The 57320-nt window shown below is 65.4% G+C and carries 49 protein-coding genes and 1 pseudogene (1 of these 50 running past the window's edge); 27 read left to right on the top strand and 23 right to left on the bottom strand.

Annotated features, from left to right (window positions below; genetic code table 11):
• On the top strand, positions 1-1845 hold the 3' portion of the coding sequence (locus B2W55_RS08620; RefSeq protein ID WP_029879222.1) for a ligase-associated DNA damage response DEXH box helicase. It extends 876 nt beyond the left edge of the window; the window shows 1845 of its 2721 coding nt (coding positions 877-2721); its start codon lies off the left edge, out of view; its stop codon occupies positions 1843-1845.
• Between the two features lie 63 nt (positions 1846-1908).
• Positions 1909-2580 (top strand): ligase-associated DNA damage response endonuclease PdeM, encoded by a 672-nt coding sequence (gene pdeM, locus B2W55_RS08615; protein ID WP_029879224.1) that lies wholly within the window; start codon positions 1909-1911, stop codon positions 2578-2580.
• Positions 2581-2720: 140 nt separating this feature from the next.
• Here pdeM and B2W55_RS08610 read toward each other — a convergent pair whose 3' ends face one another.
• The gene (locus tag B2W55_RS08610; RefSeq protein WP_024581790.1) at positions 2721-3584 is read right to left on the bottom strand and encodes a LysR family transcriptional regulator; all 864 of its coding nucleotides are present in this window, start codon (positions 3582-3584) and stop codon (positions 2721-2723) included.
• A gap of 98 nt (positions 3585-3682) precedes the next feature.
• Between B2W55_RS08610 and B2W55_RS08605 the strand changes: the two genes are divergently transcribed.
• Complete coding sequence (locus tag B2W55_RS08605) at positions 3683-4624, top strand: DMT family transporter (RefSeq protein WP_024581791.1); 942 nt, start codon at positions 3683-3685, stop codon at positions 4622-4624.
• A 16-nt stretch (positions 4625-4640) separates the two neighbouring features.
• Here the strand turns inward: B2W55_RS08605 and B2W55_RS08600 are convergent, their stop codons facing one another.
• Positions 4641-5123, bottom strand: coding sequence for an Lrp/AsnC family transcriptional regulator (locus B2W55_RS08600; RefSeq protein WP_029879226.1), 483 nt, complete (start codon positions 5121-5123; stop codon positions 4641-4643).
• A gap of 145 nt (positions 5124-5268) precedes the next feature.
• On the opposite strand from B2W55_RS08600, the gene B2W55_RS08595 reads away from it, so the two are divergent.
• The gene (locus B2W55_RS08595; protein ID WP_024581793.1) at positions 5269-6573 is read left to right on the top strand and encodes an aspartate aminotransferase family protein; all 1305 of its coding nucleotides are present in this window, start codon (positions 5269-5271) and stop codon (positions 6571-6573) included.
• Between the two features lie 82 nt (positions 6574-6655).
• Here B2W55_RS08595 and B2W55_RS08590 read toward each other — a convergent pair whose 3' ends face one another.
• The 5 genes from B2W55_RS08590 to B2W55_RS08570 form a co-directional block, all read right to left on the bottom strand.
• Positions 6656-7438, bottom strand: coding sequence for a TIGR02186 family protein (locus B2W55_RS08590; RefSeq protein ID WP_024581794.1), 783 nt, complete (start codon positions 7436-7438; stop codon positions 6656-6658).
• Entirely contained in the window at positions 7435-8364 is a 930-nt protein-coding gene (locus B2W55_RS08585) for a sulfite exporter TauE/SafE family protein (RefSeq protein WP_024581795.1), read from the bottom strand. The genes B2W55_RS08590 and B2W55_RS08585 overlap by 4 nt, the downstream gene beginning before the upstream one ends.
• A gap of 321 nt (positions 8365-8685) precedes the next feature.
• Positions 8686-9534, bottom strand: a complete 849-nt coding sequence (locus B2W55_RS08580) for a hypothetical protein (RefSeq protein ID WP_024581796.1) — start codon at positions 9532-9534, stop codon at positions 8686-8688.
• A gap of 114 nt (positions 9535-9648) precedes the next feature.
• Positions 9649-13179 carry a tetratricopeptide repeat protein gene (locus tag B2W55_RS08575; RefSeq protein WP_024581797.1) on the bottom strand — a complete coding sequence of 1177 codons (3531 nt, stop codon included), beginning with the start codon at positions 13177-13179 and terminating at the stop codon, positions 9649-9651.
• Positions 13180-13446: 267 nt separating this feature from the next.
• A complete protein-coding gene (locus tag B2W55_RS08570; protein ID WP_024581798.1) occupies positions 13447-14034 on the bottom strand; it encodes a PadR family transcriptional regulator in 588 nt (195 codons plus the stop codon).
• Between the two features lie 162 nt (positions 14035-14196).
• Between B2W55_RS08570 and B2W55_RS08565 the strand changes: the two genes are divergently transcribed.
• The 4 genes from B2W55_RS08565 (at position 14197) to B2W55_RS08550 (ending at position 20224) form a co-directional block, all read left to right on the top strand.
• On the top strand, positions 14197-14613 hold the full coding sequence (locus B2W55_RS08565) for a nuclear transport factor 2 family protein (protein WP_024581799.1): 417 nt from the start codon (positions 14197-14199) through the stop codon (positions 14611-14613).
• A 108-nt stretch (positions 14614-14721) separates the two neighbouring features.
• Positions 14722-16509: an acyl-CoA dehydrogenase C-terminal domain-containing protein gene (locus B2W55_RS08560; RefSeq protein ID WP_024581800.1), complete on the top strand. Its 1788-nt coding sequence runs from the start codon at positions 14722-14724 to the stop codon at positions 16507-16509.
• Between the two features lie 137 nt (positions 16510-16646).
• Positions 16647-17855: an acetyl-CoA C-acetyltransferase gene (locus tag B2W55_RS08555; protein WP_024581801.1), complete on the top strand. Its 1209-nt coding sequence runs from the start codon at positions 16647-16649 to the stop codon at positions 17853-17855.
• Between the two features lie 143 nt (positions 17856-17998).
• Positions 17999-20224, top strand: a complete 2226-nt coding sequence (locus tag B2W55_RS08550; protein WP_024581802.1) for a 3-hydroxyacyl-CoA dehydrogenase NAD-binding domain-containing protein — start codon at positions 17999-18001, stop codon at positions 20222-20224.
• A 79-nt stretch (positions 20225-20303) separates the two neighbouring features.
• Here B2W55_RS08550 and gstA read toward each other — a convergent pair whose 3' ends face one another.
• Positions 20304-20921, bottom strand: coding sequence for a glutathione transferase GstA (gstA, locus tag B2W55_RS08545; protein ID WP_024581803.1), 618 nt, complete (start codon positions 20919-20921; stop codon positions 20304-20306).
• Between the two features lie 130 nt (positions 20922-21051).
• Here gstA and B2W55_RS08540 point away from each other — a divergent pair, with 130 nt between their 5' ends.
• The 3 genes from B2W55_RS08540 (at position 21052) to B2W55_RS08530 (ending at position 23752) form a co-directional block, all read left to right on the top strand.
• The gene (locus B2W55_RS08540; protein ID WP_024581804.1) at positions 21052-21564 is read left to right on the top strand and encodes a MarR family winged helix-turn-helix transcriptional regulator; all 513 of its coding nucleotides are present in this window, start codon (positions 21052-21054) and stop codon (positions 21562-21564) included.
• Between the two features lie 93 nt (positions 21565-21657).
• Positions 21658-23028, top strand: a complete 1371-nt coding sequence (locus tag B2W55_RS08535) for a glutamate--cysteine ligase (protein ID WP_024581805.1) — start codon at positions 21658-21660, stop codon at positions 23026-23028.
• A gap of 169 nt (positions 23029-23197) precedes the next feature.
• Positions 23198-23752, top strand: coding sequence for a PAN domain-containing protein (locus B2W55_RS08530; protein WP_024581806.1), 555 nt, complete (start codon positions 23198-23200; stop codon positions 23750-23752).
• A gap of 47 nt (positions 23753-23799) precedes the next feature.
• Here B2W55_RS08530 and B2W55_RS08525 read toward each other — a convergent pair whose 3' ends face one another.
• The 5 genes from B2W55_RS08525 to B2W55_RS08505 all read right to left on the bottom strand — a co-directional run bounded on the left by B2W55_RS08525 (position 23800) and on the right by B2W55_RS08505 (position 27785).
• Positions 23800-24366, bottom strand: coding sequence for a nucleotidyltransferase family protein (locus B2W55_RS08525; RefSeq protein WP_024581807.1), 567 nt, complete (start codon positions 24364-24366; stop codon positions 23800-23802).
• Positions 24367-24503: 137 nt separating this feature from the next.
• The gene (locus B2W55_RS08520; RefSeq protein ID WP_024581808.1) at positions 24504-24845 is read right to left on the bottom strand and encodes an MmcQ/YjbR family DNA-binding protein; all 342 of its coding nucleotides are present in this window, start codon (positions 24843-24845) and stop codon (positions 24504-24506) included.
• Between the two features lie 10 nt (positions 24846-24855).
• Positions 24856-25626: a signal peptidase I gene (gene lepB, locus B2W55_RS08515; RefSeq protein WP_024581809.1), complete on the bottom strand. Its 771-nt coding sequence runs from the start codon at positions 25624-25626 to the stop codon at positions 24856-24858.
• Positions 25626-27050, bottom strand: a complete 1425-nt coding sequence (gene tldD, locus B2W55_RS08510) for a metalloprotease TldD (protein ID WP_024581810.1) — start codon at positions 27048-27050, stop codon at positions 25626-25628. Before tldD ends, lepB begins: the two co-directional genes overlap by 1 nt.
• Positions 27051-27332: 282 nt before the next feature.
• Positions 27333-27785, bottom strand: coding sequence for a winged helix-turn-helix transcriptional regulator (locus B2W55_RS08505; protein WP_024581811.1), 453 nt, complete (start codon positions 27783-27785; stop codon positions 27333-27335).
• Positions 27786-27905: 120 nt separating this feature from the next.
• Between B2W55_RS08505 and B2W55_RS08500 the strand changes: the two genes are divergently transcribed.
• The 4 genes from B2W55_RS08500 to B2W55_RS08485 all read left to right on the top strand — a co-directional run bounded on the left by B2W55_RS08500 (position 27906) and on the right by B2W55_RS08485 (position 31519).
• The gene (locus B2W55_RS08500; RefSeq protein WP_024581812.1) at positions 27906-28298 is read left to right on the top strand and encodes a DoxX family protein; all 393 of its coding nucleotides are present in this window, start codon (positions 27906-27908) and stop codon (positions 28296-28298) included.
• A gap of 10 nt (positions 28299-28308) precedes the next feature.
• On the top strand, positions 28309-28812 hold the full coding sequence (locus tag B2W55_RS08495; RefSeq protein ID WP_024581813.1) for a hypothetical protein: 504 nt from the start codon (positions 28309-28311) through the stop codon (positions 28810-28812).
• A 35-nt stretch (positions 28813-28847) separates the two neighbouring features.
• Positions 28848-29441 carry a TlpA family protein disulfide reductase gene (locus tag B2W55_RS08490; RefSeq protein WP_029879231.1) on the top strand — a complete coding sequence of 198 codons (594 nt, stop codon included), beginning with the start codon at positions 28848-28850 and terminating at the stop codon, positions 29439-29441.
• A gap of 161 nt (positions 29442-29602) precedes the next feature.
• Entirely contained in the window at positions 29603-31519 is a 1917-nt protein-coding gene (locus B2W55_RS08485; protein ID WP_080891012.1) for a DUF4062 domain-containing protein, read from the top strand.
• 54 nt (positions 31520-31573) lie between these two features.
• Here the strand turns inward: B2W55_RS08485 and B2W55_RS08480 are convergent, their stop codons facing one another.
• Positions 31574-32101 carry an invasion associated locus B family protein gene (locus B2W55_RS08480; protein WP_024581818.1) on the bottom strand — a complete coding sequence of 176 codons (528 nt, stop codon included), beginning with the start codon at positions 32099-32101 and terminating at the stop codon, positions 31574-31576.
• Positions 32102-32587: 486 nt separating this feature from the next.
• Between B2W55_RS08480 and coxB the strand changes: the two genes are divergently transcribed.
• The 8 genes from coxB (at position 32588) to B2W55_RS08440 (ending at position 39139) form a co-directional block, all read left to right on the top strand.
• Positions 32588-33427: a cytochrome c oxidase subunit II gene (gene coxB / locus B2W55_RS08475; RefSeq protein WP_024581819.1), complete on the top strand. Its 840-nt coding sequence runs from the start codon at positions 32588-32590 to the stop codon at positions 33425-33427.
• A gap of 96 nt (positions 33428-33523) precedes the next feature.
• Positions 33524-35140, top strand: coding sequence for a cytochrome c oxidase subunit I (gene ctaD / locus B2W55_RS08470; RefSeq protein WP_024581820.1), 1617 nt, complete (start codon positions 33524-33526; stop codon positions 35138-35140).
• A gap of 59 nt (positions 35141-35199) precedes the next feature.
• Positions 35200-36138, top strand: coding sequence for a heme o synthase (locus B2W55_RS08465; protein ID WP_024581821.1), 939 nt, complete (start codon positions 35200-35202; stop codon positions 36136-36138).
• 38 nt (positions 36139-36176) lie between these two features.
• Positions 36177-36341: a hypothetical protein gene (locus tag B2W55_RS08460; RefSeq protein WP_024581822.1), complete on the top strand. Its 165-nt coding sequence runs from the start codon at positions 36177-36179 to the stop codon at positions 36339-36341.
• A 5-nt stretch (positions 36342-36346) separates the two neighbouring features.
• The gene (locus B2W55_RS08455) at positions 36347-36979 is read left to right on the top strand and encodes a cytochrome c oxidase assembly protein (RefSeq protein ID WP_024581823.1); all 633 of its coding nucleotides are present in this window, start codon (positions 36347-36349) and stop codon (positions 36977-36979) included.
• 55 nt (positions 36980-37034) lie between these two features.
• Positions 37035-37931, top strand: coding sequence for a cytochrome c oxidase subunit 3 (locus B2W55_RS08450; protein ID WP_024581824.1), 897 nt, complete (start codon positions 37035-37037; stop codon positions 37929-37931).
• A 63-nt stretch (positions 37932-37994) separates the two neighbouring features.
• The gene (locus B2W55_RS08445; RefSeq protein WP_029879233.1) at positions 37995-38381 is read left to right on the top strand and encodes a DUF983 domain-containing protein; all 387 of its coding nucleotides are present in this window, start codon (positions 37995-37997) and stop codon (positions 38379-38381) included.
• A complete protein-coding gene (locus tag B2W55_RS08440; protein ID WP_024581826.1) occupies positions 38378-39139 on the top strand; it encodes an SURF1 family protein in 762 nt (253 codons plus the stop codon). Before B2W55_RS08445 ends, B2W55_RS08440 begins: the two co-directional genes overlap by 4 nt.
• Positions 39140-39207: 68 nt before the next feature.
• Here the strand turns inward: B2W55_RS08440 and B2W55_RS08435 are convergent, their stop codons facing one another.
• Both B2W55_RS08435 and B2W55_RS08430 read right to left on the bottom strand, forming a co-directional pair.
• On the bottom strand, positions 39208-40797 hold the full coding sequence (locus B2W55_RS08435) for a DHA2 family efflux MFS transporter permease subunit (RefSeq protein ID WP_024581827.1): 1590 nt from the start codon (positions 40795-40797) through the stop codon (positions 39208-39210).
• Between the two features lie 15 nt (positions 40798-40812).
• Complete coding sequence (locus B2W55_RS08430; RefSeq protein ID WP_371412461.1) at positions 40813-42075, bottom strand: HlyD family secretion protein; 1263 nt, start codon at positions 42073-42075, stop codon at positions 40813-40815.
• A 206-nt stretch (positions 42076-42281) separates the two neighbouring features.
• Between B2W55_RS08430 and B2W55_RS08425 the strand changes: the two genes are divergently transcribed.
• A complete protein-coding gene (locus B2W55_RS08425; protein ID WP_029879234.1) occupies positions 42282-42995 on the top strand; it encodes a TetR/AcrR family transcriptional regulator in 714 nt (237 codons plus the stop codon).
• A gap of 552 nt (positions 42996-43547) precedes the next feature.
• On the opposite strand, the gene B2W55_RS08420 is transcribed toward B2W55_RS08425, so the two are convergent.
• Positions 43548-44264, bottom strand: a complete 717-nt coding sequence (locus B2W55_RS08420) for a dihydrofolate reductase family protein (RefSeq protein WP_024581830.1) — start codon at positions 44262-44264, stop codon at positions 43548-43550.
• A 131-nt stretch (positions 44265-44395) separates the two neighbouring features.
• Complete coding sequence (locus B2W55_RS08415; RefSeq protein ID WP_024581831.1) at positions 44396-45370, bottom strand: magnesium transporter CorA family protein; 975 nt, start codon at positions 45368-45370, stop codon at positions 44396-44398.
• A 208-nt stretch (positions 45371-45578) separates the two neighbouring features.
• Between B2W55_RS08415 and B2W55_RS08410 the strand changes: the two genes are divergently transcribed.
• Entirely contained in the window at positions 45579-45857 is a 279-nt protein-coding gene (locus B2W55_RS08410) for a metal/formaldehyde-sensitive transcriptional repressor (RefSeq protein WP_024581832.1), read from the top strand.
• 22 nt (positions 45858-45879) lie between these two features.
• Positions 45880-46950, top strand: coding sequence for a nickel/cobalt efflux transporter (locus B2W55_RS08405; protein ID WP_024581833.1), 1071 nt, complete (start codon positions 45880-45882; stop codon positions 46948-46950).
• Between the two features lie 104 nt (positions 46951-47054).
• On the opposite strand, the gene B2W55_RS08400 is transcribed toward B2W55_RS08405, so the two are convergent.
• The 5 genes from B2W55_RS08400 to metF all read right to left on the bottom strand — a co-directional run bounded on the left by B2W55_RS08400 (position 47055) and on the right by metF (position 55908).
• A complete protein-coding gene (locus B2W55_RS08400; protein WP_024581834.1) occupies positions 47055-49598 on the bottom strand; it encodes an HWE histidine kinase domain-containing protein in 2544 nt (847 codons plus the stop codon).
• The gene (locus B2W55_RS08395) at positions 49595-50203 is read right to left on the bottom strand and encodes a biliverdin-producing heme oxygenase (RefSeq protein ID WP_024581835.1); all 609 of its coding nucleotides are present in this window, start codon (positions 50201-50203) and stop codon (positions 49595-49597) included. The genes B2W55_RS08400 and B2W55_RS08395 overlap by 4 nt, the downstream gene beginning before the upstream one ends.
• 95 nt (positions 50204-50298) lie before the next feature.
• The gene (gene maiA, locus B2W55_RS08390; protein ID WP_024581836.1) at positions 50299-50958 is read right to left on the bottom strand and encodes a maleylacetoacetate isomerase; all 660 of its coding nucleotides are present in this window, start codon (positions 50956-50958) and stop codon (positions 50299-50301) included.
• A gap of 168 nt (positions 50959-51126) precedes the next feature.
• Positions 51127-54990, bottom strand: coding sequence for a methionine synthase (gene metH, locus B2W55_RS08385; RefSeq protein ID WP_024581837.1), 3864 nt, complete (start codon positions 54988-54990; stop codon positions 51127-51129).
• A 3-nt stretch (positions 54991-54993) separates the two neighbouring features.
• Positions 54994-55908, bottom strand: coding sequence for a methylenetetrahydrofolate reductase [NAD(P)H] (gene metF / locus B2W55_RS08380; RefSeq protein ID WP_024581838.1), 915 nt, complete (start codon positions 55906-55908; stop codon positions 54994-54996).
• 383 nt (positions 55909-56291) lie between these two features.
• On the opposite strand from metF, the pseudogene B2W55_RS08375 reads away from it, so the two are divergent.
• A pseudogene (locus B2W55_RS08375) lies at positions 56292-57017 on the top strand (LLM class flavin-dependent oxidoreductase); the annotation flags it as partial.
• Positions 57018-57320: the final 303 nt, after the last annotated feature.

Below are 57320 nucleotides of genomic sequence, written 5' to 3'. Positions count from 1 at the left end.
GCCGGTGGCGCCGCGCCGCCGGTGGTCGAGATGCTCGACACGCGGGAGCGGCTGCCATGGTCCGGCCACAGCGCGCGCCACGCGCTGCCCGAGGTGTATGAGCTGATCAAGCGCAACAAGACCACGCTGGTGTTCGTCAACACCCGCAGCCAGGCCGAGATGCTGTTCCAGGATCTGTGGCGCATGAACGACGACGGGCTTGCGATCGCGCTGCATCACGGCTCGCTCGACGTCGCGCAGCGCCGCAAGGTCGAGGATGCGATGGCCGCGGGAAAACTGCGCGGCGTGGTCTGCACCTCGTCGCTCGATCTCGGCGTCGACTGGGGCGATGTCGACCTCGTCATCAATATCGGCGCGCCCAAGGGATCGTCTCGGCTGATGCAGCGTATCGGCCGCGCCAACCACCGCTTCGACGAGGCCTCGCGCGCCGTGCTGGTGCCAGCCAATCGGTTCGAGGTGCTGGAATGCCGGGTCGCGATCGATGCCATCGCCGAGAATGCGCAGGATACGCCGCCGTTGCGCTCTGGCGCGCTCGACGTGCTGGCCCAGCACGTGCTGGGCTGCGCCTGCGGCAAGCCGTTCCCGTCGGATGAGCTCTACGATGAAGTCAGGACCGCGGCGCCCTATGCAGCGTTGGCGCGAACGGATTTCGACGACGTGGTCGACTTCGTCGCCACCGGCGGCTACGCGCTGAAGACCTATGAGCGCTTCGCGCGCATCAAGCAGGACAAGCAGGGCCGCTGGCGCGTCACCAATCCCAAGGTACGGCAGAGCTACCGCCTCAACGTCGGCACCATCGTCGAGGAGACCATGCTGAAGGTTCGGCTGGTGCGTTCGCGCGCCGGCGGAGCCGGGTCGACCGGCGCGATCGCACGCGGCGGCCGGATGCTGGGTGAGATCGAGGAGGTCTTCATCGAGGGCCTGGTGCCCGGCGACACGTTTGTCTTCGGCGGTGAGGTGGTGCGCTACGAGGCCTTGGTCGAAGATCAGGTCTACGTCTCCCGCGCCAATGACAAGGATGCGAAAGTGCCGTCCTATATGGGCGGCAAGTTCCCGCTCTCGACCTATCTCGCCGAACGGGTCCGCAAGCTGCTCGACAGCAGCCGGGACTGGAACGCGCTGCCGGACCAGGTGCACGACTGGCTGTCGTTGCAGCGACGATTCTCCCGCGTGCCTGCGGTGCGCGAGCTATTGGTGGAAACCTTTCCGCGCGGCGGCAGCCATTATCTGGTCTGCTATCCCTTCGAGGGAAGGCTGGCGCACCAGACGCTCGGCATGCTGCTGACGCGGCGGCTGGAGCGCGCCCGCGCCCGGCCGCTCGGCTTCGTCGCCAATGAATATGCGCTGGCGGTCTGGGGCGTCGGCGATCTCTCCTTCATGATCCGGCACGGCAAGCTCGATCTCAACGCGCTGTTCGATCCCGACATGCTCGGTGACGACCTCGAGGCGTGGCTTGCGGAATCCGCGCTGATGAAGCGCACCTTCCGCAACTGCGCCATCATCTCCGGCCTGATCGCGCGCCGCTTCACCGACGAGGAGAAGTCGCGCCGCCAGGTGCTGTTCTCGACCGATTTGATCTACGACGTGCTGCGCAAGCATCATGCCGACCACGTGCTGCTGCGCGCCGCGCGCAGCGACGCCGCCACCGGATTGCTCGATCTCCGCCGTCTCGGCGACATGCTGTCGCGCATCCATGGCCGAATCACCCACAAGGATCTCGACCACGTTTCCCCGCTTGCCGTGCCTGCGCTGCTGGAAATCGGCCGCGAGTCAGTTTATGGCGAAGCATCCGACGAGCTTCTGGCCGAGGCGGCCGAGGAACTCGTGCGGGAGGCGACGACTTAACGCGACCACTCTGGGGAACACGACGTGACGGCAAGCGCGCCAGCTTTGCGAGACGGTGACGACATGCGCGTTTCGAGGGTCGCGGTGGCGGATGTCGGCTTCGTGGCGGATTTCTCCGGCGCGCTGTTCTGGGAAGAGCAGCGCCTGCTCGTGGTTTCCGACCTGCATCTGGAGAAGGGCTCGAGCTTCGCCAGCCGCGGCGTCCTGCTGCCGCCCTATGATACGGTGGCGACGCTGAGCCGGCTCGCCGCCGTGATCGCGCGGCACGATCCCCGGCAGGTGATCGCGCTCGGTGACAGTTTCCATGATCGCGAGGCGCATGCGCGCCTGTCGGAACCGGATCGCGAGGCGCTGTCGGCGCTGCAACTGCGGCGCAACTGGATCTGGATCGCGGGCAACCACGATCCGGCGCTGCCGGCCAATCTTGGCGGCGTGGTCGCGACCGAGGTCGCGATCGGCCCGATCGTGTTCCGCCATGAGCCGACCGGGGCGAGCGGCGAGATCGCCGGGCACCTGCATCCCAAGGCACGGGTGCCGACCCGCGGCCGCTCGATCGAGCGGCGTTGTTTTGCCAGTGACGGCGAGCGCGCGGTGATGCCGGCGTTCGGCGCCTACACCGGCGGCTTGAGCATCCGCGATCGGGCGTTCGCGCGGATTTTCGGATCGCCCGGTTTCATGGCCCACGTGTTGGGCGACAACCGCGTCCACGCATTCGCAGCGTCGCGGTGTTATTGAGTCTCTTCGTCATTCCCCGGTGCGCAATTGCGCACCTGAGGGATCGCGAAGCGAGAGCCCGGAATCCATTGAACCGCATCGTTCGTGGATGAATGGATTCCGGGTTCGTGCTTCGCACGCCCCGGAATGACGGATGGGTCCTACGCCGCCTTCGCCTGCACGCTCTCGCAATACTCGGCGAGCCGGTCCGCCAGCCGCAACGTCGCGGGGCTGGCTTCGGGGGCGGCGACGAGGGCGACTTCGGTGCGCTCGATCGGCGCAAAGCCGTCTTTCGCGGTCAGCACGCGATGTTCGGCCTGGATCGACATCTCCGACAGAATGCTCAAGCCCAGGCCCGCGGCGACCGCGGCCTGGATGCCGGCGAGGCTGGAGGAGGTGTAGGCCATGTGCCAGTTACGGCCGGCGCGCTCCAGCGCATGGATGGCGTAGGCGCGGTAGAGACAGCCCGAGCCGAAGCCGATCAGCGGCACGGAGCCGGCGGTGGTGTCGCGCGGATGGCTCTTGCTGGTGACCCAGTGCACGCGTTCCGGCCACACCGCGATGCCGCCCTTCTCGCTGGCGGAGCGCTTGATCAGCGCAAGATCGAGATCGCCGCGCTCGAGGTCGCGGTATAGCGACAAGCTCTGGCCGGAGCGCACATCGAGCCGCAAGCTCGGATGGCTGCGCGAGAAGGTTGCGAGCAGTCGCGTCAGGCGGTAGGCGGCGAAGTCCTCGGTGATGCCGATCCGGATCGCGCCCTCGCTGCCGGGACGCGAGAGCACGTCGCGGGCCTCCTCCGCGAGCGACAGCAGCCGCCGCGCATAGCTCAACAGCCGTTCGCCGGCCTCGGTCGGGGTGACGTCCTTGCCGCTGCGGATCAACAGCGGCTGGCCGACGTCCTCCTCCAGCCGCTTGATCTGCTGGCTGACCGTCGATTGCGTGCGGTGGACGCGCTCACCGGCGCGGGTGAAGCCGCCGGCATCGACCACCGAGACGAAACTGCGCAACAACTCCAGGTCGAGCATCGCAGCCTCCATTCATAAATCCACTGGAAGCCAGTCTATCATTTAATTTCCAAATATCAACGCGGCGGCCTAGATCATCGGCGAAGGAGACCCCCGCCATGTCCGCCGCAACGTCGCCCGCCGCATCATCTGTGGCCGCCCCCCGTGCCCGCTTCAACACCCTGCCGCTGCTGATCGCCTTGTTCTGCCTGCTCTGGAGCTTCGCTTTCGTCGCCGGCAAGATCGGCGTCACCGATTGCCCGCCGCTGATCCTGCTCGCCGCGCGTTTTTCGCTGGCCGGCATCCTGATCTTGGCCGTCGCGCTGCTGCGCCGGGACGCATGGGATCTGACGTGGCGCGATGCCGTCGTGTTCGCCGTGCTCGGGGTCGCCAACAACGCGCTGTATCTCGGTCTCGGCTATACCGGTCTGAAGACCGTCTCCGCCGGTCTCGGCACGCTGATCGTGTCGGCCAATCCGGTGTTCACCGCGGTGCTGGCGGCGCTGTTACTCGGCGAGGCGCTGACCTGGCGCAAGGTCGCCGGCCTGCTGCTCGGCATCGCCGGTGTCGCCTTCATCGTCTGGCATCGCATGTCGATCGGATCAGACAGTCCGCACGGTGTCTTGTTCACGCTGGCTTCGCTCGCCTCGATCGTCGCGGGCACCATCCTGTTCAAGCTGCTCGCGCCCAAGGGCAATTTGTGGATCGGCAACGGCATTCAGAACATTGCCGGAGGCCTTGCCGTGATGCCGTTCGCCTTCGCATTTTCCAGCGTAGCTGACATCGTGCCGAGCGCCCGGCTCGCCGGCGCCTTCGCCTTCCTGGTGCTCGGCGGCTCGATCCTCGGCTATGTGATCTGGTTTCATCTCCTGAAGGTCTGTGGCGCCACCGCTGCCAGCGCCTATCACTTCCTGATGCCGCCGCTCGGCATGCTGTTCGCCTACCTCGTGCTCGGTGAGCAAGTCGAATTCCGCGACCTGCTCGGCATCGTTCCGGTCGCGCTCGGCATCTATCTGGTGACCCGGCCCGCAGCCGCATCGACCAGGCTGGCTGCGAATTGAGTAGCAACGTCGCCGATCAAAACAGCGAGCTGTCGATCTTGGTCGTCGATTTGACCTTGCGCAGGATGATGGTGGTGCGGTAGCTCGCGATGTCGCTGTCCGGATGCATCAGGCGGTCGAGGATGAACGACTGATAGCTTGCGAGGTCGGAGGACACGACGCGCAGCGAGTAGTCCCAATCGCCGGCGATCATGCAGCACTCGACGACCTCCGGAAGCCCGGTCACCTTCTTCTCGAAGCGCGCGAAGGAGTCCCGGTTCTGGTGCTTGAGGCGGAGCTCGACGATCACGTCGAACCCGAGCCCCATTCGCGCGGGGTCCACCAACGCCACGTAGCAATTGATCACACCGGTATCCTCGAGCGTCCTGACGCGTCGCATGCAGGGCGCGGACGAGAGCCCGACCCGCTCCGCCAGTTCGAGATTGGTGATGCGCCCCTCGACCTGCAGCACGTCGAGGATCTTCCGGTCGATCTCGTCAATCACGGTGTTGATTCCCATTTATTTCGCATTTTTCGTCTTTTGCGCAATTTATTCCAGAATTGCGGGCGAAATGCATTCCAAATCGCAAGGTCATTGCCGGATCGTGCGCATAGGATGAGCCACGATGTTCTTCAGCGCGGTAATGCAGCCGCAGGGAGCAGGCATGACGGGCAACGACGACAAGGCCTTTTGGGATCGCGCGCGGCGTCACCTCATCCGCTATGGCGGCACATTCGCGCCCGTCATCATCGAGCGCGCCTCCGGGTCCTTCGTCTATGATGCCGACGGCCGCGCCATCCTGGATTTCACGTCCGGGCAGATGAGCGCCGTGCTCGGTCACGGCCATCCCGAGATCGTCCGCACCATCAGCGAGCATGCCGAACGGCTGGACCATCTGTTCAGCGGCATGCTGACCCGTCCGGTGGTCGCGCTGGCCGAACAGCTCGCCGACCTGCTGCCGCCGGGGCTCGATCGCGTCATGCTGCTGAGCACCGGCGGCGAGTCGAACGAGGCCGCGATCAAGATGGCCAAGCTCGCCACCGGCGGCTTCGAGACCGTCGCGTTCGCGCAGTCCTGGCACGGCATGACGTCGGGCGCCGCCGCGACGACCTATTCGGCCGGCCGCAGGGGCTATGGCCCGGCGCCGGTCGGCTCGCTCGCGATCCCGACCCCGAACCTCTATCGTCCCCGCTTCGGCCAAGCGGCCGACTGGCGGGCCGAGCTGGCCTACGCCTTCGATCTGATCGACCGCCAATCGACCGGCTCGCTCGCCTGCATGATCGCCGAGCCGATCCTCAGCTCCGGCGGGCTGATCGATCTGCCGGAAGGCTACCTCGCCGCGCTGAAGGAGCTGTGCCGTGCACGCGGCATGCTGCTGATCGTCGACGAAGCGCAGACCGGCCTCGGCCGGACCGGCGCGATGTTCGCGTTCGAGCGCGATGGTGCCGTGCCCGACATCCTGACCCTGTCGAAGACGCTCGGCGCCGGTCTGCCTTTAGCCGCGGTCATCGCATCGGCCGAGATCGAGGAGCGCTGTCACGAACGCGGCTTCCTGTTCTACACGACGCATGTGTCGGACCCGATGCCGGCAGCGGTCGGGCTCAAGGTCATCGAGATCATCCTGCGCGACCGGTTGGTCGAGCGGGCTGCGATCGCGGGCGCGCGGCTGAGGGATGGGCTGCTCGCACTCCAGAACCGCTTCGAATGCATTGGCGACGTGCGTGGCCGGGGGCTGATGCAGGGCATGGAGATCGTGCGCGACCGCTTCAGCAAGCAACCCGATGAAGCGCTCGGAACACGGGTCTCGCAGCGCTGCATGGAGCTTGGGCTGAGCACCAACATCGTGCAACTGCCCGGCATGGGCAGCGTCTTCCGCATCGCGCCGCCGCTGACGATCAGCGACGACGAGATCGACCTCGGCCTTTCGATCCTGGGCGACGCGTTCGAAAGCGTGTTGCGGGGATCGTAGGATGGGTGGAGCGCAGCGATACCCATCATGTCGCCGCGGTTCCGGATGTTGGGTATCGCTTCGCTCCACCCAACCTACGTCTCTAATCTTTTCGGAACACGATCGAGGCCATCCAGCCGGTCATCAGCGCCATGAACGCGGTGACCAGGCCGTAGACGAAGCCGTTCTGCCGCGCGGTGGTGGCGACGAACTGCTCGAAGCCGACCTTGACGATCTCGAACGCGGTCTCGGTCTTGGTCAGCAGCGCGCCGTCGGAAAACAGCTTGATCTCGACATTGTAGGTGCCGATCGGCACCTCGGCCGGCAGCGGAATGCCGGTGCGGAACAAGGTCGGGGTCAGGAACGTCACCGCGGAGGTCGCCTCGCGGTACAATCCGTGCTCGGTCCGCAGCCGGACGAAGGCGCTGCGGAACGGATCGTTCGGCACCACGTCGGCAAAGTCGGGACCGACCCGCTGCATCAGCAGCACGTTGTTGAGCCCGAGCTGCTGGCGCCGCTGCACGTCGGGCGAGGCGATCTGGTCGAACGGGCGATTGGCGAACAGCGCGAGGTAGCCGGGAACCTGGAGGAACTGGCGCGAGTCGGTGTTGATCCAGATTCCGAACCTGCGTTCCTTGCGCCGCGTGACCATGTCGGCGCGCGGCCCGGACACCGTGACCGCGAGATCGTAATTGCCGCGATTGGGCGGCGTCTTGTCGTCCTTCTCTACCGAACCGAACAGCACGAGCTCGCCGCCGGAATAATTCGGCGTCACCGTGACGCGATGGTTGGAGACCGACACGATCAGCCGTTCGGCACGCGCAGGCGCGGCCGCCAGGCCGGCCGCGATAAGGGCAACGATCGCAAGCGGCGCGCGCAGCCTCATGGCGGGGCTCCGCCGGTTTCGCGGATGCTGTAGGGGTCCTGCGGCCGGATCACCAGCTCGACCGCGAAGCGGATGCCGACCGCGAGCACGAGCAGGCCGAGCAGCAGGCGCAGATGCTCGCCGCGGATCTTCTGGCCGGCGCGGGCGCCGAACTGCGCGCCGGTGACGCCGCCGATCATCAGGATCAAGGCCAATACGGCATCGACCAGATGGTTGGTCACCGCGTGCAGCATGGTGGCGAACACCATGGTGACGAGGGTAAGCACCATCGAGGTGCCGATCACGGTCGAGGTCGGCACCCGCAGCACATAGATCATCAGCGGCACCAGGATGAAGCCGCCGCCGATGCCCATGACAGCGCCGATGAAGCCGATCACGAGGCCGACCGCGACCACCGGGATGACCGAGAGATAGATCTTGGAGCGCTTGAAGCGCAGCTTCAGCGGCAGGCCGTGGATCCAGCCATGGCTGCCGGGCTTGCGCAGCGTGACCGGGCCGCCGCGGCGCGAACGCAGCATCGCGCGCAGGCCTTCCCAGAACATCAGCCCGCCGACCGTCGTCAGCAGGATGACGTAGGACAGCGCGATCATGAGGTCGAGCTGGCCGAGCGAGCGCAGGAAGGTGAAGGTCCACACCCCGAGCGCGGTGCCGAGCGTGCCTCCGACCAGCAGCACCGCCGCCAGCAGCGGGTCGATCGCGCGTCTGCGCCAATAGGAGATCGCGCCGGAGAACGAGGAGGCCGCGATGTGGCTGGCGACCGAGGCCACCGCGACCGCGGGCGCGATGCCGACGAAGATCAACAGCGGCGTCATCAGGAAGCCGCCGCCGATCCCGAACATGCCGGAGACGAATCCCACCGCCGCGCCCATCGCCAGGATGAGGAAGACATTGACCGGAATGTCGGCGATCGGGAGGTAGAGCTGCACGCGCGTCGCTTCTTGTCGGTTCGCCGTATGCTGGGGCGCAGGGCCGCATCACGGCGTGATGTCGTTCTGGTCGGGCATTCTCCGGCTGAACGAATCCGGTCGGCGCGCAGGACGCTGGCGAACGCGGGTCGATTGCCGCGTTCTTGCATAACCGAATTCGGTGGAAGGAGGGACTAAAGAATCCGCCTCGGATGGCATTTTTCGCCGCACGTTGCCGCTCTGTTGCGCACGTGGTTGATAATTCAGATTAATGACGCCTGAACCGGCTGGTTTGAGCATGATCTCCGCGCAAACGCGTTCCGCGCTTTGCCGAATCATGCTTCAGGGCCGCTCGACCGGCTTGGTGATCAGGTTCAGCGTCAGCGCTTCCTGCGGGCTCAGCCAGCGGATGTCCGAGGTTTGCGACATCGCCTCGACGATCCCGGACGAGACGCCCATCTTGGTCATGTAGCCGAGCACCATGCCCTGGATGCGCTGGGCCTCGGCGAGCGGATCGCTGACCGGCGTGCTGGTCGTGAAGCGATGCACCCCGAGCCGCGAGCCCGCGATGCCATAGCGGGTCGCCCCGCCGGCATAGACCAGGACGCAGGCGCTGGCGCAGGCCGCGGGGCGCAGTCTGCCGGAGGCATCGGCCGTTGCGACGGCGGTGACCAGCCCGTGCGAGCGGATGGCCTCGCCCATGATGGCGGCCTGATTGAGCGCGCCGCCTGGCGATGATAGCAGCACGGCATCACCCGGCGCGAGGCGGGCCTCGCTCAGCCGGTCGCGCAGCCAGCTCGCGCTGGCCGAGCCGATCTTGCCGCTGATCGCCAGCGCCCGCCGGCCGTGGCCCGACCCGTCGATGTCGACGTCGGGAATCACCGTCGAGGTCATGCTCGCCGCGATGTAGGTCTCGCGCCAGAAATCCCAGGCGCCCGGCCGCGACAGGTCGCGATAGGCCTGAATCGCGACACTCGATAACAGCAGCACGAAGATGATGATCGACGGCAGCGAGAACCGGAAGGTGCCGCGCGGCGGGGCCATGGTTCCTTGCGGAGGGGCGGGCGGCTGCGGCGGAGCGCTCGGGCGCGCGGCGAACGGCGATGCAGTCCGGCGCGGCGGCGCGACGCGGGGACCGGTCGGCGACGAACGGTGGCCGGTGCCATCATCCTGACGATCGTCGACAGACAAGCCTGATTCTCCGGAACGCGTGCGCCATCGGCGCGGGACTGCGCGTCTGTCTACACGGCGGAATGCGGCAGGGATAGGACAGCGGCGCCGTCAAGGCGCCGCATCGCGTGTCGTTCAGTGAGCCGGCGCGGCCAGCGCCGCGGTGCGCTTCGACGGTTGCCTGACCGGCTTTGCCGCCGCGGGTTGCACGGGCGCGCTGTCCCAGCCACCGGGCGGGGTCGTCACGTTGACCGCATCGCTCGGCTGCGGCTCGGGCGTGAAGGTCTGGATCGCGAGCTTGGCTGCGGCCAGCGACTGCGGGTCGAGCCGCTTGGCGATGTCGTCACGCTTGCGGCCGGCGTCGGCGTCGCCCTGCGCGGCCGCGAGGCTGAACCACTTGAAGGACTCGGCGAGGTTTTGTTCGACACCGATGCCGCGGGCATAGAGGATGCCGAGGTTGACCTGGCTGTCGGCGACGCCGCGATCGGCGGCCTTGCGGAACCACTGCGCGGCGCTCTTGTAGTCGGCGCCCTTGCCGCCGCCGTCGGCATCGAGCACGGCGAGATTATGCATCGCCTTGGCGTTGCCGCGCTCGGCGGCCTGCACGTAGTAGCGCCGCGCGGTATCGAAGTCGCGCTTCACGCTGAGGCCCTTCTCGTAGAAGGTGCCGAGCCGGAACATCGCGGGCACCACGCCGGCCTGGGCCGCGCGATTGTACCATTTGGCGGCCTCGTCGAGATTGGCGGGCACGCCCTTGCCTTCGGCAAAGCGGACGCCGACCTCGTAGGCTGCCGCCGCATCGCCCTTGATCGCGGCCGTGCGCAGCGCCGGTCCGCCGATCGCGTCGGGTAGCTTCTCGCCCGCTGGAATCTGGATCGTGGCGAGTTTGCCGCCGAGCGGAGGTGCGGTCGGAATTGTGCCGGTGACGTCGTTCGCGGCGGCCGGTGCTGGGGCGACGGGCGGCGCTGCCGGCATTGCAGCATCGGCAGGCGCGGACGCCGGCGGAATACTGACTTGCGCGCTGTCGAGCGTGTTGGGCGCCGCGGTGTTGTTGGACTGGCGGCCGAGCGGGGTCGGTGAGGTCATCGATGGCCCCGGCATCCCGGAAGGTGCGGCCGGGGCGGGGGCTGTCGAATTCTCGACGGGCGGTTGCACGGGGGCCGCAGGCGCCGGCTCGCTGCGTTCGGCCGCCGGGATCGGCGCCGGGGAACTGGTGTCGAGCAGGTTCATCGCCATCTTGGCGGTCGAAAGCAGGATCACGACCACGCTCGCTCCGACCAGCAGGGATCGGATCTTGGAGGTGATGGTCGAAGGCTGGGCCTCCACTGCGCCGGCAGCGGGCGCGCCCGCCTTGGCGACGGCGGCCTTCGCAGCCTTGTCGGCCTTCTCCTTGGCCTTGGCGGCAGCCTTGCTCGCTGCGCGTGCTGCCTTGTCGTTGACGGGCTGTGCGGCGGCGGCCTGCGCGGCACGGCGCGCGGCGGCGATGAAGCTCGACGTCGAGACCGGCTCTTTCTTGCCGGCGGGAAGATCGCTGATCGCGCGTTCGGAATCCGCGATCCGCTCCGACGGCGACGACATGCGGCCCGAGGGGCGCGTTCCGGGCTCGAGCGGATGATCCGGCGGCAGTTCCGGCGCGATGGCTGCGCGTGCGGACGCCGCATGCGGCTCGAGGATCTCGCTGATGGCGCGCGGCGGCAGCGGCGGCGGCGTGGCCTCGACCGGCTGCACGGCGTGGAATTCGCGCGGCGCGGACATGAAGTGCTCCTGCGCCAGCGCAGGATTCGGCAATTCGGGCCGATACGATTCGGGTTGTGCGATCGGCTGCGGCATCGCCGCGCGCGGCATTTCCATCCGCGGCGGTTCGATCCGCGATTGGACCGGTTCGGGCGCAGGCGGTGCCGGCGGCGGCGCGGTGCGGACCGAGCGCAGATCGGTCTCGATCATCGCGAGGCGATCGACGACATGGCCGAGCGTGTTGTGAACCGTCTCCAGCGAGTCCTGGGTGCGGCGGTCGGTCTCCGTCTGGCTGAAGCGGATGTCGGACAGTTCGCGCTTCACCAGGTCGACGATGCCGCTGTCCATCATCGGCTGTGGCGCGGACGGGCCGGTGTTGCGGGTGGCGTCGGCCAGCGAAGCGAGATGGGCGTGCTGCGCCTCGAGGTGCCGCATGATGTCATGCAGCCCTTCCTCGACCCGGCCAAGATTGCCGGAGCGCTGGTCGGCGGATTCCAGCCGCTCCAGCAGATAGGAGACGCGCTGCTCGAGATGGGTGAACGCCGACGAGCTGTCGTTGCCGACCTGCAAGCGGTCGATCCGCTCGGACAGCGTGCGTACTGCGCTTTCGATGGCGTCGGTGTTGTCGGTGCCGACCGGCCGCTCGCGGCTCTCCAGCGTCGAGGCCAGCGCGGCGATACGCTGCTCGATCCCGGCGAAAGCGTCGCCGTAGGATTCACCGCGCGACATCTGCGACAGCTGGTCGACCTTGGTCGCCAGCGCATGCACGTCGCCGGACAGTTGCAGCAGCGCGTCGTTGGAGGCGACATTGGAGACGATGGTACGCAGCGCCGCGATCGCGCTTTCGAGCTGATGCAGCGTCGAGGGATCGTCATTGGCGCGCAGGATCGTGTCGAGCTTGGCGCCGAGATTGCGGATCGCCTCGTCATAGCCGGTGAGCTGCTCCGCCGGCGTCAGCGTGCGCAGCTCCTCGCGGATCTCCGACAGCGCGCGTTCGATGCCGGCGATCGCCTGGCCCTGGCCGTTGCTGCTGTCCTGGCGGATCTCGTCGATCCGGTGATGCAGCGAGCGGATTTCGTTCTCGATCGATTCGATCGCGCGGCGCGGCATCGCCTCGGTGATGGCCTGGCGGATCTCCGCGAGCTCGCCGCGGAAGGCCGCGATCGACTGCTCGATATGGTCGGGCCGTTGCAGGGCTTCGATCTGGCTCGTGATCTTGAGCAGATGACGCTCGAGCGAGGAGAAGTCGGGCCCGGCGGGCGCGGCAGGCGGCGGCGCGTAGGCAGCCACCGGCGGCGCCGATTGCGGCATCGGCGGCGCGCCGCGCGGCGGCATCTGCCGCGGTGCGACGTCATCGAGCTCGTTCTGGCGCGCGGCGATTTCCGCGATCGCGGAATCGAACGATGCCGGGCTCAGCGGCGGCGAGGGCCGGTAGATCTGCGCGGCGGCGCGCTCGACGGCTTCGGCCTGGCGCTGGCGTTCCTGCTGCTGGCGGTCCTGCATTTGCGGCTCCCGCTGCATCTGCGATTCACGCATCGGCTGGGGTTGCGGCTCGCGCGCCGGCTGCGGCCGCGAAATCTGCGACAGCCGTGCGTCGAGGCGCGAGATCGCTTCGTTCAACTGCCGTGCGACGGCGGGCTGGCCGCGCGGCACTTCGGCGCGCACGGCTTCGCCGCGCGACAACGGCTTTGCAATCTGTTCGATCTGGCGGGTGATGGCGTCGAGCCGCTGATGGATGTCGGCGACCTCGCGGCTTTCCCGGCTCGGCATCGGCTGCCGCTGCTCCATGCGCCAATCCGGCGGGCCTGGCTCGCCGACGGTGGAGTTGAGCCAGTCGTTCAGTGACATGCCGGCGCGGCGCGCAGCCGCCTCGGCCCTGTCGCGGACGGAGGGATCGATGCCGTCAACACTCCACGATACGCGCGAATTCATGATTCCGTCCGGTCCCGACTCCGGCGCCACAACCTGCGCCCGCAGCCTCCCCGCGCATTCCCGTTAAGAGACAATCGAATTCTGCGCTGGTCGTCTGCTTCAGCTGCTGACTTTTTCCCGTCACGGTAAATAACGGGTTAAGGAATGCGGCCGCAGGGCCTTAAAGTTAGGGAATCCGGGAACCTGTTGCGCCGGATCAGGACACGGCTATCGTTTTTAGGCAAAGTCGATTTTGTTTCGCGCCATAGCCGGGCGGCACGATAGCTTCTAGCCGTTGCTCTCGCGCTTGCCATCGTCGATCGACAGCACATGGCCGCGGCCCGATATCGCCGACAGCGCGTCGAGCGCCTCCTCGCACCATTCCACCACGACGCGCTCATGGCGCATCCCGAGACGCAGGCTGAGCATCTTGCCGACGTCGGCCGGCGGCGCTGTGCCGTCGGGGAAGCGTTTGTTGAGCAGGCGCTCGTAGCGCTCGTAGCGGTCGCGGTGATGCTCGAGACGCGCCATCAGGTCGTTGCGCAGCGGCGCGATGTCGACGCAGTCGAGCGCATAGAGCCGAACCAGCAAGTCGTCCTTGATCGAGGGCGGAACGCTTGGTCTTGCCGCCCAGTGCTTCAACGCCGCGCGGCCCTCGGTGGTCAGGGTGTAGACCAGCTTGTTGGGCTTGCCGGACTGCACCACCTCGCGGCCCTGGACGTGGCCCTTGTCGCGCAGCCGGGAGAGCTCGCGGTAGATCTGCTGATGGTCGGCCTTCCAGAAGAAGCCGATCGAGGCATCGAACGTCTTGGCGAGCTCGTAGCCCGTCATCGGACGTTCCGTGAGGCAGGCGAGGATTGCGTCACCGAGTGCCAACGCCCACCTCCATCTCAGTTCCCAAATCGGCCATTCCCGAGTTCGCTTGACTTTATGCGTTAGTGTGCATATGCGTCAATATGCATATGGTGATCGGCGCGCCGGCTCGTCGCGCGCGGCCGATGTTCAGGCTTCCTAACCCCCGCCGCAGGAGACGTCCGAATGAGCAAGCCGGGCCTCGACAAGTGGTACGCCTACATGAAGTCCCACGACACCGCCGCTTTGTGGGATCTGCTGCATCCCGACGCGGTGTTCGAAAGCCCGGTCGTGCACACGCCGCAGCGCGGCCGCGACATCACCTTCAAATATCTCACCAGCGCCGCCAAGGTGCTCGGCGGTCCGACCTTCAAATATCTCGGCGAATGGAAGAACGACACCGGCGCGGTGCTCGAATTCGAGAACGAGATCGACGGCATCAAGCTCAACGGCGTCGACATCATCAGTTTCGATGGTGACGGCCGGATCACGCATTTCAAGGTGATGGTGCGTCCGCTCAAGGCGATCAACCTGCTGCATCGGATGATGGGCGAGGAGTTGATGAAGCAGGGCGGCGCTACGTCGCAATCACAGTCTCGCTAGGCCCTGCCGCGGACCTCCGGAACCGGATAAGGTCCGCTGCAACAAACCCAAGGACAAGCTGCAGAGCGTCGGCCGTACCTGCGGCCACGAGCCAGCCGGGAGATCAGCATGCCAACCTACAAAGCCCCCGTCGAAGACGTCAGCTTCCTGTTGAACGACGTTTTCCAGATCGATCGCTACGGCAATCTTCCCGGCTTCACCGATGCGTCGGCCGATGTGCGCGAGGCGATCCTCGGCGAGGCCGCCAAGCTCAGCGAGGAGGTGCTGCAACCGCTCAATCGCACCGGCGATCTCGAGGGCTGCAAGCGCAATGACGACGGCAGCGTCACCACGCCGAAGGGCTTCAAGGACGCCTTCAAGCAGGTCGCCGAGGGCGGCTGGCTCGGCCTGTCGGCGCCGACCGAGTTTGGCGGCCAGGGCCTGCCGGTGACGCTGTCGCAGGCGGTCAACGAATTCCAGATCTCCGCCAACATGGCGTTCTCGATGTATGGCGGCCTGACCATGGGTGCGACCGCGGCCCTGCTGGTGCACGGCACGCCGGAGCAGAAGAAGACCTATGTGCCGAAGATGATCGCCGGCGAGTGGACCGGCACCATGAACCTGACCGAGCCGCAATGCGGCACCGACCTCGGCCTGCTTCGCACCAAGGCGGTGCGCCAGGCCGACGGCAGCTTCAAGATCACCGGCACCAAGATCTTCATCTCGGCCGGTGAGCACGATCTCACCGAGAACATCATCCATCTCGTGCTGGCGCGCATCGAAGGCGCGCCGGCCGGCATCAAGGGTGTCTCGCTGTTCGTCGTTCCCAAGGTGCTGGTCAACGGCGACGGCTCGTTGGGGGCGCGCAACGGCGTCAGCTGCGGCTCGATCGAGCACAAGATGGGCATCCACGGCAATTCCACCTGCGTGATGAACTACGACAATGCCACCGGCTGGCTGATTGGCGAAGAGAACAAGGGCATGCAAGGCATGTTCGTGATGATGAACGAGGCCCGCCTCGGTGTCGCCGTGCAGGGCCTCGCGCAGTCCGAGGTCGCCTACCAGAACGCGGTCGCCTACGCCCGCGAGCGCTTGCAGGGCCGTTCGCTGACCGGCGCCAAGGAGGCTGACAAGCCCGCCGATCCGATCATCGTGCATCCCGACGTGCGCCGCACGCTGCTCACCATCCGCGCCTTCAACGAGGCGGCGCGCGCCATGGTGGTGTGGACCGCGCTGAAGAGCGACGTCGCGCACCGCTCCAACGATCCGAAGGACCGTCAGGCTGCCGACGATCACATGGGCCTGATGACGCCGGTGCTGAAGGGCGTCCTGACCGACACCGGGTTCGCCAACACGGTGTCCGCACAGCAGATGTATGGCGGCCACGGCTATATCGCCGAGCAGGGCATGGAGCAGTTCGTGCGCGATGCGCGCATCGCGATGATCTATGAGGGTGCCAACGGCATCCAGGCGCTCGACCTGGTCGGCCGCAAGCTGCCGCGCGACGGCGGCCGTGCCGCGATGGCGTTCTTCGGCGAGGTCGGTGCTTTCGCCAAGGAGCATGGCGGCGACGAGGCGATGAAGCCGTTCATCACGCCGCTCTCGACCGCGCTCGGCCATATGCAACAGGCCACCGGCTGGCTGATGCAGAACGCGCTGACCAAGCCCGACAATGCCGGCGCCGCCGCCACCGACTACATGAAATTGTTCGGCCTGGTCGCGCTCGGCTACATGTGGGCGAAGATGGCCAAGGTCGCGCAGGACAAGGCCGCGGCCGGCGCCACGCCCTATCTCAACACCAAGCTCGTCACCGGCCGCTTCTTCATGGAAAGGCTGCTGCCGGAGACCGCCGTGCATCTGGCCCGGATCCAGAGCGGCAGCGCCACCACGATGGAATTGGCCGCGGAAGCGTTCTGAATCGTTTCCCAGCGGAGTGGATACCGGTTCGCGTGAAGACAACGCGTCAAATGAGAAAGCCTTGAAAATTGCCGCCGCAGTGCTGCGGCGGCGCTTCTTTCCGTATATATTATGATCCTCATATCAAGGAGGGCGTCATGCCTGAGGCATACATCTACGATCACGTTCGTACCCCGCGCGGCCGCGGCAAGGCCGATGGCGCGCTGCACGAGGTCACCGCGCTGGCGCTCGCCACGGTGCCGCTGAAGGCGCTCAAGGAGCGCAACAATCTCGCCGAGGATTCCGTCGACGACGTCGTGCTCGGCGTGGTCGATCCGGTCGGCGAGGCCGGCTCCGACATCGCCCGTTTCGCGGCGCTGAACGCCGGCCTCGGCGAGAAGGTCCCGGGCGTGCAGATCAGCCGGTTCTGCGCCTCCGGCCTCGATGCCGTGAATTTCGCGGCGGCCCAGATCATGGCCGGCCAGCATGAGCTCGTGATCGGCGGCGGCGCGGAATCGATGAGCCGCGTCGGCATCGGTGCCTCGGGCGGCGCCTGGCCGATGGATCCCTCGATGGCGGTGCCGGCCTATTTCATGCCGCAGGGCATCTCGGCCGACCTGATCGCCACCAAATACGGTTTCTCGCGCGACGACGTCGACGCCTATGCGGTGCAGAGCCAGCAGCGCGCGGCGAAGTCCTGGGACGAGGGCCGCTTCAACAAGTCGGTGGTGCCGGTCAAGGACATCAACGGCCTGACCATCCTCGCCAAGGACGAGCATATGCGCCCGACCACGACGATGCAGTCGCTGGCGCAATTGCAGCCGTCATTCGCGGCGATGGCCGCGATGGCCGGCTTCGACGCGGTGGCGATCCAGTCGCATCCCGAGGTCGAGAAGGTCAATTACGTGCACCACGCCGGCAACTCCTCAGGGATCGTCGATGGCGCCGGCGCGGTGCTGCTCGGCAGCAAGGAAGCGGGTGCCAAGCTCGGGTTGAAGCCACGGGCGAAAATCCGCGCCTTCGCCAATATCGGCTCGGAGCCCGCGATGATGCTGACCGGCCCGGTCGACGTCACCGAGAAGCTGTTCGAGCGCTCCGGCATGAAGAAGTCGGACATCGATCTGTTCGAGCTCAACGAAGCCTTCGCCTCGGTGGTGCTGCGCTACATCCAGGCGTTCGACATCGACAACGCCAAGATCAACGTCAATGGCGGGGCGATCGCGCTCGGCCATCCGCTCGGGGCGACCGGCGCCATGATCCTCGGCACCGTGCTCGACGAGCTCGAGCGCACCAACAAGGAAACCGCGCTGGTCACGCTATGCATCGGCGGCGGCATGGGCACCGCCACCATCATCGAGCGCGTGTAACGAAAGCAGGGTGGGTTAGCCGAAGGCGTAACCCACCATGTCACCACGAAACAGGTGGCGGGTTACGCTTCGCTAACCCGCCCTACGGTCCGAGACACCATCGCCGCGCCTGAGATCGGCTGCCGGCACCGAGGGAGCACAACATGGCTTACAAGAATTTCAAGTTCGACGTCGACGCCGACGGCATTGCGCTCGTCACCTGGGACATCCCGGGCCGCTCGATGAACGTGTTCGACGAGGTCTCGACCCAGGAGATCGGCGAGATCATCAAGCAGACCACCGGCGATGCCGCGATCAAGGGCGTCGTGATCACTTCGGCAAAGGAGGCGTTCTGCGCCGGCGCCGATCTCTCGATGCTCGAGGGCATGAACCGGGCGTATGCACAGCTCCTCAAGGAGAAGGGCGAGGAAGCCGCGAACCAGATGCTGTTCGAGCAGAGCCGCCAGATGTCGCTGTCGTTCCGCGCGATCGAGACCTCGGGCAAGCCGTGGGTCGCTGCGATCAACGGGCTCGCGCTCGGCGGCGGTTTCGAGATCACGCTGGCCTGCCACTACCGCGTCGCGGCCGAGAACCCGAAGACCCGGCTCGGCCTGCCCGAGATCAAGGTCGGCCTGTTCCCCGGCGCCGGCGGCACCCAGCGCGTGCCGCGTCTCGTGCAGCCGGCGGATGCGATGCAATTGCTGCTCAAGGGCGAGGCGGTCAATTTGACGCGTGCCAAGGCGCTCAACCTGCTTCACGCCGTGGTGCCCGCGGCCGACCTGATCAAGGCCGCCAAGGACTGGATCAAGGGCGGCGGCAAGGCCGTCGCGCCGTGGGACGAGAAGGGCTTCAAGCTGCCCGGCGGCCCCGTCTTCTCCAAGATGGGCATGCAGATGTTCCCGGCCGGCAACGCGATCTATCGCCGCGAGACCTACGACAATTATCCGGCCGCGCGCGCCATCATGAGCTGCGTCTATGAGGGCCTGCAGTTGCCGATCGACGCCGCGCTCCGGGTCGAGTCGCGCTACTTCGCCAAGGTGCTGCGCTCGAAGGAAGCGGCGGCGATGATCCGCTCGCTGTTCCTGTCGATGCAGGAGCTGAACAAGGGCGCCCGCCGCCCGGCAGGCGTGCCACCCACCAAGGTCAAGAAGCTCGCCGTGATCGGCGCCGGCTTCATGGGCGCCAGCGTCGGCTACGTCTCGGCGCAGGCCGGCATCGACGTCGTGCTGGTCGATCGCGACCAGGAGAGCGCCGACAAGGGCAAGGGCCACGCCAAGACCGTGGTCGACGGGTTGATCGCCAAGGGGCGGATGAAGCAGGACGCCGCCGATGCCATCCTGGCCCGGATCTCGGCAACGGCCGACTACAACGTGATCTCGGATTGCGACCTCGTCATCGAGGCGGTGTTCGAGGACCGCAAGGTCAAGGCCGACACCTATGCCAAGGCGCAGCCGCTGCTGAAGTCGGGCGCGATCTTCGCCTCCAACACCTCGACCCTGCCGATCAATTCGCTGGCCGAGGAGTTCAAGGACCAGGGCAAGTTCATCGGCATCCACTTCTTCTCGCCGGTCGAGAAGATGATGCTGGTCGAGATCATCCTCGGCAAGAACACCGGCGACGTCGCGCTGGCCACTGCGCTCGACTATGTCCGCGCCATCGGCAAGACACCGATCGTGGTGAACGATAGCCGCGGCTTCTTCGCCAACCGCTGCGTGATGCGCTACATCTCCGAGGGCAACGAGATGCTGCTCGAAGGCGTGCCGCCGGCGATGATCGAGAACACCGCCAAGATGGCCGGCATGCCGGTCGGGCCGCTGTCGCTGCAAGACGAGGTCGCGCTCGATCTCGGGCTGAAGATCACCAAGGCGACCGAGGCCGATCTCGGTCCCAACGCGATCGACCAGGCGCAGAAGAAGCTGATCGTCGAGATGGTCGAGAAGCAGGGCCGCTTCGGCCGCAAGAACGGCAAGGGCTTCTACGACTATCCCGAGAAGGGCAAGGGCCAGAAGAGCCTGTGGCCGGGGCTCGCCGCGCTGCAGCCGAAGCAGCTCGATCCGGATACGCTCAGCGTCGAAGAGTTGAAGCAGCGCTTCCTGGTGGTGCAGGCGGTGGAAGCCGCGCGCACCGTCGAGGATCACGTCATCACCGACGTGCGCGAGGCGGACGTCGGCTCGATCCTCGGCTTCGGCTTCGCACCGTTCACCGGCGGCGCGCTGTCCTATATCGACTTCATGGGCACCAAGAACTTCGTCGCGCTCTGCCACGCCTTCGAGAAGAAATACGGCTCGCGCTTCACGCCGCCGAAGCTGCTCGAGGAGATGGCCGCCAAGGGCGAGACCTTCTACGGCCGCTTCCCGCCGAAGAAGCAGGCGGCGCAGGCAGCGGAGTAGTCCGGGCCACAAGCGTGCAGTACCAACAAAAAGGGCCGGATCATCGATCCGGCCCTTGACATATGTGCCCGGCGAAAACTCAGGCCGCCTTCAGCAGGCCTTCCTTCTTCAGTGCTTCCTGCACCTTCGGGCGCGCCGCGACGCGGGCCTTGTAGGCCATCAGGTTCGGCAGGCCGGAGAGGTCGAAGCCGAGCCGGTCTTGCGCCCACATGATCATGGTGAACAGGTAGCCGTCGGCGACCGTGAACTGGTTGCCCATCAAATAGTCGTGCCCGGCGAGCTGGCTCTCGACATATTTGAACTTGCCCATGGCGCGGTCCTTGAAGAATGCCTTGGCGTCGTCGGCGAGCACTGGGGAGAACATCGGGCCGAGATTCTTGTGCAGCTCGGTCGTGATGTAGTTCAGCCATTCGAGCAGCTTGTAGCGCTCGTTGGAATCGCGGGCCGGCGCCAGCTTCTTGTCGGTAGCCCTGTCGGCGATCATCTGGATGATGATCGGCCCTTCGGTGACCATCTCGCCGGTGTCCAGCGCCAGCGCCGGCACCTGGCCCTTGGGGTTCACTTGCAGGAAATCGTCACCGTTTTCGAGCTTCTTGGCACGCAAATCGACCTTGACCAGGTCGTAGGGCAGGCCGGCTTCGAGCAGGGCGATGTGTGGCGAGAGGGAGCAGGCACCGGGGGTGTAATAAAGCTTCATGGGGGTATTCCTTCCCTTGTTCTTGGCGTCCGGAGAGGGATTGCCTACATGCACCTGCATGAAATAGTCAAGATTGATGCAGATGCATTCAGTGCGGTACACTGGGTTCCGGGACCTTATGGGCTAGACGATGAAACGCAAGCTATCGAGCGAGGCGACGGCCGCCTGGATCCGCCTGATGCGGGTGCCGAGCCGGGTGCTGGACTGCGTCGAGCAGGACCTGAAGAAGGCCGGCTTTCCGCCGCTGGCCTGGTACGACGCCCTGCTCGAGCTGTCGCGCGCGCCGTCCGGCGAGCTGCGCCCGGTCGAGCTGGAGCGGCAGATGCTGATCCCGCAATATTCGACCTCGCGGCTGATCGACAAGCTGGTCGACGAGGGACTCGCCGCCCGTCGCGAATGCAAGATCGACAAGCGCGGCCAGTTCGTCGAGATCACCGAGGCCGGTCGCGAGTTGCAGAAGAAGATGTGGAGCGCCTATTCGGCCGCGATCGACAAGCATGTCGGCTCCAAATTGTCCGATGCCGACGCTGAAAGGCTGTGCGGTCTGCTCGACCGTCTCGGCTGCTCCTGCGGCGATGCCAAGGGCGACGTCAAGAACGATACCAAGGCCGCGCCGGCGCGAGACGGCGTGCCTGCCCGATGATATTGCTGATCCCATCATCCGCGGCCGCTCTGGCCCACGGATGTCCCTGCCACCGCGCGCCTTCGATCGAAGCGCCCTTGAGTTGGATTTCGTATGGCGCGTGACCAGATCGACATGACGCCGCTGCAATCGCGCGACGAGCTCGTGGCGTGGATTGAAGCCGGTGTGAAGCCCGAGTCCGAATTCCGGATCGGTACCGAGCACGAGAAGACGCCGTTCACGCTCGAAGGCCACCAGCCGGTGCCCTATGAGGGCGCGAAGGGGATCGGCGCGCTGCTCGAAGGCATGAAGCTCCTGCTCGGCTGGGAGCCGATCATGGAGCGCGGCAACATCATCGGACTCTACGACGTCACCGGCGGCGGCGCGATTTCGCTCGAGCCGGGCGGGCAGTTTGAATTGTCCGGCGCGCCGGTCGAAACCGTGCATCAGACGCAGTCGGAGTTGATGGCGCACCTGGCGCAGGTGCGGGAGATCGCAACCCCGCTCGGCATCGGCTTCCTCGGTCTCGGCATGACGCCGTCCTGGTCGCGCGAGCAGATTCCCGTGATGCCGAAGGGGCGCTACAAGATCATGCGCAACTACATGCCGAAGGTCGGCAAATACGGCCTCGACATGATGTTCCGGACCTGCACGGTGCAGACCAATCTCGACTTCTCCTCCGAAGCCGACATGGTGAAGAAGCTGCGGGTGTCGCTGGCGTTGCAGCCGATCGCGACCGCCTTGTTCGCCAACTCGCCGTTCACCGAAGGCAAGCCCAACGGCTTCCTGTCGTTCCGCTCCGAGATCTGGCGCGACACCGACAATGCGCGCTCGGGCATGATCCCGTTCGCGTTCGAGGACGGCATGGGCTACGAGCGTTATGTCGACTACGCGCTCGACGTGCCGATGTATTTCGTCAAGCGCGGCGAGGAATATATCGACGTCTCCGGCTCCTCGTTTCGCGATTTCTTCGCCGGCAAGAATGCCGCCTTCCCGGGCGAGCGCCCGACCCTGTCGGACTGGGCCAACCATCTCTCGACGATCTTCCCCGAGGTGCGGCTGAAGCGTTACCTCGAAATGCGCGGCGCCGATGGCGTGCCGTGGGGCCGGTTGCCGGCGCTGCCGGCGTTCTGGGTCGGGCTGCTCTACGACAATGACAGTCTCGATGCTGCCTGGGACATCGTCCGGCACTGGACCGCGCCGGAGCGGCAGGCGCTGCGCGATGACGTGCCGCGTTTCGGTTTCAAGTCGCGGATCAAGGACCGCTATCTGTTCGAGATCGCCAAGGAGTGCCTGGTGCTGTCGCATGCTGGATTGCGGCGGCGCGGCCGGATCGATCATCTCGGCCGCGACGAAAGCCGCTTCCTCGAACCGCTCGAGCGCATCATCGAGGCCGGCCGCTCACCAGCCGAGGAGATGCTGGAGAAGTTCAACGGTCCCTGGAAGGGGTCGGTCGAGCCGGCCTATCAGGAGTACGCCTTCTAGAGCCCTCTTCGTTTCCGATTGTATCGAGAACGGGGGTTCTGAACGTGGGCGTGCACGGCGGTGTCGTCGCACCTGCCGTTGCCTCGCCGTTCATCAGCCGTACAGGTTCATGGCGTTCAAATGACACCCCGCGGGATGCGCGGGGCTGTGCGAATTTGAAAGCAATCTCATGGGGATAGGCCGCCTCTTTAGGGCGAGTGTGGTGATGTTCGCGGTGCTTGTGGCCGCCTTCGCCGCACGCCCGGCATTGGCGCAGGCCAATTTCGACCGTCCCGGCGGCGATTACCTGAACGCGCCGGTGAGTTCGGGCGATCCCGCCGATTGCGCGTTGACCTGCGAGCGCGATCGCCGTTGTCGCGCCTGGAGCTTCAACTATCCGACCGACGCCAACAATGGCGCGGTGTGCTGGCTGAAGAGCAGCGTGCCGCCGCGGGTGCAGGACAATTGCTGCGTCTCCGGGGTGCGCGGCGCGGGCGTGGTCGAACCGCGCAATGGCGCCATTGAAACCTCGATCGACCGCCTCGGCGGCGACTACAAGAACTTCGAATTGAAGAGCAGCGATGGCGACGAGGCCTGCCAGGCCGCCTGCACCGCCGACAACAAGTGCCGTGCCTGGACCTACGCCCGGCCCGGCTATGCCGGCCGCGACGCGCATTGCTTCCTGAAGAAAGAGATCAAGCCGCCGCGGCGGAAGGCAGGGTTCACATCAGGCGTGGTGCGGTAGGCGCCACACACCCGTCTGTCGTCCCTGCGTCCGCAGGGACGAACGGGTTAGTCCACCTCAATCACCGTGATCTCCGGCCACAGCGCCTTCCATCGCTCAGCCTTCTTCGCGTAATTCGCCGCCGAAAAATTCGCGGTCCGGTTCGGCCGCACGATCATGGCGGCGACATCGTCGAAACCTCTCGGCGCATAGACGTCGTAACCGCTGGCGCTGCGGCGGATGCCGACCTGCACATTCGTGCTGAGGAAGCGATCAATTCCGTCGGTCGAGCACGACAGCGCAGGGTAGGGCACGCCGTGCTTCTCGGGATACCAGAGATGGACGCGGGCCTGATTGCGCACCTCGATCGCGGCGCCGAGATGGCCGAGCCGCGCCGTGAGATCGCGGATCACGGCGTCCTCGGCTTCCCATGACGTGTCGGAATCGAAATAGAACACGTCGTAGTCGCTGATGCCGTGATCGAGCGGCCGCTTCGTCAGCACGTTCCACACGCTCTGCACTAGGCAGCCGGCCACCAGCCACGCATCGGGCAAACCGAGGCGGTCAAGTTCGTCCGTGATCGCTGGATTGACAGGGTTGCGCAGTGCTGCGGTGAGGAATTCGTCCTGGGTCATAGGTCCAAGTCTCTCCCCGTCATTGCCTGCGACAAGCGCGAAGCGTTTGCGCACGGGAGCGATAGCGACGAAGCAATCCGTGTCTCCACAAGTGGCAAGATGGATTGCTTCGCTGCGCTCGCAATGACGAGAAGCCATTACCCAATCGCGTCAAAATCCCTGACTGCCTTCTTCGATGCCAGCGTGCGCCAGTGCCGGCGCAGCAGAGGCTCGACGGTCGAACGCCTGGCCTTCGACAGGCGGATCAGCACGGTCGGATAATCGCGGTAGTGATCGGTGAAGTAGAAGACCCTGGGCTGGCTTTCCACCAGCATGTCGCGCTCATCCGGCGGCACGCCCGGCATCACCAGGCTGTCGCCGTCCTCCTTCAGCCGCACCAGCATCTTCTTGCGCACCTTCAGCGCCGGCGTGCCGTAGGACGAGCCGTCCTCGACCTCCGGCCACGCCAGCACCAGGGTCCTGACGTCGTCGAAGGTCACTTGGGCCTGCTCACTGCACCGAGGTGAAGAAGCGCGCGAGGCGGAAGCCGGACAGCCAGGTCCAGACCGGCTGGCTGCGGATGCCCATGTCCCAGGAGCCGACCACCGCATCGGCGCGGCCGATCAGATTGTCGATCGGCAGCAGGCCGACGCCGCCGTCGCGCACCGGCACGCGGCTGTCGGCGGAGTTGTCCCGGTTGTCGCCGAGCACGAACAGCTGGCCCGGAGGCACCGTCACCTCGGCCGTGTTGTCGAGCCGGCCGTTGTCGCGGATCTTGAAGATCGCGTGGCTGACACCGTTCGGCAGCGTCTCGATATAGCGGTTGGCATCCTCGCCGCCGCCGCGATCGTCCTCGGCAAAGCCGGCGCCGTCGGGCTTCAGCGCCGCCGGATGATCGTTGATGAAGAGCTGGCCCTGCCGCATCTGGATGCGATCGCCGGGCAGCCCGACCACGCGCTTGACCCAGGCCTGCGAGCGGTCGCCCGGCCAGCGGAATACGACGACGTCGCCGCGCTTCGGCGTCTCGCCGAACACGCGGCCGGTTTCCGGCAGCGTGATCTGGATCGGCAGCGACGCCGCGCCGTAGCCATAGGGATATTTCGAGGCGACCAGCGCGTCGCCGATCAGGAGCGTCGGCTCCATCGAGCCCGACGGCACGTAGAACGGCTCGGCGATCGCGCCTTTGGCGAGGAACACGACGGCCACGATCGCGGCCAGCTGCACGGCCTGTCCGCGCCAGCTCGTCGTCTTGGCCGCCACGACTTCGTTTCCGCTGCTCACTAGCCTGTTCCTCCAACCGTAATCCGTTCCATGCGCAACGTCGGCTGGCCGACGCCGACCGGCACACCCTGGCCGTTCTTGCCGCAGGTGCCGATTCCCGTGTCCAGCGCAAGATCGTTGCCGATCATGGTGATCCTGTGGAGATCGGTCGGCCCGTTGCCGATCAGCATGGCGCCCTTCAGTGGCGCGCCGAGCTTGCCGTTCTCGATCTTGTAGGCCTCGGTGCACTGGAACACGTATTTGCCCGAGGTGATGTCGACCTGGCCGCCGCCGAAATTGGCGGCATACATGCCGTTCTTCACCGAGGCGATGATCTCGGCCGGGTCGCGGTCGCCCGCCAGCATGTAGGTGTTGGTCATGCGCGGCATCGGCACATGGGCATAGCTCTGCCGCCGTCCGTTGCCGGTCGGCTTCATGCCCATCAGGCGGGCGTTCTGGCGGTCCTGCATGTAGCCGACCAGGATGCCGTCCTCGATCAGCACGGTGCGGTTGGTCGGGGTGCCCTCGTCATCGATCGAGAGCGAGCCACGGCGCGAGGCCATGGTGCCGTCATCGACCACGGTGACGCCCTTGGCCGCGACCTGCTTGCCCATCAATCCGGCAAAGGCCGAGGTCTGCTTGCGGTTGAAATCGCCTTCGAGCCCGTGGCCGACCGCCTCATGCAGCATCACGCCGGGCCAGCCGGCCCCGAGCACCACGTCCATCTCGCCGGCCGGGGCCGGCACTGATTCGAGATTGACCAGCGCCTCGCGCAGCGCGCCGTCGGCGGCGTCGCGCCAGGCCTTGGTCTCGATGAAACGCGCATAACCCTCGCGGCCGCCATAGCCCTTGCTGCCGCTTTCCTGGCGGTCGCCCTGACCAGCGACGACGGAGATGTTGACCCGCACCAGCGGGCGGATGTCGCGGTAGCTCTCGCCGTCGGGCCGCAGGATCTCGACCACTTGCCAGGTCGCGGTGAGGCTGGCGGAGACCTGCCGCACCCGCGGATCCTTGTCCCTAACATAGGCGTCGATCTCGCCGAGCAGCTTTACTTTTGCTTCGAATGCCGGGCCGTCGAGCGGGTTCTCGTCGCCATAGAGCTTGACGTTGGTGTGCGAGGGCGCCGCGGCGAAGGTGCCGGCATAGCCGCCGCGCACCGCCGCCACCGCATCCGCCGCGCGGATCAGCGCCGGGATCGAGACGTCGGAGGAATGCGCATAGCCGACCGCATCGTCCTTGACCGCGCGCAGGCCAAAGCCCTGCGAGGTGTCATAGGTCGCCTGTTTCAGCCGGCCATTGTCGAACACCAGCGCCTCGGTCTGCCCGAACTCGAGGAACAACTCGCCGTCGTCGGCGCCCTGAAGTCCGCGCGACACCTCGCGGCGGACGGCGTCGCGGTCCAGATTGGCGCGATCGAGCAGGGAGGTCGTGGCGGGATTGGTCATGGTCACTCCGACGCAGTGCGATGTCTTGGCGATGTCTTGGCAATTCCTCGTCATCCTTGCCTGAAGCGCAACTGATTGCCAGTGGGGACCCGGAAGCAGGGATTTCGGGTGATTGAAGCAGAGACGAGCGGAAAACTCATCTTACAACCCGGAAACCTGCGCCGGTTCCGATTCAGGCCCGGACGGCGACTGCTCAACATAGTGTTTAGGGTGGCAAACCGGGAGTGCCTGCGACGGTGACGTCGGTCACGGCAGCTGCTCGGGATCCTCACCTTGTCGTCATCAGCCGGCGCGCCGGCCGGCCTTGCGGGCCCGGTCCTCCGGCTCGGCTTCCGCGTCCGACGGCGCCGGCTGCGCGGCACTCCCGGTCGAGGTCGGGAAGCCGTGCTCCTGCGCCCAGCGGTAGAGTTCGTCGAACACCGGCTTGAGCGCCTTGGCAGAGGGCGTCATCTCGTACTCAACCCGCGGCGGCACCTCCGGATAGACCGTGCGCTTGACGAGGCCGTTGGCCTCGAGATCGCGCAGCTGGGTGGTCAGCATGTGCTGCGTGACGCCGGGGATCGCCTGTCGCAGCTCGCCGAAGCGGCGCTTGCGTTCGACCAATTGCCAAAGGATGTCGCCCTTCCATTTCCCGGCCAGCACGGAAAGCGCGCGATGAAATTGCGCCGCCAGGTCGCCATTGCACGGCTCGGGCGCCGCCGGAGGCTCGGTAAGTCCAATAGTCTGTTTTTCCATACTACCTCACAAAAAGCATCCTACTTGTTCTTTTCATCTTACTCCCGAATTTAGCCTGTCGAAAGCCATGGGCAGGGGGGCCGCCCGGTCCGGTCCATTCGAACAATTGGGGAGTCATCCATGTCAGTTGCTGTTGCCGCGGCGCCGTCGCGCTGGAAATCCGTCAGTCTCTGGGTGGTCAGGGGCGTGCTTGCGCTGGCCTTTGCCGCTGCTGGCGCCGCCAAGCTTTACGGCGTGCCGATGCTGGTCGAGGAATTCGAGCATCTCGGGCTCGGTCAGTGGTTCCGCTATTTCACCGGATCGCTGGAGCTTATCGGCGCCATCCTGATCCTGCTGCCTCCGGTCGTTGCCTTCGGCGGCGTGCTGCTGAGCTGCATCATGGTCGGCGCCACCATCAGCCATCTGTTCGTGATCGGCGGCTCGCCGGTGCCGGCCCTCGTGCTGCTGACCTTGAGCGCGATCGTCGCCTACGCCAAACGCAGCCAGTTCGCCTTGCTCGCGAGCGTGCCGTGAGGTGGCCGCGATGCGCGTCTCTCGCCGCCTCCTGACGCTCGCCGCAGCGCTTGCGCTGGCCTTTGCGGTGCCGTTCGCCGTGACCTTGCTGCTCACCGGATCGGTCGCCGCGGTCTCGAAACCCGAACCGAAGAAGCCCGAGCCGCGGGTGCACCGCCTGGTGCTGCCGATCAACAGCGACGACCCGACCACGATGCGGGCGCTGATCTCGACCGCGCTCAACCTCCCGAAATACTACCGGGAGCGCAACGAGCCGTTCGCGATCGAGGTCGTTGCCTACAATGCCGGCGTCCACATGCTGCGCGCCGACACTTCGCCGGTGAAGGACCTGCTGCGGGTGGTGCGCGGGCTCACGCCCGACATCCGCTTCGTGGTCTGCGAAGCCACCAAGCTCGGCATGGAGCGCGCCGAGGGACATCCGCTGGTGCTGCTCGACAATGTCGACCTGGTGCCGAACGGGCCCGGACGCATCATCGAATTGCAGGAAGCCGGCTGGTCCTACATCCGGTCGTGAACGACGCAGCCCTCAAGCCAAGCGGAGAGCCCGGCATGACTTCTGTTCGCGCCCCGACACGCCGCGCCGTGGTCGCCGGCATGATCGGCGCCGGCGCTTCGCTCGCGCTGCCGGCGCGCGCCGCGTCGGGACCGCCGCAATTCGGCACCATCCGGCACCAGTTCACGCTCGTTCAAGGCGCTTATCCAGTCCCGCCAGTGGCGATTCCCTCGCTCGCCGGCGGCGCGATCGATCTCGCCGCGTTCAAAGGCAGACTGGTGCTGCTGAACTTCTGGGCCACCTGGTGCGCGGCGTGCCGGACCGAGCTGCCGATGCTGGACCGGCTCGCATCCGGCGGCCGCAGCGATCTTACCGTCGTCGCGGTCAGCACCGACCGCAACCGCGCGCTGGTGGCGCCCTACGTCAAGCAGCTCAAGCTCCGTCATCTTGCGATCGGCTTCGATCCCGGCGGTCTCGTCTCCCGCGTCGGCGCCGCCGAGATCGAGACCCCGTTCGCGCTCTACGGCATGCCGATCTCGTTCCTGATCGGCGTGAGCGGACAGGTCGAGGGCTACATGACGGGCGAGGCGGACTGGCTGTCGGCGGAGGCGGGCGCGTTGTTCGATTATTATGCGAGGGGCGGGCGATAGACCTGACCTATTTTCCAGCCGCAGCCCAACGATGGGCTTGTACGGAAGGTTGTGCGAGCCGCTAGGCTATTCCGTTGCGTGTCGGAAAGTCTTCGAGGTAATCTCCCGGAGTTGCCAGGGGGCGCGTTCATCGTGCCGCGCGGATATTTGAGACATTTTCAATGCCCGATACGAAGTCGGATGAACCCAAAGACTTCAAGGCGATCATGCTGTCGAGCACCTTCAACGACCTGAAGGAGCATCGGGCGAGTGTGATCGAGGCGATCCAGAAGCTGGGCTACGCGCCGCGGGTGATGGAATTTTCCGGGGCGCAGGCTGAAGCGGACGTGATCGATACGTCTTTGGCGATGGTCCGCGACGCCTTTGCGTACGTCTGTGTGATTAGCCACAGATACGGCCAAATACTGGTCGATCCTGAACGAAATCCGGATCGGCTCTCGCTGACCGAACTTGAGTTCAATGAGGCGGCGCGACTTGGACGGCGCATCTTGTTGTTCATCATGAGTGATGAGCATCCGGTGATGCAAGCGGGCATCGAAGCCGATCCGGAGAAACTCAAGAAACTCGATGCGTTTCGCGAACGTGCGAAGCAGGTGAACGACGGTAGCAAGGTCAATCGCGAATATGCGACGTTCGACGATTTGGCACAATTCTCGACCGTTGTAGACAAGGGCATCAGAAATCTTGTTGGATATTCGCAAGAAGCCGTAACGACAAAGAGTGAGCTGCCTCCATTGAGGGAGCTTTCACTCAATCAGTTGAATGAGCTCCGACGTGGAGCTGAGGCAAGTCCAGCTGGACTGAGATCGCCACCTGGGAGGGAATTGGTTTCGATAGGCCGGTCGCCATTGGATGATGGAGCCTTCGAGTTGAGGAGCAGCCGTCCTTCATCGGGATCGCCGCCTCCGCCGCCTCCGCCGCCTTCGCCAGCCTCGTTTCCCTCATCGAGGGCGCCACCGCCCGACGATGATGTCCAAATCTCACCAGCATCGCCTTCTGACAGCGCCAGGCCGCCCGCACCATCGAGCAAGTGGGTGAACTCGCGTGTGGCAGGATGGGCCCTTCTTGTCGCATCGATGACCGCTCTAACTGGCTTCTGGTTCTCAAGCGAGTTTGCGCACGTGGTGGCCGCCTTGGCCAAAGGGATTACATCCGTCGCGACTTCACTGCTCGAACTGGTCCGCTCCGCCGCAACTCCATCTCCCTCATGGCGCCCGAGAACATCCTCAGCAGATGTTGTCGATGCCAGTGCCTTTTCTCCAGAGGAGTGTGCGCCTGGGGAGACGATTCTCGTACAGATATTCTTTCATCGCCGAAGCCGGGCGTCTGCAGCGCGAAAGCGTGCGCAGGAATCAGATCGTCAGGCAACACGCCGGAGTGTTTGCACTTTTGAAACGGCGGTAAAGCGCGGCCAACGCCTTGGGGTGAAGTTGGAATCGCAGGATTTTTCGATCGACGCGTCAGAGCAGAGCGTCGTCTGGCGAGGCGAGTTATGTGCGTGTCCGTTCAGCGTCACCCTAAGCAGGGAACCAACAGGCCGAAGCGGTCAGATTTCCGCGAACTTTTTTCTCGATGGCGTGCCGATCGGCATTCTCAAATTCAGCGTGACGGTCGCCTCACCCGCGAGAGATTCGCGGGCGCGGGTGCAATTGTGCGGCGATAGCTCGAGACACTTCGAATACGCTTTCCTGTCGTACTCGAGTCGAGATCGGCTCGAAGTCTTGCAGTGTGCTCAGGTTCTCGAAGGCGTTGGTATCAACTTCTTTCTCGATGCAGTGTCACTGAGGAGTGGGGAAATCTGGCAGCGGCGTCTCTTTGAGGAGATCGACCGAAGCGACATGTTCATGTTGTTCTGGTCGAAGAACGCCGAAGAAGCAGAATCGAAGTGGATTGAGCGTGAAGTAACCTACGCGCTCAAACGTCAGGTGACCTCGAAAGACCAACTGCCTTGCTTCAGGTCGACGTTTCTTGGCGGTGACAAGCCAACCCGGCCTGCCTGGCTTCCGGGGCATATTCAGTTCGACAACGCGTTGCGCCGCCACTTGTTGGCAGCCAGGCACGACCAGGACGATCAATGAGGCTTCGCAGTTCGGCGGTCGCATCGTGCCTTGGAAAAGGAGGCAAATCTCCCGCTACGGCAGCTTGTCATACCCCTCCGCCAGCCCGTTCAGGCTGAGCGGAAACCCGATTCCCTCTTCGGGGGTCTCGAAGATGATGAACGTCGCGGTTTTGGCGTTCTTGAGCTGGCCGAGCAGCTTGTCGTCCATCACGACCTCGGCGACGCAGCCATTGGGCAGGCAGCGGACGAAGCCGGCGCGGCCGACGTCCTGATTGTCGAGCTTCAGCCCGAGGCCGGAGGGCAGCAGCACGCCGAGCGGGGCGACCACGCGCATCAGGCGGCTCTTCTGGTCGGCGGTCTTCAGCACGATCACGGTCAGGCCGGCATTGGAGCGGTCTTCGGCTACCACGCTCTGGATCAGAGCGCATTGCTCGGCCTGGGCGCCCGGCGGGGTGTCGCAGCGGATCTGCCAGTCGCCATGGACCGAGCGGACCGCGCCTTGCGCGTTCGCCGCCTGGGTGAGGCCGAGAGAAAGAGCCAGAAACAGCAGCCCGCCGAGCCAGCCGGCCTTTCGTCCTGCCTGAATGTTCGAAGCGCCCATCCGGGTCGATCCTTTGAGATGTTTGGCCAATCCGGCCATTCCGGCCGCCGGTAGCACGCGCAAGTCGACTGATACCGCAATAGGGCGCCTTGAAGGCGATCTTGGAGCCATTCCCGCGCCGGATTGGGGCAGCTCGCAGCGAATCAGGTTCCTGTGGGCTACCTCGCCTGTGCCTACATCCGGTAATCCGCCTGTCAACACCATGCGGCCGCCTTTCGGCGACTTTCGCTTGATTTCGCGGGAAAAATCGCAAGCGGCAGGTTCATCGCAGGCGCATGGCTTTCGACCCTACTACTGCATTGCGAGCGCCTGCGAATTATGGTTTGAGAGGCTGGATTTCGACGCGTTCTAGCGATCTGGCTCCCGTACCCACCTTGACTCGAAGACGGGTATGTCCGGAAGGCCGTTTGTCAGGGCGGATCGTGCTGCATCTCTGGTCCAAGTACCGGGGGTGTGTTGGGGAATTATCAAGGGAGCGCGAACGGCATGAAGATGTCGATTGGCCGGTTGGGCAGGCAGTTGGCGGGATTGGTGGTGGCGGGCATGGCGTTGGTCGCCGCGGGACCGGCATCCGCCGAAATGGGACAGCCGGCGCCGTGGGAGCACACGCTGCAGGAAGCCGCGACCCCGGTGATGGAAAACATCATCTGGTTCCACAATTTCCTGCTGGTGCTGATCACCGTCATTACGCTGTTCGTGCTGGCGCTGCTGGTCATCGTGGTGGTGAAGTTCAATGCTCGCGCCAACCCGGTCCCCTCCAAGACCACCCACAACACGCTGATCGAAGTGGCATGGACGCTGATCCCGGTGCTGATCCTGGTCGGCATCGCGGTGCCGTCGTTCCGCCTGCTGTTCCTGGAGCTCGACGTGCCGAAGCCGGACCTCACCGTGAAGGTCACCGGCAAGCAGTGGTACTGGTCCTACGCCTACCCGGATAACGGCAAGTTCGAGTTCGACTCGCTGCTCGACAAGGACAAGCAGCCCCGCCTGCTCGGCGTCGACAACGAGATGGTGGTCCCGGTCAACAAGGTGGTGCGGATCCAGACCACCGGCGCCGACGTGATCCACTCGTTCGCGGTGCCGGCCTTCGGCGTCAAGATCGACTCGATCCCCGGCCGCCTCAACGAGAGCTGGTTCAAGGCCACCAAGACCGGCGTGTTCTACGGCCAGTGCTCGGAGCTGTGCGGCAAGGACCATGCCTTCATGCCGATCGCGGTCAGGGTCGTCAGCGACCAGGAATTCGCGACCTGGGTCGAGGGGGCGAAGAAGAAGTTTGCGACCAACCCGGCGAATTCCTACGCCTCGGCTGGTCAGGCGGCGCAGTAAGTCCCAGGGCCTGAGGGCTGAAGGCTTACGGCGCGGATGGAATAAGGGCGACGGGACCGCGAGGTCCGAGAGGGACTGCAAGGCAGGATTTTGAACATGGCGACAGGCGCAGCGACACACGACGATCACGCCCATGATGATCACGCCCACCATCCGACCGGATGGCGGCGTTATCTCTACTCCACGAACCACAAGGATATCGGTACGATGTACCTTATCTTTGCGGTGATCGCGGGCATCATCGGTGCTGCGATGTCGATCGCGATCCGTGCCGAGTTGATGTATCCGGGCGTCCAGATATTCCACGAGACGCACACCTATAACGTGTTCGTGACCTCGCACGGCCTGATCATGATCTTCTTCATGGTCATGCCGGCGATGATCGGCGGGTTCGGCAACTGGATGGTGCCGCTGATGATCGGCGCGCCGGACATGGCGTTCCCGCGCATGAACAACATCTCGTTCTGGCTGCTGCCGGCCTCGTTCGCGCTGCTGCTGCTCTCCACCTTCGTCGAGGGTGAGCCGGGCGCCAACGGCGTCGGCGCCGGCTGGACCATGTACGCGCCGCTGTCGACCTCGGGCCACCCCGGACCGGCGGTCGATTTCGCGATCCTGTCGCTGCATCTTGCCGGTGCGTCGTCGATCCTCGGCGCCATCAACTTCATCACCACGATCTTCAACATGCGCGCGCCGGGCATGACCCTGCACAAGATGCCGCTGTTCGTCTGGTCGATCCTGGTGACGGTGTTCCTGCTGCTGCTGTCGCTGCCGGTGCTCGCCGGTGCGATCACGATGCTGCTGACCGACCGCAATTTCGGCACCACCTTCTTCGCCGCCGACGGCGGCGGCGACCCGGTGCTGTTCCAGCACCTGTTCTGGTTCTTCGGCCACCCCGAAGTGTACATCCTGATCCTGCCGGCCTTCGGCATGGTCAGCCAGATCGTCTCGACCTTCTCGCGCAAGCCCGTGTTCGGCTATCTCGGCATGGCCTACGCCATGGTCGCGATCGGCGGCATCGGCTTCGTGGTGTGGGCGCACCACATGTACACCGTCGGCATGTCGTCGGCGACGCAGGCCTATTTCGTCGCCGCCACGATGGTGATCGCGGTGCCGACCGGCGTGAAGATCTTCTCCTGGATCGCCACGATGTGGGGCGGCTCGATCGAGTTCAAGGCGCCGATGATCTGGGCGGTCGGCTTCATCTTCCTGTTCACCGTCGGCGGCGTCACCGGCGTCGTGCTGGCCAATGCCGGCGTCGACCGCGTGTTGCAGGACACCTACTACGTGGTGGCGCACTTCCACTACGTGCTGTCGCTCGGCGCCGTGTTCGGCATCTTCGCCGGCTGGTACTACTGGTTCCCGAAGATGTTCGGCTACATGTACTCTGAGCGCATCGCCAAGGCGCACTTCTGGTTCACGTTCGTCGGCGTCAACCTGGTGTTCTTCCCGCAGCATTTCCTCGGTCTGTCGGGCATGCCGCGCCGCTATGTCGACTATCCGGATGCGTTCGCCGGCTGGAACCTGATCTCGTCGTACGGTTCCTACATCTCCGGCTTCGGCGTCCTGATCTTCATCTACGGCGTGATCGATGCCTTCGTCCGCAAGGAGCAGGCCGCGAACAATCCGTGGGGTGCGGGTGCGACCACGCTGGAGTGGACGCTGACCTCGCCGCCGCCGTTCCACCAGTTCGAAGTGCTGCCGCGCGTGCAGTAAATTCAAGGCCGCGGCGCACCCTGGGTGCGCCGCGCTCTCTTAAGAAGCGAGACCTGATCTTGTCGGTTGTCGATCACAATGCCATCGAGTTGCCCCGGATCTCCGAGGCCGAAGTGGGCGATTACATCGCGCTGTTGAAGCCGCGCGTGATGTCGCTGGTGATCTTCACCGCGCTGGTCGGTCTGATGATCGCGCCTGATCATGTGCATCCGGTGCTGGCGTTCACCTCGATCCTGTGCATCGCGGTCGGCGCCGGCGCGTCCGGTGCGCTCAACATGGCCTATGAGGGCGACGTCGACGCCCTGATGACGCGGACCGCCAACCGGCCGATCCCGCGCGGCCGGATCACCCAGACCGAGGCGGCCGCGTTCGGCATCACGCTCGCCTTCTTCTCGGTGATGACGCTCGGCATCCTGGTCAACTGGGTGGCGGGCGCGCTGCTCGCCTTCACCATCTTCTTCTATGCCGTGATCTATACGATGTGGCTGAAGCGCTGGACCGCGCAGAACATCGTGATCGGCGGCGCCGCCGGTGCGCTGCCGCCGGTGGTGGCATGGGCCGCCGCGACCGGCTCGCTCTCGGTCGAGCCGATCCTGCTGTTCCTGATCATCTTCTTCTGGACCCCGCCGCATTTCTGGGCGCTGGCGCTGTTCCGCAGCGACGACTATGCCCGCGCCGGCATTCCGATGCTGCCAGTGGTCGCCGGTCCCGACGCGACCCGCTTGCAGATCCTGCTTTACACCATCGTGCTGGTCGCAATCGCGCTGGCGCCGTGGCCGCTCGGCTATTTCGACGCGATTTATGGCCTCACCTCGCTGGTGCTGGGTGCCGGTATGCTGTGGCTCGCCATCGAGGTCTATCGCCGCCGCGAGGGCGCCGCGGCGAACCGCGCCACGCGCCGGCTGTTTGCGTTCTCGATCCTTTACCTGTTCGCGCTGTTTGCCGTTCTCCTCGCCGAGGTGGTGGTCCGCGCGGTTGTACCTGTCTTGATCGGATAGGGACGCCGGGGGGCAAGATGGGGGCGCATGGGATATCAATGGACGAGAAAAACGAACCAGAAGGCATCGTCCTCACCGAGGCGCAGCTCAAGAGCCGCCGCCAGCGTTCGATCGCCATTGCGCTCGCGCTCGGCGTCATGGTGCTGCTGTTCTTCGCCGTCACCCTCGTCAAGGGGCCGGCCGTGCTGGTGCGGCCGCTGTGAGTGAGATGGAGCACCAGGCACCACAGCAAGGCGAGGGCGGCAAGGTCACCCGTCGCACGCTGACGCGCGACGCCCTGGTCGCCTCGATCTGCGGCTTCGTCGTGGTGCTGATGGTCGGCGCTTCCTACGCGGCCGTGCCGTTCTACAACTGGTTCTGCCGCACCACCGGGTTCAACGGCACCACCCAGGTCGCGACCTCGGCGCCGACCGACAAGCCGCTCGATCGCACCATCACCGTCAGCTTCGATTCCAACGTCGCGCCGGGCCTGCCCTGGAAGTTCGAACCGGAGCAGAACAAAATCGACGTCAAGATCGGCCAGGTCGTCACGGTCTACTACACCGTGACCAACCAGTCGGCGCGCACCACCACGGCGCAGGCGTCCTACAACGTCGCCCCGCTGACCGTCGGCGCCTATTTCCAGAAGATCAACTGCTTCTGCTTCACCGAGCAGACCATGGCGCCCGGCGAGAAGCGCGAGATGGCGGTGGTGTTCTATGTCGATCCGGCGCTGGCCAAGGACAGCGAGAACGACACGCTGAAGGACATCACCTTGTCGTACACTTTCTTCCCCGTGCGCGACCCCGCGCCGAAGCCCGTGGCGGCCGGCGAGGTGGAGCAGCGCAAGGGCGGCGGCTAGTTTTGGAATTTCAAGATTAAGACGTGCCTTGCGGCACGCGAATGGAGAGACGGCAATGGCTGAGGCGCAAGTCAAGCATCACGACTATCATCTCGTCGACCCGAGCCCGTGGCCGGTGGTCGGCTCGATCTCGGCCTTCGTCATGGCGTTCGGCGCGATCGGCTGGATGCACCACATGTACTCCGCCGCGCCGATCGTGTTCGGCCTCGGCACCATCGGCGTGCTCTACACCATGGCAGGCTGGTGGGGCGACGTGATCAAGGAAGCCCAGTACAAGGGCGACCACACCCGCGTGGTGCAGATCAGCCACCGCTACGGCATGATCCTGTTCATCGCCTCCGAAGTGATGTTCTTCGTCGCCTGGTTCTGGGCCTTCTTCAACTCGGCGCTGTTCCCGGCCGATGCGGTGCACGCCACCCGCGACGCGGTGTTCGGCTGCGGCCCCGGCACGGCGATGGGCGCCTGCTCGGTCCCCGGCACCTGGCCGCCAAAGGGCATCGAGACCTTCGATCCCTGGCATCTGCCGCTGCTCAATACGCTGCTGCTCCTGACCTCGGGCACCACCGTCACCTGGGCGCACCACGCGCTGCTGGAGAACGACCGCCAGGGCCTCAAGCAGGGCCTGATTCTCACCGTGATCCTCGGCGCCTGCTTCACCTGCGTGCAGGCCTATGAGTACGCCCATGCGACATTCTCGTTCGGCGGCAACGTCTATGGCGCGACCTTCTTCATGGCGACCGGGTTCCACGGTTTCCACGTGCTGGTCGGCACCATCTTCCTGCTGGTCTGCCTGATCCGCGCCTATGCCGGCCATTTCACGCCGAAGCAGCACCTCGGTTTCGAGTTCGCCGCCTGGTACTGGCACTTCGTCGACGTGGTGTGGCTGTTCCTGTTCATCTGCATCTACGTCTGGGGCCACGGCGCCGAGGCAATGGCGCACGGCGCACACTAATCTCAGGCCGACGTGCTAAGAGGGGGCGGCCCGATGGCCGCCCCTTTGCTTTTGAAGAGACCGATGACCGACACCCCGCCCACCGTGACCGACAGCGCCTTGCGCGGCATCGCCTGCCGCTGCCCGCGCTGCGGCAAGGGCAAGCTCTATGCCGGCTTCCTGACGCTGGCGCCGCGTTGCGAGTCCTGCGGCCTCGACTTCGCCTTCATCGATGCCGGCGACGGGCCGGCGATCTTCGTCATCATGCTGGCTGGCGCCATCGTGGTTGCGGCGGCGCTGATCGTCGAGGTGAAGTACCAGCCGCCGTTCTGGGTACATGCCGCGCTGTGGCTGCCGTTGATCGTGGTGACCACGATCCTGCCGCTGCGTTCGATGAAGGCGCTTTTGATCGCGCTGCAATTCCACCACAAGGCCGCCGAAGGCCAACTGATCGAGCGCGACCCGAAATGAATGAGACCACCACGACCCGTCGGCCGAGCGCGGCCGGCTTCGGCCTGTTCACGTTGATCCTGATCGCGGTGTTCATCGCCCTCGGCGTCTGGCAGTTGCAGCGCCGCGTCGAGAAGCATGCGCTGATCGCGGCGCTCGACGCTCGGCTCGCCGCGCCGACCGAGGCGCTGCCGCCACCCTCGGCATGGCCGACGCTGACCTCGGCGAAGGATGAATTCCGCCGCGTCACCCTGACCGCGACCTACGCCAAGCTGCCCGATGCGATGGTTTTCAGCTCCGGCTCCGGCGTGCGCGACGACATTTCGGGCCCCGGTACCTGGGCGTTCCTGCCGGCGAAGCTCGCCAGCGGCGAGATTGTCGTGATCAACACCGGCTTTGTCCAGAACACGATGCAGGACCGTGCCTTCGAGGATCGCGTCACCGGCCGCCTCGTCACCGGCGCGCCGGTCGAACTCACCGGCTATATCCGTTATCCCGAGCCGCCGGGCCGGCTGACGCCGAAGGAAGATGCATCGAAGCGGCTGTGGTTCGTGCGCGACCATCGCGCCATGGCGCAGGCGCTCGGCTGGGGCGAGGTCGCGCCGTTCTATATCGATCTTGCGGCGCCGGTGCCCGACAGCGGGACGCCGAAGCCGGGGCCGCTGAAGGTCCACCTCAAGGACGACCACATGCAATACGCCATCACCTGGTTCTCGCTGGCCGCCGCGGTCACGATCGCCTTCGGCCTGTGGTGGCGCGGCCAGCGGCGCAGGGTGTGACAGGCTAACAAAATGAAAGCGCGCGTCGCCATGGGAGGCGCCGCGCTCGTTTGATCAGCCGACGATGCTCAATGCGCCGCAGGCGCGGCGCCGCCGAGCTTGATGTTGCGCAAGGTCAGTGCCAGCGGGATCGCCGACAGCGCGATCAGCATCAGGACCCAGAACGCATCCATGTAGGACAGGAACGAGGCCTGGGTCTGCACCTGCTGGCCGATCCACTGCACCGCCTGCTGTTGCGCCTGCAACAGCGAATTGCCCTGGGCGACGAAGAAGTCGGTCATCCGGTGCAGCGTGTCCTGGTACTGCGGGCTCGACGGCGTCAGCTGCTCGACCAGCCGGCTCTGGTGGAACTGCTCGCGATGCGTCAGCACGTTGGAGACCAGCGAGACGCCGATCGAGCCGCCGGTGTTGCGCGCCGCGTTGATCAGTGCCGAAGCCTGGTCGGTCTTGCCGGCCGGGATGCCGTCGTACGACGCCGCCATGATCGGAATGAAGATCAGCGGCAGGCCGACGCCGATCAGCATTCGCGAGCGCGCCATGTACCAGAAGCCGAGATCGCCATAGACATTGGTCATGCTGTACATCGAGGCCGCGATGACCAGCGCGCCGAGGATGATCAGATATTTCGGCTGCACCTTGGCGGCGAGCCGGCCGACCACGAACATCATCGCCATCGTCACCACGCCGCCGGGCGACAGCACGAGGCCGGCCCAGGTCGCGGTGTAGCCGAAATCCTGCTGCACCAGCTGCGGCAGGAACTGGGTGGTTGCGAGCAGGATCGCGCCGGTCGCCAGCATCACGAGGAAGCTCGCGCCGAATTGCCGGCTCGCGACCATCCGCAAATCGATCATCGGATTGCGGCGGGTCATCTCCCACGGGATCATCAGCACGAATGCGACGGCGCAGACCGCCGTTGACATGACGATGAAGGACGATCCGAACCAGTCATCCTCCAGGCCACGGTCCAGCGTCACCTCGAGCGCGCCGAGGAAGGTCGCGACCAGGGCGAAGCCGATGAAATCGAACGAATTGTCCTGCTTCTTGTCCTTGGGCTTTGCTGGCTCCTGCAGCACCGCCGCGATCAGGGCGATCGCGAACAGGCCGACCGGGGCGTTGATCAGGAAGCACCAGTGCCAGGACAGGTTATCTGACAGCCAGCCGCCGAGCGTCGGCCCGACCACCGGCGCCACCACGACGGCGATGCCGAACACCGCAAATGCCTGGCCGCGCTTGGACGGCGGAAATGCGTCGGCGAGGATCGACTGCGCCACCGGAACCATGCCGCCGCCGCCGAGGCCTTGCAGGATCCGGAACAGCAGCAGCGCGTTGAGGTTCGGCGCGAAACCGCACAGGATCGAGCTCACCGTGAAGATGCCGAGGCAGATCAGGAAGAACGTCTTCCGCCCCAGCATCTTGGCGAGGAAGCTGGAGGCGGTGAGGATGATGGCGTTGGAGACCAGGTAGCTCGTCACCACCCAGGAGGCTTCATCCTCGCTGACGCCCATGCCGCCGGCGATATAGGGCAGCGCGACGTTGGCGATGGTGGTGTCGAGCACCTCCATGAAGCTCGCCAGCGCGACCACGATGGCGATCAGCCAGGGATTGACGGTGACGCGCGGCGCCGGGAAGCTTTGGGCATCGATTGCTGCTGCACTCATGACAGCCTCCTGCGATCACAGTCTGCCAAGACGCTCGATCAGCGACGGCGCGGGATTGATCCGCACGGTGGGCACCACCGACATGCCCGGGCCGAGCGCGACGTCGGTCGGCGGGTTGTCCATCACGATCTTCACCGGCACGCGCTGCACGATCTTGACGTAGTTGCCGGTGGCGTTCTGCGCCGGCAGCAGCGAGAACGCGGTGCCGGAGCCGGGCTGCACACTCTCGACATGGCCGTTGATGGTACGGCCGGGATAGGCGTCGATCCGCATCGTCACCTTCTCGCCGGGGCGCATCTTGTCGAGCTGGATCTCCTTGAAGTTCGCGGTGACCCAGGTCTGGTCGGGCACGAACATCGTCAGGTTGGTGCCGGCCTGCGCGAGCTGGCCGACCGCGGCGGAGAGGTTGACGACGCGGCCGGGCTGCGCGGCGGTCACCGTCGTATAGGACAGGTTGAGCTTGGCCTGGTCGCGCTGCGCTTCGGCTTGGGCGAGGTTGGCGACCGCGCTCTTGCGCTGCGCTTTCAGCGATTCCACCTGGCGCTGCGCCAAATTCAGCTGCGCCTGTGAGCTCAGCAGCGCGGACTGCTGCTGATGCAGTTGCGAGGTGTATTGCTCGGAATTCTGCACCGTGCCGTAGCCGGTCTGCTCGAGATGCTGGTAGCGCGTCGCCTGCTGCTGGGCGAATGTCAGCGCGGCCTGCGTCTGGTCGACCTGGGCCTGATTGGCCGCGATCTGCGCCTGCTGCACGTCGAGTTGCGCATCGACATTCTCGATGCTGGCCCGGGCGGCGGCGACCTGGGCCTCGGCCTGCGCCAGTGCGACCTGGTAATCGCGGTCATCGAGCCGGGCGATCACGTCGCCGGCCTTGACGTGCTGGTTGTCGGTGACGGGAACCGCGGTGATGTAGCCGGAGACCTTCGGGGCGAGCGCCGATTGCCGCGCCGCGATGAAGGCGTCGTCGGTGGATTCGAAATGCTCGGCGTAGTCCATATAAAGGTACCCGCCGCCGAGCGTGGCGGCGAGCAGCACGGCGCCGATCGCCGAGACCACCGGGCGGCGGCGCAGGAAGCCACGCGGCGCCTTGTCGGGGTCTTCCTGAATAGCTGCCGGCGGCGTCGGCTGCCTATCGGCCGGGCGCTCCTGCGCCGGCGCCTTTGCGGTGGTCTCCGGCCGGTCGGACCTGGTGTTGGGCTCATGGGAGGCGGGAACCGAGGGCGCGCCCTCGATGGCTTCGTGCCCCGGTTGGTCGCGCTCCAAAACAGTGTCTTCGAACATGATGGCTGCTCCTGGCTGATAAGCGAGGTCTGCAAGGCCTGCGCAAAAGGGAACGAGACCGTTCCGTTTATCCGCGACAAATAGTCTCGCCGCAGCGCAGCGTCAATAGGAACGGAACTGTACCGTTCTATTTACAACTAGATGTGATAGGACTATATTACCGGGCGTTACCGGTACGACCGGCCAATGGAACCCAGGGGAAGGCAATGACAACCAGTACCTTGAGGAAGCCGCGGACACCCAAGGCAAAGCTAGTCGAGGTGCGCGCCGGCCGGCCGCCGAAGGAATTGGCCGGCGAGGTCGACGCCCGCATCTTCGATGCCGCCCGTCGGGTCTTTCTCCAGCGCGGCTTCGAAGGCGCGAGCATCGACGAGATCGCCGAAGTCGCGCGCTCTGGCAAGCGCACGATCTATGCGCGCTTCCGCGACAAGCGCGCGCTGTTCACCGAGGTGGTGACACGGGACATCCTGTCCCGCATCGCTGAGTTCAAGGCGGATGCGCCGGTCGGCGCGACGGTGGAGGAGCGCCTCACCAGCGTTGCCTCGACCCTGCTGCATTGGGGGTTCGACGCCGACCGGATCGGCCTGATGCGGCTTGCCATCGCCGAGGCGCACCGCTTCCCCGATCTCGCCGCCACCGTCAACCGCAGGGCGCGCGCACTCAGCACCGAGCTCGGCGTGCACCTCTTGCACGACCTGACGCAGTCCGACGAACTCGGCAGGCTGCCGGCCTTCTCGCCAAAGCAACTGCCGACCACCGCGCGCCTGTTCCTCGACATCATCGCAGTGCCGATGCTGCTGCGGGCGCTGTTTGAGGTGGATCTGAAGGCGCTCGACCCGGAGATCGACGCACATGTCGCGCGCGGCGTCGCGTTCTTCGTCGCTGCATGTCGGAATGGATTCCAGGTCGAACCCGATTGATCCGGGAGTTGATGCCGGACGAATCCGCGCGCCGGGTTGCGGGAGCGGGTTGTTGCAAGGCCTGCTGCGCCCTCCGCAGCGAGCGGAGGCGCACGCTATCCGACGTTTCATGAATTTTCGATCACGGGCTGAATGTCGGGGACAGCTCGCGCGTTGTCATGAAATTGCAATGCGGCGTTGGTCAGATCGTCATCTGCTTAGCCTGCGGGTCGGACCACCAGCGCGGCTAGGGCGGGGTCACTCGTGTTACGCGGCCGGGTGGCCCCGCTGGTGGCCGGAGGCGGCGTTCCGGCTGAACCGTCAGCCGGTAAGCGATCAGCATCGATCCATCGAAGACCTCGAGCGCAGTCTCGCAGACCGGGCAGCGGTATTCGCCGTTGCTGCCGGGCTCGGACCAAAGCTCCAGCCGCCACTTTCTCATCCGCACGTCCCCTCAGCTGACGTCCACGGATGACTGTTTAGCAAGTCCAGAGCCACGGGGCCATGTTCCGCGGCGATATCTCGGTTGCTGCGATCGTCTCAGCCTGCCTGGAAGCCGGGATTCGCTGGGGCTCAGCCCGGGGCGCGCTCCACCGCATGGCGCAGCCAGACCATGCCGCCTTCCAGCGTCTCGCAGTGCGTGAGGCGGAGCGACTGGCCGGCCCCGGGACGATCGCCGTCCGGGCCGTGATAGTCGACGATGCATTGCGATCCGGCGACGCCATCGACCGCCGGAAAGATCAACGTGCTGAATTCGTCGATCAGCCCGTGCTTGAGAAATGCGCCGTTGATGCCGCCGCCGCCCTCGAGCAGCAGCGTCTTCGCACCGAACAGGGCGGCAAGCTGCGCCATCGCACCCGCCAGATCGTCACCTTTGGCGCCGGCGAAGACGTAGGACGCGCCGTCCTCGCGCAGTTCGGCGAGATGGGCGTCGGAGACCTGTTCGCCGAGCACCGCGACCGCGTGATCGCCGCCGACATTGTCCTTGCCGAAATGCACGCGGCCCGATGGATCGATGCCAACCGCGAGCTTGCGGCCGTCGCGGTTGCCGAGATGCGGTTCGCGCGGCAGCTTCGGCGGGTTCTTGATCTGCCGTTCGGTGCCCTTGGCCATCTCGTTCATGGTGACGCGACCGATGATCCATCCGTCGGCATTGAAGCCGTCGTGGATCTTCTCGTAATGGGCACGCAGCACGTCGGCCGCGATGCCGGCGGCAGGCTTGGTGAAGCGGCTGGGATGAAGCCGGCCGTCGATCGACGTGCCCATGTGGCAGATGATGTGAGGGCGCATGAGACAAACTCTTCGGTGAAGCGGTGCAGTGATGACGGTGCGGCGGGACCACGGCTACTTCTGATCTAGGCAGCCGCAGCCACTTTCTCAACGCCGACAACACGGCGGTGGTTCAAACTCCGCGCCGGCTCTCAATCGAACCAGCCGCGCCGCTTGAACCAGAACAATGGTAGCAGGCCGCTGGCGACGATCACCGCGCAGGCCAGCGGATAGCCAAATGCCCAGCCCAATTCCGGCATGTCCTTGAAGTTCATGCCCCAGACGCCGACCAGGATGGTCGGGGGCACGCCGACCACCGACACGATAGTCAGGATCTTGAACAGGTCGTTCTGCTGGATGTTGATGAAGCCGAGCACGGCGTCGAGCAGCAGCTGAATCTTGTCGGACAGCCTCGTCTCGTAGTCGCCGAGCGAGGCGACATCGCGCGAAACCGCCTCGAGCCGCCGCTTCGATGCGGACGTGATCCATTCATTGCCGACGTCGTCGGCGAACGACGCGACCCGGCCGACGCCGAGCAGCATGTCGCGCGCCTTCGCCAGGCGATCGGCCAGTTCGCCGATATTCTCGAGCGCTTCACGTAGCCTGCGGCTGGAGCGCACCGGGCGCTTGGTGCGCACCAGGCCACCCTTGAAGACGCCCCGCGACAGTTGATCGGTCTTGGCGCCGAGGTGCTCCAGCACGTCGGCGCCGCGATCGACCATGGCTTCCAGCAGCGCGGTGAACACGCACATGCCGTTTTGCAGGCTCTTGTCGGTGTCGATCCGCTTCATGACATCGTCGAACGTGCTCAACGCCGCGAACCGCACCGTGACCAGCACGCGCGGGCCGATGATGAAGCCGATATTGGTGATCTCGGCCTCGTTGTTGGCGTCGAGCCGCACCGCCGGCGAGCTCAGATAAAGCCGGTCGTGGTCGCTGATGAGGCGGCTGGAAGCCTCGATCTGGCCCAACGAGCTCTCGGTGGGGACGCGGATGCCGAGCACGCGCTCGACGAACCGCTTTTCCTCCTCCGAGGGAGTAAGCAAATCGATCCAGATAATCTCGGACGGCAATTCGGCGCCGATGCTCTGCCAGTCATCGGTCGCCGACCTGTAGAGCTTTAGCACCTGGTGGGGCTCCGTACGGGTTTTCGCGGGCTGCGGCGCACGACAATAGCGAGGCCCGCTGGCCGGTTCCATGCATCAGGCCGGGGCAGGCCAGTTGCGAAAGCCGGCGTGACGGGTGAGCGAGGTGGGGCGTATGGCCATCATGGGGCGCAGGAGCCGCGTATCGCAAGGCTTGACCGAAAATAGGGTACCCCCCTATACTACAATCATGTCACACACGATCAAGCACAAGTCCAAGCTCGTCGGCCGCGTTCGCCGCATCAAGGGTCAGCTAGAGGCCGTTGAGCGGGCGCTGGAGGCCGAGATCGGCTGTGCCGACGTGTTGATGCTGGTGGCGTCGGTTCGCGGCGCCATCAACGGACTGACTGCGGAATTGCTCGAGGATCACATCCGCCATCACGTCGTGGATCCCTCCCGGGAAAAGGACCCCGAGAAAGCCCAGGGCGCCGCTGACCTGATCGACGTCGTTCGCACCTATTTGAAGTAGCGCTCGCCCGGAAGTGAAGCACATGGCCGATCTGTCTCAGCTGCTCCAGCAGGGCAGCGCCCATGCATGGCTGTTCATCCCAAGCGCGATCCTGCTCGGCGCACTGCATGGTCTCGAGCCCGGCCACTCCAAGACGATGATGGCGGCGTTCATCGTCGCGATCCGCGGCACGGTGTTGCAGGCGGTGCTGCTCGGCCTGTCGGCGACGATCTCGCACACGGCAATCGTCTGGATCATCGCACTCGCGGGTCTGCATTTCGGCCAGCAATGGTCCGGTGAACGCAGCGAAGCCTGGCTGCAACTGGTGTCGGCGGTGATCATCATCACGATCGCGGCCTGGATGGCCTGGCGCACCTGGCGCGAGCAGCATTCCGAACACGATCATCACCATGACCACGATCATCATCACGACGAAACGCGCCAGCTGGTGCTGGCCGGGCAGCCGTTGACGCTCGAAATGTTCGAGGACGGCGTGCCGCCGCGCTGGCGGTTGCGGAGCGACGCCGGCGCGCTGCCGGGCGCCGGCGAGGTTGAAGTCGTCACGATCCGCTCCGACGGCAGCGAGCAATATTTCCGCTTCGCCGAGCAGAACGGCTATCTGGAGAGCATCGTTGAAATTCCGGAGCCGCATGCCTTCAAGGCGCGCGTGTCGGTGCGGGCGGACAGTGTGGAAATCCTGTTCGAAGAGCATGACCACATGGATCTCGGCGATGCCGACGATGCGCATGCGCGCGCGCACGCCGCCGACATCCGCAAGCGCTTTGCCGGGCGCACGGTCACGACCTGGCAGATCATCCTGTTCGGCCTGACCGGCGGCCTGATCCCGTGTCCGGCGGCGATCACGGTGTTGTTGCTTTGCCTCCAGCTCAAGCAGTTCAGCCTCGGCTTCGTGCTGGTGCTCTGCTTCGGCATCGGCCTTGCGATCACCATGGTCTCAGCCGGCGTTGCGGCCGCGCTGGGCCTTCGTCATGTCGAACGTCATTGGAGCGGCTTCAGCAGCTTCGCCCAGCGCGCGCCCTACGTATCGGCCGCGCTGATCGTGCTGGTCGGTCTCTACACCGGCTGGTTGGGACTGCACGGGATCGTCGCCTAGCCGGTCATGCCATTAATCCGATGCGGATGCTTGATCCGCTCCGTCAGATCCGACCGAGGGGTATGGGCACGACAGCCGTCGCCGGGATGGCCAGGAGAGGATATCTAGGCTCCCGCTGCATCCCGTAGCTTGGCTAGCGCTGCTTCCACCACGTCGCGGGTGTACGGTTTCTGCACCACCGGCGCTGATTCCAGTTCGGCCGGGATCGGGGCGCGTTCGCCGTAGCCGGTGGCGAACACGAAAGGCACCTTCAACTCCGACAGCCTAGTCGCGACGGGGATCGAGTTCTCCGAGCCGAGGTTGAGGTCGAGCAGCGCGAAGCCCGGTGTGCTGCGCTCGATTGCGGCGAGCGCCTGCGACACCGAGGCGGCCGTCTCGACATGGCGCGCGCCGAGTTCGAGCAGGATCACCTCCGCACCCATGGCGATGATCAGATTGTCCTCGACGATCAGCGCCGTTCCGGAAATGCGTTGCGCGGCATCGGCTTCGGATTCGAGCTTGGTTGCGATACCGGACATCGACATCAGTTCCACAAAATTCGCCGGGATCGTGAATTTCGCCTGCACGCCGAGCAGGTCGAAACGCAGCTCGGCGTCGCCCTTGAGGTCGAACGGGATCGAACGTTCGATGATCGTGGTGCCGAAGCCGCGCCGCGAGGGCGGCTGTACCGGCGGCCCGCCGCTCTCCTTCCAGTCGATGACGAGGCTCGAATTGCGGTCGAGCTTCCAGACGATCTCGACCTGCCCGGTGGAGTCGGCCAGCGCGCCGTATTTCGCCGAGTTCGTCATCATTTCGTGGACCACGAGCGCGAGCGTCGCGAACGCCTTGGGATCGAGCGCGACGTCCGGGCCGCCCATCTGGATGCGTCCGGCCCGGGAGCCGAGATACGCGCCGGCCTCCGACTCCACCAGCGTCTTCAGCGCGACCGGCGCCCAGTTCAGGCTGGTGATCTGGTCATGGGCGCGGGCCAGTGCCTGGATCCGGCCGCCGAGAACGCCGGAGAACTCCTCGACGCTGGTCGCGGTGTCTTTGCTCTGGGCGACGAGGCCGCGCACCAGTCCAAGGATGTTGCGAACGCGATGATTGAGCTCGGCGATCATCAGCTCCTGCCGCTCCTGCGCGCCCTTGCGCTCGCGCGCGGCGAGGTCGGCGAGTTGCAGGATCACTTCAAGAAGAGTGATCCGCAGGCTCTCGGCGATATGCAGGTCGGCCTGCGTCCAGGGCTTGGATTGGCCATGCACCACCTCCTGCCACAGCTCGAAGCTCTTGCGCGGCGTCAGCCGCGGACCGTGCGGACCCGTGGTGTAGACCTTCTCGGGCGCACCGCCCCAGTTGACCGATTGGGTCACCTCGCGGCGGAAGAAGATCAGGCAGTCGCGCGGCACCCGCGAGATCGGCACCGCGAGAAAGCCCGCGGCGCGGTCGCGGAAAGCGCCGCCGGCGGCATAGACCTTGGCGATCTCCGCGCTCGCGGTGATGCGGCCTGGCGAGGTCCGGTTGATGAAGCCGACCAGATCTTTGACCTCGGCTTCCGTCGGCGTCTGGCCGGACAGCTTGATCTCGCCATTGGACCAGATCGCGATGCCGTCGCATTCGATCATCTTGCGATAGTCGTCGACGAAATCGAAGATTGCGCGCTGGCTGTGCTCATGGGTCGCGGCGGCCTCGATCAGCCGTTCCTGGATCTGCTGGGCGCGCGTCTCGTAGGCAATGGTCGCCTCGCGCTCGCGGGTCTCCAGGATCCAGGAGAACATCTGGCCGAACAACTCCGCCGCGGTGCGACGCTCGAACGAGATGTGGTGCGCGGAGTAATGGTGGCAGGCGAACAGCCCCCACAGCTTGCCGTCGCGCAGGATCGAGACCGACATCGAGGCGCCGACGCCCATGTTTTGTAGATATTCGATATGGATCGGCGACACCGAGCGCAGCGTGCTCATCGAGAGATCAAGCAGGCCCGCGCTGTGGGTCGCCGTCGACAGCAGCGACACCGGGGCCGCATTGACGTCGGCGATGATGCGCAGCCAGTTGCGGGTATAGAGCGCGCGTGCCTGCTGCGGAATGTCTGAGGCCGGGTAGTGCAGGCCGAGGAAGGTTTCGAGACCGGCCTTGGCGACCTCGGCGATGACCTCGCCGGAGCCGTCGGCGGCGAAGCGATACACCATCACGCGGTCGAAGCCGGTCAGGACCTTGACCTGGCGCGCGGCTTCCTGCGCCAGGTCGGTGATGCCACGGGTCTTGCGCACCCGGCCGAGCATCAGGCGGACCAGCTCGCCCGAGTTCACGTCAGGCTCGATTACCGACGGTTCGGCCTCGATCACGAGATAGGCGCCGGAGAAGTGGATGGCGACGTCGAACGGCCTTCCGCCGTCCTGCAACGTCACGCCGAACAGGCGCTCGGTGGCGTCCGGGCCGGTGAGATAGTCGACGCGGGTTCGGATCGCCTCGATCGCGGCGTCGGAGAAGATGCTCTCGAGCGGCCGCTGGAAGATCTGGCCAGGCTCGCGGCCGAGATAGCTCGCCACATTGTCCGAGGCCATGCAGACCGTGAAGTCCGATTGCAGTGCAATCAGGAAGCCGAACGGCTGCACGCTGCCGGGGATGTGGATCGGCTCGCGGTCGCAATTGGTGAGGTCGACTTGCAGCTTCATGGTTGGCTCGCGGCTGTGGCGAACAGGGCGAAGGCGCGGCGGGCGGGTACGATGACGTCATCCTCGTCGGTCAGCTCCGCAGCGTGGCGCTCGAGCAAGGCGAGGAAGCTCGGCCAGAGCTGCTCGCCGGTGCCATGTCGAAGAAAGCCGGTAGCGGCACGAATGCGGGCATTGGCCGTGCGGTCGACGTGCCGCAGCAGGTACGCCGCGCCGAGGCGGGAGCCTTCCAGCACATACAGGGTGCCGAGCAATGCAGGGCGATCGGCTATGGCGGGCGGATCAAGTGGCTGGACCGAGCCGCCGATCGCAGCGAGATCGGCCAGCATGGCGCGGCTGCGGGCGCGGCGATCCCAGTCGGCGACGAGCTTGCGAACCCCGCCCGCGATCAGCGCACGCTCCAGCGGCAGCAGCGCCGCGGCGTTGATCTCGAGGAAACGGCGATAGCCGGCGAGGGTGGAGAGGTCGATGGTCCCGAGCGTGGCGTCGAGGTCTGCGTGATCCGCGGCTGTGGCGGCTTTCAGGACGCTGCGGAGAGAGGTGCGAGGTCGACCGGCGAAATGGTTGGAGACGACGAGAAGCGGCGTCGGACTTGCAGTTTCCGGCATCAGAGTCCTTCAGGTATGAGCGCAATGATGGCCGGCGGCCGGGCGATCACTCGCACGCCAACGCCTGACGGAACTTCAGGTTCCGGAAAGCGCCATTATTTCGCCCGCATCGCCTCCGGCGTGTCCGGCTGGGCGGAAGGATGGGCCCTGGCGAAGGCCGGCAATGCCATGGCGGCCTCGTGGATGCGCTTCACGGTTGGCCAGGGCGACAGGCTGATCTGCTGGTTGATCGCCGCCGTGACGTGGCCGACCAGGCAGATGTCGGCGACGGTCGGCGTGTCGCCGTGGCAGAAACGGCCGGTCGCCTTGTGGCCGGCGAGGTGGCCTTCGAGCGCGGCCAGCGTCTCCACCGTCCAGTGCCGCCGCCAGGCATTCTGCTGGCTGTCGCGCAGATCGAGCTCGCGGTCGAGATAGCGGCGCACCCGCGGCGTGAGCAGCGGATGGCCCTCGCAGGCAACGATCAGCGCCAGCCCGCGCACCCGGGCGCGGCCGAGCGCATCGGCCGGCAGCAGCGGCGGATCGGGATAGGTCTCGTCGAGATAGTCGATGATTGCCAGCGACTGGAACAGCACCGTGCCGTCGTCGGTCACCAGCGCCGGCAGCGCCATCTGCGGATTGATCTTGCGATAGGCATCGGCGCGATGCGCGTCGGCGTCGATGTCGACGAACACGGCCTCAGTCGGCACCTGCTTGAGGTTGAGCGCGATCCGTACCCGAAAGCTCGCCAGCGATCGCCAGAAGGAGAAGAACTGCATGGGGCACGCGCTCCATTCTTCTTCCCTCTCCCCTTGTGGGAGAGGGGGGACGCGATGCGGCGGCATCGCGGACGGGTGAAGGGCCTGTCTCCGCGGACAAAGACCCCTCATTCGTCGCGGACAATGTCCGCGACACCTTCTCCCACAAGGGGAGAAGGGAGGAAAGAGCTACCCCGCCCCCACCTTCTTCTTCCGCCACGCCAGATGCACGCCGCAGGTGCAGCCGGCCGGGTGCGAGGCCAGTTCCTTGGATGTCTCGTCATTGGCGGGCGTCGCGGCCGGTGCGATCACGGTCTCCTTGGCAGCTTCCTGCGATGGGATGTAGTTCAGGATCGGCGCCAGCCAGCGCTCGATCTCGGCGACCGTCATGGCCTTGCGGGCGGCATAGTCCTCGACCTGGTCGCGCTCGATCTTGCCGACGCCGAAATAGAAGCTCTCCGGGTGGCTGAAGTAGAGCCCGGAAACCGACGAGCCCGGCCACATCGCAAAGCTCTCGGTCAGCGTCACGCCAGCAGTGTTCTCGGCATCGAGCAGCTTGAATAAGGTCTGCTTCTCGGTGTGGTCGGGCTGCGCCGGATAACCCGGCGCCGGACGGATGCCGTCGTATTTCTCCAGGATCAGTTCGTCCGCCGACAGGGCCTCGCCGGACGCGTAGGCCCAGAACTCCTTGCGTACGCGCTGATGCATGCGCTCGGCAAAGGCCTCCGCCAGGCGATCGGCCAGCGCCTTGCACAGGATCGACGAGTAGTCGTCATTGGCGTTCTTGAAACGGTCGGCGACCGCGTCCTCGCCGATCCCCGCCGTGACCACGAAGCCGCCGATATAATCCGGCACGCCGGTCTCGACTGGCGCGATGAAATCGGACAGCGCGGCGTTGAACCGGCCCTCGCGCTTCTCGAGTTGCTGACGCAGCGTGTGCAGGGTCGCGATCGTCCTGGTGCGGGTCTCGTCGGCATAAACAGCGATGTCGTCGCCGACGGCGTTGGCCGGCCAGAAGCCGATGGTGGCGCGGGCAGTGAACCACTTCTCCTGGATGATCTGGTCCAGCATCTTGCGGGCGTCGGCATAAAGCGAGCGTGCAACTTCGCCGACCACGGCATCGTCGAGGATCGCCGGGAAGCGGCCAGCAAGCTCCCAGGTCTGGAAGAACGGCGTCCAGTCGATGTAGTCGGCGAGCTCGGCGAGATCATAGGCGTCGAAGCTCTTCAGCCCGAGGAATGCCGGCTGCTTCGGCGGCGCCGCGGCGAAGTCGATCGTGACCTTGTTGGCGCGGGCGTCGGGAAGCTTCAGCCGCCTCTTGTCGGCCTGGGCGCGGAAATGCGCCGCGGAAATCTTGGCGTATTCGGCGCGAACCTCGGCGGCATAGGCCTGCTTCTTCTCCGTCGACAGCAGCGAGGAGGCGACGCCGACCGCGCGGCTGGCGTCGTTGACATGCACGACCGGGCCGCCCGGATAGTTCGGGTCGATCTTGACGGCGGTGTGCACGCGGCTCGTGGTGGCGCCGCCGATCAAAAGCGGCACGTTCATGCCCTGCCGCTCCAGTTCACCGGCGAGGAAGCTCATCTCGTCGAGCGAGGGCGTGATCAGGCCGGACAGGCCGATGATGTCGGCGTCCTCGGCCTTGGCGGTCTCGATGATCTTGTTGGCGGGCACCATCACGCCGAGGTCGATGACCTCGAAATTGTTGCACTGGAGCACGATGCCGACGATGTTCTTGCCGATGTCGTGGACGTCGCCCTTCACGGTGGCGAGCACGATCTTGCCGGCCGTGTTGCGGCCCTCGGCGCCGCCATTGGCCCGGTTGCGCGCCTTCTCCTCCTCCATGAACGGCATCAGATAGGCCACCGCCTGTTTCATGACGCGCGCCGACTTCACGACCTGCGGCAGGAACATCTTGCCGTCGCCGAACAGGTCGCCGACCACGTTCATGCCGGCCATCAAGGGCCCCTCGATCACGTCGAGCGGGCGCGTCGCGTTCTGCCGCGCGGCCTCGGTATCGGCCTCGATGTACTCGGTGATGCCGTGTACCAGCGCGTGGCTGAGCCGCTTCTCGACCGGCCATTCGCGCCAGGCGAGATCCTGCTCCTTAGTCTGCTTCTCCTTGCCGCGGAATTTTTCCGCCAGCGCCAGCAGCCGCTCGGAGGCACCGGGATCGCGGTTGAGGATCACGTCCTCGCAGACCTGACGCAGCTCGGGATCGATGTCGTCATAGACGATCATCTGCCCGGCATTGACGATGCCCATGTCCATGCCGGCCTTGATGGCATAGTACAGGAACACCGAGTGCATCGCCTCGCGCACCGGTTCGTTGCCGCGGAACGAGAACGACAGGTTGGAGACGCCGCCCGAGATGTGGGCGTGCGGCAGGTTCTGCCGGATCCAGCGCGTCGCCTCGATGAAGTCGACGCCGTAATTGTTGTGCTCCTCGAGGCCGGTCGCGATCGCGAAGATGTTCGGATCGAAGATGATGTCCTCGGGCGGAAAGTCGAGCCGCTCGACCAGGATGTCGTAGGCGCGCTTGCAGATCTCGGTCTTGCGCTTGAACGTATCGGCCTGTCCGGTCTCGTCGAACGCCATCACCACCACGGCCGCGCCGTGGCGCTTGGCCACCGTCGCCTCGTGCAGGAACTTCTCCTCGCCTTCCTTGAGCGAGATCGAGTTCACGATCGGCTTGCCCTGGATGCACTTCAGGCCGGCTTCGATGACGTGGAATTTCGAGGAGTCGACCATGACCGGTACGCGGGCGATGTCCGGCTCGGAGGCGACGAGGTTGAGGAACTCGACCATCGCCTTCTCGGAATCGAGTAGGCCTTCGTCCATGTTGACGTCGATGACCTGGGCGCCGTTCTCGACCTGGTCGCGCGCCACCTGAAGCGCCGCGGTGTAGTCGCCCGCGGTGATCAGCTTGCGGAAGCGCGCCGAGCCGGTGACGTTGGTACGCTCGCCGACGTTCACGAACGGAATGGCGTCGGTCAGCGTGAACGGCTCGAGGCCGGAGAGCCGCAGCCGCGGCTCGATCTCGGGCACGACGCGCGGCTTGTGGGGGGCGACGGCTCTGGCGATCGCCGCGATATGGTCGGGCGTGGTGCCGCAGCAGCCGCCGACGATGTTGACGAGGCCGGCAGCGGCGAATTCGCCGATCAGCCGCGCCATGTAGTCCGGCGTCTCGTCGTACTGGCCGAACTCGTTGGGCAGGCCGGCGTTCGGGTAGGCACAAACCAGGGTGTCGGCGACGCGGCCGATGTCGGCGATGTGGCCGCGCAGATCCTCGGCGCCGAGCGCGCAGTTGAAGCCGATCGTGATCGGCCTGGCGTGCTTCACCGAATGCCAGAACGCCTCTGGCAATTGCCCGGAGAGCAGGCGGCCGGATTTGTCGGTGATGGTGCCGGAGATCATCACCGGCACGTCGATGCCGCGCTCTTCCATCAGCTCGGCGATCGCGTAGAGCGCCGCTTTGGCATTCAGCGTGTCGAAGATGGTCTCGACCAGCAGCATGTCGGCGCCGCCATCCAGCAGGCCGCTGGCCTGTTCACGATAGGCCTTGCGCAAATCGTCGAAGGTCACCGCGCGGTAGCCGGGATTGGCGACATCGGGCGAGATCGAGGCGGTGCGGTTGGTCGGGCCGAGCGCGCCGGCGACGAAGCGCTCCCTGCCGTCTTCGGCCGACACGCGATCGGCCGCGGCGCGAGCGAGCCGGGCGCCTTGCAGGTTCAGCTCATAGGCGAGCTCCGACATGTCGTAGTCGGCCTGCGCGATCGAGGTCGAGGAGAAGGTGTTGGTCGCGACGATGTCGGCGCCGGCGCGCAGATACGCCGCGTGGATGTCCTCGATGGCCTTGGCTTGCGTCAGGATCAGGACGTCGTTGTTGCCCTTGATGTCGCGGTGGAAATCCTTGAAGCGCTCGCCGCGGAACGCGGCTTCGTCGAACAGCAGGCCCTGGATCACCGTGCCCATGGCGCCGTCGAGCACCAGGATCCGTTCGCGGGCAGCCGCGAGCAAGGCGGTACGCTTGGCAGAGACAGGAATCGACATGGATCAGGCAGCCTTCTGTGCGCCATTCGGCCGAATGCCGAGCAGATGGCTGACCGCGAACACCAGGTCCGCGCGGTTCATGGTGTAGAAGTGGAAGGTGTCGACGCCGCGCTTGAACAGCTTCTGCACCTGGCCGGCGGCAACGGTGGCCGCGACCAGCTTGCGGGTCTCGGCATCGTGGTCGAGGCCGTCGAACTTCTCGGCAAGCCAGCCCGGCACGCTGGTGCCGGCGCGGGTGACGAAATTGCGAGCCTGCTTGAAATTGTGCATCGGCATGATGCCCGGCACGATCGGAATCTCGATGCCGCGCGCCCGCACCTTGTCGACATAGCGATGGTAGAGGTCGTTGTCGAAGAACACCTGGGTGATCGCGCGTGTCGCGCCGGCATCGACCTTGGCCTTCAGCGTATCGATGTCGGCGTCGAAGTCGGCGGCTTCAGGATGCTTCTCCGGATAGGCGGACACCGAGATCTCGATGTCGGCGTGGCGTTTCTTGATGCCGGCGACGAGTTCGGCCGAACTCTGGTAGCCGTCCGGATGGGTGAAGTAGGGCGTGCCGATGCCGCCGGGTGGATCGCCGCGCAGGGCCACGATGTGGCGGACGCCGACCTCGTGATAGCGGTCGACGATCTCGTCGATCTCGCTCCGCGAACTGCTGACACAGGTCAGATGCGCGGCCGGCAGCAGATCGGTCTCGCGCAGGATGCGGGCGATGGTGGCATGCGTGCGCTCGCGGGTCGAGCCGCCGGCGCCATAGGTGACGGAGACGAAATTCGGCGTCAGCGGCGCCAGGCGATTGATCGTGTCCCAGAGCGTGCGCTCCATCTCCTCGGTCTTCGGCGGGAAGAACTCGAACGAGATTTTCGGAACGTTTGGCGCACGGTGCCCATTCGGCACGGGAGAAACGGTCTCGGTCATGATACGCAACGGCTCCGCGAGGCAGATGGCTGGCCTGGATATGGAGGCCCCAAGATAAGCGAAACGGGCCGGATCAAACAGCCCATCGGATATGGGAAATTGCCCATTTTAGGAAGAGTAGATGATAAAATCGGTGATCTGGGACGGCTAGTGGGTAGAAGGTTTGTCTAGCGGGGTACAAGTATAATTTATTGATATATAACAACTAAACTCATGATACTTGATCCGGTTGTGGATTGCAACTGTCCGTGGGCAGGATGACTTATGGATGAAATGATGTATTTTGTCCCAATATCCGTGACCGGTGCCGGCATTCCCTCGCGGGACAGCTCTGCACGCCGCGGGTCTTTGTCGCCTCATGACGCCACACTAGGCTGTCGGCCATGATCCCGCTCTCGGTCCTCGATCTGTCCGTCGTCACCACCGGCACCAAGCCTGCGGTTGCGCTACGCAACAGCATCGATCTGGCACGCCATGTCGATGGTCTCGGCTATGTCCGGTATTGGCTCGCCGAACACCACAACCTCGCCTCGGTCGCGAGCCCGGCACCCGATCTGATGATCGGCCAGATCGCGGCGGTGACGCAGCATATCCGGGTCGGCTCCGGCGGTGTGATGCTGCCCAACCATGCGCCGCTGGTGGTGGCCGAGCGGTTCAAGATGCTGGAGGCGCTGTTTCCGGGCCGCATCGACCTCGGCCTCGGCCGGGCACCGGGTACCGATGGTGCGACCGCCTACGCATTGCGCAGCCGGCTCGATCGCCGCGAGGGCGACGACTTCCTCGAGCGGCTGCACGAATTGACGTTGTGGGAGACGCGCGACTTCCCGGCCGGCCACCCCTATAACAATGTCGTGGCGATGCCGGACGATTCGCCGCTGCCTCCGATCTGGCTGCTCGGCTCGAGCGATTATTCCGCCGAGCTCGCCGCCCAGGTCGGGATGGGCTTTGCGTTCGCGCATCATTTCGCCACCCATGACGCTGTTGCGGCGATGTCGAATTATCGCGCGCATTTCAAGCCGTCGGGCTGGCGCGCGGCGCCGCAGGCGATCCTGGCGGTTGCCGCCGTCACGGCGGAGACCGACGCGGAGGCCGAGCGGCTTGCGCTGTCGGCGTCGTGACAGAAATCTGCAATCCGCTAGATCGGGATGACGTTAGGTTGAATCGGTTTGGCCACGAACACGATTCACCTCTCCCCGGCGGGGAGAGGTGAACTTCCGATGCCGTTCCAGCTCAACCTAATCCCATCCCGCTCTAGTCTAGAAAGGCACGCGGGCGTTTTCGGGAGGCCGGTGTCCGGTCGGTACGGAGGCCGAAGGAACGGACATCGGCACATCGCGTTCTCCTGAAAAGGGAGCTTGGCCATGCGCAAGGCGATCGCGCGGCTTGATGCGGAGCAGAAGGCGCAGCTGCTT

Source organism: Bradyrhizobium sp. UBA2491, from assembly GCF_002341725.1.
Lineage (GTDB): Bacteria > Pseudomonadota > Alphaproteobacteria > Rhizobiales > Xanthobacteraceae > Bradyrhizobium.
Note: the sequence above shows the minus strand (reverse complement) of the source record. Positions and strands in the feature narration are given on the sequence as shown.

What these genes read in the sequence shown, in the direction of transcription:
- B2W55_RS08535 (WP_024581805.1), top strand. Translation starts at nt 21,658, where the DNA reads ATGGCGCGTGACCAGATCGACATGACGCCGCTGCAATCGCGCGACGAG.
- B2W55_RS08450 (WP_024581824.1), top strand. Translation starts at nt 37,035, where the DNA reads ATGGCTGAGGCGCAAGTCAAGCATCACGACTATCATCTCGTCGACCCG.
- B2W55_RS08525 (WP_024581807.1), bottom strand. Translation starts at nt 24,366, where the DNA reads ATGACCCAGGACGAATTCCTCACCGCAGCACTGCGCAACCCTGTCAAT.
- B2W55_RS08500 (WP_024581812.1), top strand. Translation starts at nt 27,906, where the DNA reads ATGTCAGTTGCTGTTGCCGCGGCGCCGTCGCGCTGGAAATCCGTCAGT.
- B2W55_RS08455 (WP_024581823.1), top strand. Translation starts at nt 36,347, where the DNA reads ATGGAGCACCAGGCACCACAGCAAGGCGAGGGCGGCAAGGTCACCCGT.
- B2W55_RS08575 (WP_024581797.1), bottom strand. Translation starts at nt 13,179, where the DNA reads ATGAATTCGCGCGTATCGTGGAGTGTTGACGGCATCGATCCCTCCGTC.
- B2W55_RS08405 (WP_024581833.1), top strand. Translation starts at nt 45,880, where the DNA reads ATGGCCGATCTGTCTCAGCTGCTCCAGCAGGGCAGCGCCCATGCATGG.
- B2W55_RS08590 (WP_024581794.1), bottom strand. Translation starts at nt 7,438, where the DNA reads ATGAGGCTGCGCGCGCCGCTTGCGATCGTTGCCCTTATCGCGGCCGGC.
- B2W55_RS08550 (WP_024581802.1), top strand. Translation starts at nt 17,999, where the DNA reads ATGGCTTACAAGAATTTCAAGTTCGACGTCGACGCCGACGGCATTGCG.
- B2W55_RS08560 (WP_024581800.1), top strand. Translation starts at nt 14,722, where the DNA reads ATGCCAACCTACAAAGCCCCCGTCGAAGACGTCAGCTTCCTGTTGAAC.
- tldD (WP_024581810.1), bottom strand. Translation starts at nt 27,050, where the DNA reads ATGACCAATCCCGCCACGACCTCCCTGCTCGATCGCGCCAATCTGGAC.
- B2W55_RS08395 (WP_024581835.1), bottom strand. Translation starts at nt 50,203, where the DNA reads ATGCCGGAAACTGCAAGTCCGACGCCGCTTCTCGTCGTCTCCAACCAT.
- B2W55_RS08495 (WP_024581813.1), top strand. Translation starts at nt 28,309, where the DNA reads ATGCGCGTCTCTCGCCGCCTCCTGACGCTCGCCGCAGCGCTTGCGCTG.
- B2W55_RS08555 (WP_024581801.1), top strand. Translation starts at nt 16,647, where the DNA reads ATGCCTGAGGCATACATCTACGATCACGTTCGTACCCCGCGCGGCCGC.
- maiA (WP_024581836.1), bottom strand. Translation starts at nt 50,958, where the DNA reads ATGCAGTTCTTCTCCTTCTGGCGATCGCTGGCGAGCTTTCGGGTACGG.
- B2W55_RS08410 (WP_024581832.1), top strand. Translation starts at nt 45,579, where the DNA reads ATGTCACACACGATCAAGCACAAGTCCAAGCTCGTCGGCCGCGTTCGC.
- gstA (WP_024581803.1), bottom strand. Translation starts at nt 20,921, where the DNA reads ATGAAGCTTTATTACACCCCCGGTGCCTGCTCCCTCTCGCCACACATC.
- B2W55_RS08530 (WP_024581806.1), top strand. Translation starts at nt 23,198, where the DNA reads ATGGGGATAGGCCGCCTCTTTAGGGCGAGTGTGGTGATGTTCGCGGTG.
- B2W55_RS08445 (WP_029879233.1), top strand. Translation starts at nt 37,995, where the DNA reads ATGACCGACACCCCGCCCACCGTGACCGACAGCGCCTTGCGCGGCATC.
- B2W55_RS08490 (WP_029879231.1), top strand. Translation starts at nt 28,848, where the DNA reads ATGACTTCTGTTCGCGCCCCGACACGCCGCGCCGTGGTCGCCGGCATG.
- B2W55_RS08485 (WP_080891012.1), top strand. Translation starts at nt 29,603, where the DNA reads ATGCCCGATACGAAGTCGGATGAACCCAAAGACTTCAAGGCGATCATG.
- B2W55_RS08595 (WP_024581793.1), top strand. Translation starts at nt 5,269, where the DNA reads ATGACGGGCAACGACGACAAGGCCTTTTGGGATCGCGCGCGGCGTCAC.
- B2W55_RS08460 (WP_024581822.1), top strand. Translation starts at nt 36,177, where the DNA reads ATGGACGAGAAAAACGAACCAGAAGGCATCGTCCTCACCGAGGCGCAG.
- B2W55_RS08600 (WP_029879226.1), bottom strand. Translation starts at nt 5,123, where the DNA reads ATGGGAATCAACACCGTGATTGACGAGATCGACCGGAAGATCCTCGAC.
- B2W55_RS08505 (WP_024581811.1), bottom strand. Translation starts at nt 27,785, where the DNA reads ATGGAAAAACAGACTATTGGACTTACCGAGCCTCCGGCGGCGCCCGAG.
- B2W55_RS08540 (WP_024581804.1), top strand. Translation starts at nt 21,052, where the DNA reads ATGAAACGCAAGCTATCGAGCGAGGCGACGGCCGCCTGGATCCGCCTG.
- B2W55_RS08440 (WP_024581826.1), top strand. Translation starts at nt 38,378, where the DNA reads ATGAATGAGACCACCACGACCCGTCGGCCGAGCGCGGCCGGCTTCGGC.
- B2W55_RS08435 (WP_024581827.1), bottom strand. Translation starts at nt 40,797, where the DNA reads ATGAGTGCAGCAGCAATCGATGCCCAAAGCTTCCCGGCGCCGCGCGTC.
- B2W55_RS08425 (WP_029879234.1), top strand. Translation starts at nt 42,282, where the DNA reads ATGACAACCAGTACCTTGAGGAAGCCGCGGACACCCAAGGCAAAGCTA.
- ctaD (WP_024581820.1), top strand. Translation starts at nt 33,524, where the DNA reads ATGGCGACAGGCGCAGCGACACACGACGATCACGCCCATGATGATCAC.
- pdeM (WP_029879224.1), top strand. Translation starts at nt 1,909, where the DNA reads ATGCGCGTTTCGAGGGTCGCGGTGGCGGATGTCGGCTTCGTGGCGGAT.
- B2W55_RS08480 (WP_024581818.1), bottom strand. Translation starts at nt 32,101, where the DNA reads ATGGGCGCTTCGAACATTCAGGCAGGACGAAAGGCCGGCTGGCTCGGC.
- metH (WP_024581837.1), bottom strand. Translation starts at nt 54,990, where the DNA reads ATGTCGATTCCTGTCTCTGCCAAGCGTACCGCCTTGCTCGCGGCTGCC.
- B2W55_RS08610 (WP_024581790.1), bottom strand. Translation starts at nt 3,584, where the DNA reads ATGCTCGACCTGGAGTTGTTGCGCAGTTTCGTCTCGGTGGTCGATGCC.
- metF (WP_024581838.1), bottom strand. Translation starts at nt 55,908, where the DNA reads ATGACCGAGACCGTTTCTCCCGTGCCGAATGGGCACCGTGCGCCAAAC.
- B2W55_RS08420 (WP_024581830.1), bottom strand. Translation starts at nt 44,264, where the DNA reads ATGCGCCCTCACATCATCTGCCACATGGGCACGTCGATCGACGGCCGG.
- B2W55_RS08430 (WP_371412461.1), bottom strand. Translation starts at nt 42,075, where the DNA reads ATGTTCGAAGACACTGTTTTGGAGCGCGACCAACCGGGGCACGAAGCC.
- B2W55_RS08605 (WP_024581791.1), top strand. Translation starts at nt 3,683, where the DNA reads ATGTCCGCCGCAACGTCGCCCGCCGCATCATCTGTGGCCGCCCCCCGT.
- coxB (WP_024581819.1), top strand. Translation starts at nt 32,588, where the DNA reads ATGAAGATGTCGATTGGCCGGTTGGGCAGGCAGTTGGCGGGATTGGTG.
- B2W55_RS08565 (WP_024581799.1), top strand. Translation starts at nt 14,197, where the DNA reads ATGAGCAAGCCGGGCCTCGACAAGTGGTACGCCTACATGAAGTCCCAC.
- B2W55_RS08400 (WP_024581834.1), bottom strand. Translation starts at nt 49,598, where the DNA reads ATGAAGCTGCAAGTCGACCTCACCAATTGCGACCGCGAGCCGATCCAC.